Origin of the sequence: Roseicyclus mahoneyensis, assembly GCF_003148775.1 — a bacterium.
GTDB classification, from domain to species: Bacteria; Pseudomonadota; Alphaproteobacteria; order Rhodobacterales; family Rhodobacteraceae; genus Roseicyclus; species Roseicyclus mahoneyensis.
In genome coordinates this window covers 844142-899474 of the sequence record NZ_QGGW01000001.1, presented here as the reverse complement: position 1 = coordinate 899474, position 55333 = coordinate 844142, and the positions used below count along the sequence as shown (strand labels likewise).

The following is a 55333-nucleotide window of genomic DNA, read 5'->3' as shown; positions in this document are numbered from 1 at the left end:
CGCTTGCGCCCCATCGGCAGCGCATCGGCGGCCTTGCGGAACGCCTTCCCGACGCGGGCGGCAAGCCCCAGAGACACGGGCAGGCGTTCCTCCAGATCCGCCTTGATCGCGCGGGCCAGCACCGGGGCCGCGCCCTCGGTCCCGATGGCGATGGTCACCGGATCGCGGTCGACGATGGCGGGGGTGATGAAGGCGCTGTTCTCCAGATTGTCGACCCAATTGACCAGCGCCCCATCGGCGCGCGCCAGACGGGCCACGCGCGCATCCTCGGCCGGGTCGTCATTGGCGGCGTAAAACAGCGCGGCGCAGAGCGCGTCGCCGGGCCCGAGCGCGCGGGACACCAACGTGATGCGCCGCTCGGCGGCCAACGCGCTCAAGCCGTCCTCGGGGGTCTCGGCAAAGACGGTGATCCGCGCCGTGGTCTTGAGCAGCAGCCGCAGTTTTGCCAGCGCGGTCTCACCCCCGCCCGATACCACGATGCGGCGCCCCTGAACGGCAAGGAAGATCGGGAAATGGTCCATCGGGCGCTGCCATCCTGTGTCCTGCAACCTGCCCTTGAGATAGAACAATTTCCCACGAAATGGCAGATACGCCTTGTCAAAAGGAACATGTGTTTGCATCTTTGCGCCGCGCCAAGCCCGGCGTTCCTCAACGGCAAGGCCCCTGACGATGACCGACCAGATCGATGCGCTAGACCGGAAAATTCTCGCGGCCCTGCAAGACGATGCCTCCCGCTCGCTCGACGAGATCGCCCGCGTCGTGGGCTCATCCAAGACGCCCGTCTGGTCGCGGATTCGCAAGATGAAGGAGGCGGGCATCATAGGGCGGCAGACCGTGCTGCTCGATGCCGAGAAACTGGGGTTCGAGGCCTGTTTCTTCGTGCTCATCCGAACCTCGGAACACGAGGCGGATTGGCAGAAGAAATTCCTCGCCGCCCTCAAGGCCCGCCCCGAGGTGCAGGAGGCGCACAGGCTGGCCGGTGAAATCGACTACATCCTCAAGGTCCGCGTGCCCAATGCGCGCGCCTATGACGCCTTTTACCAGGCGCTGATCTCCGAGGTCAGGATCTACAACGTCACCGCCCTTTTGAGCATGGAGGAGATCAAGGCGTCACCGCTTCTGCCGCTGGGGCCAGTTTCGTGACGATCTCGGCGCTGCTTTCCAGCGTCTTGTGAACCGGGCATTTGTTGGCGATTTCCAGAAGCTTGGCCCGGTCCTCGGGTGACAATGCCCCCTCAAGCCGGATCAGCCGCGTGAAGCGGTCGAGCGTGACCGTCGGCGCGCGCGCGTCCTGCGCATGGACCCTGTCATGGGTCACATCGACCGCGACATGGGACAGTGCCACGCCCTTGCGCCGCGCATACATGCGGATCGTCATCGAGGTGCAGGCGCCAAGGCCCGCCGCGACCAGCTGATAGGGGGTCAGCCCGCGGGCGGTCCCGCCATATCCCACCGGCTCATCGGCGCGGATATGGTGGCGGCCGACCTGCACATCTTGCAAGAATCCGTCGGAGTCGGCCTCGGACACGCGGGTCACGCCCTCGGGCGCACCGGGCGGCGGCGCGGGCGCGCGCAGGTCAAGGTAGCGCGCGGCCCATGCGGCGGCGACGCCGGCGGCATAATCGGCATCCTCCGGCCGGGACAGCAGGTGGTCGGCATCGTCAAGCGTGACAAAGCTTTTGGGATGGCGCGCGGCAGTGAAGATGCGGGTGGCATTGTCGATCCCCACGACATCGTCGCGGGGCGCATGCAAGATCAGCAGCGCCTGTTTCATCTCGGCCAGTGCCGGTTCCAGACGGGCGGCCTTCACGTCCTCAAGGAAAGCGCGACCTATCTTGATCTTTTGCTGGCCCAGCGTAACCTCGGCTACGCCGTTGTAGGCGATGCGACCCAGAGCCCAACCGAAATTCTTGGTGACATGGCCCGGATCGAAGGGCGCGCCGATGGTGACCACGGCCTTGACGCGGTCCATCTGCGGCGCAGCCCGTAGCGCGGCCGCGCCCCCAAGCGAATGACCGATCAAAAGGCCGGGCGGCATGCCGCGGTCGCTCAGCGCCCGGGCGGCGGCCAGCAGATCCTCCACATTCGAGGTGAAGGAGGTGTTGGCAAACTCCCCTTCGGAATGGCCCAATCCGGTGAAATCAAAGCGCAGCACCGCGATGCCCATTCCCGCCAGCCGCGCCGAGATGCGGCGCGCGGCGGCGATATCCTTGCCGCAGGTAAAGCAATGCGCCATCAGCGCGGTCGCCAGATGCGGCCCCTCGGGCAGGTCGAGGCGCGCGGCCAGCGCGTGGCCGTCATGGCCGGGAAAGGTGAAGCGTTCGGTGGGCATTGTCGGGTCATTCCTGTGCGGACCCGTCTAGGATGGGCGCGCCGTCTTGCGACGGCAAGCGGACCCGGAGCTGTCTCACGTCCTCGTGCGGCGCGGTGTCCGCGGCGTGAGCGGCGATCTTGCGCTTGGGGGCGCGATGGGCTTTGGTCGGGCGGTTCCACCCCAAGAAGGCTCCGATGGACCCGATCTGCCAGACCAAGCTGCCCCATCTGCCGTGGATGGACCCGGCCACGGCCCGGTTGCCGGGCGTCCAGCCGCTGGGGCCGGGTGACAGCTGGCTGATGCGCGACGATGCCTTTGCCGCCCAGATGGCGCTGCGCGACCGGCTGGTAGCCGAGCGGCGCGGCGCGGTCATCGCCGCCCTGCCGGGGTCCGAGGCGGCGGTCGAGGCGCTCTATGTCGAGGTGCTCTATCGGCTCGCCGCCGACCCGGGCTACGACTGGGGCGAGGGGGCGGTGAGGCGCCCCGACGGGGTTGTCGTGCCGTTGGACCCTGCCGACAGGCTTGGCACGCTTGCAAGGCTGGTACAGGAGGATCTGTGCCTGCTCGAACCGCGAGACGGGGAACATGTGATGACGGCGGCGATCTTGTGCTTTCCGGCCAGCTGGACGCTGGCTGAAAAGATCGGGCGCCCGCTGACCGGCATCCATAGCCCCGTGGCGCTCTATGATGCGGGCATGGCCGCCCGCGTCCAGCGCCTGTTCGACATGGTCCGCCCCGAGCGTCCGCTTTGGCGGCAAAACGCGCTGGTCTATGCCGATGCCGCCCTTCACCAGCCGCGCCCCGAGGCCGCGCCGCGCCGCGAGGCCGGGGCGGAAGGGCGTTATCTCAGGTCAGAAAAACAATGCCTTGTGCGGCTTCCTTCATGTGATGCTGTGCTGTTTGCGATCCATACCTTCGTGGTTCAGCTCTCGGCCATCCCGCCTGAGGCGCTGCGCCAGATGCCGCATCGGGCGCCCGTGACATGAGCCGCGTCACCGACCAATACGAGGCCTTTCCCTACCCCGAGCGCGACCCGGGCGACGAGGGCAAGCGCCTGATCACCGGCTCGCCCAGTCATCCGCTGGAGATCGACCATTTCCTGTTTGGGGGCAGTCGCGACTGGTCGCAGCCGTTGCGCGCGCTGGTCGCGGGCGGCGGCACGGGCGACGCGCTGATCCAGCTGGCGCAGGTTCTGACCAGCTCGGGCAAGCCCCATGACATCACCTATGTCGACCTCTCCACCGCTGCGCGCAAGATCGCGCAGGCGCGGGCAAAGGCGCGCGGCCTGACCGGTATCCGCTTCGTCACCGGCTCGCTTCTGGACGCACCCGCGATGGGGCCGTTCGACTACATCGACTGCTGCGGCGTGCTGCATCATCTGCCCGATCCGCAAGCCGGCTTTGATGCCTTGGCAGCCGCCCTCGTGCCCGAGGGGGGCATGGGTCTGATGGTCTACGCGCCCTTCGGCCGGTCCGGCGTCTATCCTCTGCAAAAGGCCTTTGGCACCGTGCTGGAGGGAACGCCCCGCGACCGGTTGCGCCGCGCCAAGGCGATCTTTGAGCGCATTCCCGATGGCCACCCGTTCAAGCGCAACGCCCAACTGGGCGACCACAAGGCCAGCGATGCGGGGTTTTACGACCTGCTGTTGCACAGTCAGGACAGGCCGTTCCGCATCGGCGACCTGCTCGACGTGCTGGACCGCGCCGGGCTGGCGATGACCGGAAGCCCGCAGGCGCATCTCTATGATCCGCTGCCCATTCTGGGCGACAAGGGACTGCTGGCGGGGATGGACGCGGCCGCGCGGATGGATCTTGCCGAGGCGTTGCGCGGCACGATCCGCACCCATGTGCTCTATGCCGCGCCCAAGGCCGGGGCCGAGGGGCGTGTCGCCCAACCCGGGCCGCAGGCGGTGCCGCATCTCAAGGGCGTGTCAGGCGGGCCGTTGGCGCAGCATGTGATGAAACATGGGGTGATCCCCGTGACCCATGAGGGCGAACGCTTCGAGATCCCGGTGCCCGCGATGGTCGCCCGCGCGCTGGCGCAGATCGACGGGCGGCGCAATCTGGACGAGATCGCCAAGGGCATGCGCACCGATTGGCTGGCCTTCGCGCCGATCTGGTCGGGCGTGTCGCGGGCCATGACCGGCCACGGGCTGCTTTACTACTCACGGCTGCTGCGCGGGTAACGCCGCCTACGCTTTGAAATGCTTGGACAGTTTCAGGCCCTGGCCCTGATAATTCGACGCGATGCCCGACCCGTAAAGCCGCGCGGGCAGGGCGGCCATGCGTTCATAGACCAGCCGCCCCACGACCTGCCCGTGTTCCAGCACAAAGGGCGCCTCGTGGCAGCGCACCTCCAGCACGCCGCGCGCAGGCGTGCCATGGCCAAAGCCGGGGTCGAAAAACCCCGCGTAATGCACGCGAAACTCGCCGACCATCGCCAGATACGGCGACATCTCGGCGGCGCAATCGGGGGGGATCGTCACCGCCTCGCGGCTGACGAGGATGTAGAAGGCGCCGGGGTCAAGGATGATGCGCCCCTCTTCGCTGCGGACCTCTTCCCAGAAATCTGGGATGGCGTGGGCCGCGATCTTCGTCAGGTCTATGACGCCGGTATGCGGCTTGGCGCGGTAGCCGACGATGCCAGCGGCGGTCGGCGTCAGATCGACGGAAAAGCCCAAGCCTTCGTCGATCACCGGCAGCCCGTCGACCAGCGGGCTGTCGGCATGGCGGGCGGCAAGCTCCGCGTCGCTCAGCACGGCTTGGCCGCGGCGGAACCGGATCTGGTTCAGCCGCAAGCCGGGTGCCACCTTGACCGAGAAGGACCGCGGGCAGATCTCGGCATAGAGCGGTCCAATGTAGCCTGCCGGGATCCGGTCGAATTCCGTGCCGCCATCGGCGATCACCCGGGTCAGGCAATCGACGCGGCCCGTCGAGCTTTTGGCGTTGCACACGGCGGTGACGTCTGCGGGCAGCGCCAGCCCCTCGCGCAGCGGCACGACATAGACGCAGCCCTTTTCCAGCACCGCGCCGCCGGTCAGATCCATCCGGTGCATCTCGAATTCCGCGATCCGGTCGGCCACGCGGCGGCCATGGCCGGCAAGAAAGGACGCGCGCACGCGGTAGGCCACATTGCCCAGCCGCAAATCGAGGCTGGCGGGCTGCACCTGATCGGCATCGGGGCTGTCGCAGGTGATCTGACGGCCTGCGATCATCGCCTCGAGGGCGTGATCGGGCAGCACACCTTGGCTTGCATTGCTCATCCGGGCATCCCCCCTGTTTTGCCCAAGAAAAAACCGCCCGCGCCGGGGGCGCAAGGCGGTTTTCGCGGGGTTCCGCGCACTGCGGAAAGATTTGGTCGGGCTAGCAGGACTTGAACCTGCGACCTTCCGTCCCCCAGACGGACGCGCTACCAAGCTGCGCTATAGCCCGACGTGTCGCCCTTCTACCCATTTTGCCGGGGGGCGCAAGGGGCAGGGTGCACGCTCAGGCGGTCGGGCCCGGCGGGTCGCGGCGCATCCGGTCGCGCAGGGCCACAAGCGCGGGGCGCAGAGCGCCGATGCGGCCATCGCGCAGGGTGGCAGCGGCTGCCACGAGTCCTGCAAGACGGTCGATCGGGCTGATCGGATCGCGGGCTTCAGTCTCTCTGACGATGTCCGACGCAGCGGCGGGTGCGAGGTCCGGTTCGGGCGCTGCGGCCTCGAGCGGTGCCTTAACCTCAGGCGCCAACGCTGGCTCGGCTTCAGGTAGGTCTACCGTCTCCGTCTCCGTCTCTGCGTCCGGCGGGTCGGGCCGCGGCTCGGGATCGTCGAAGTCGAGGCTTGCTTGCAGCGCGCCGTAGCTCGAAGGCTCGGGCGCAGTGCCTGCCTCGGCCTGATCGGCCAACGCATCCTCGGCCCAGGCCTCGACGTCCTCTCCGACATAAGCGTCGATCACCGGCTCTTCGGGCAGGTCGACAGGGGGCGACAGGGCGGCGACCGCGGCCACACCCTCTTCGCGGATCATTTTCTGGACGCCCCGGATGGTCAGCCCCCGGTCATGCAGCAAGACCTTAATGCCGCCGACAAGTTCCATATCGGCGGGGCGGTAATAGCGTCGACCGCCCGCCCGCTTGACCGGTTTGATCTGTGGAAATTTCGATTCCCAAAAGCGCAAGACATGGGCGGCAACGTCGAGCCAATCCGCGACTTCGCGGATGGTGCGAAAGGCTTGCGACGATTTCGACATGGCCGGTTTGCCCGCCTCTGCTCTAGCCTGCTGTCGTATGGTGCCGCGCCCGTGTCTGTCAGCCGCACGGCCCGTCAGTCGCGGTTGCCCGCCGCGACCCTGTCTTTCATCAGGTGCGAGGGCCGGAATGTCAGCACGCGGCGCGGGCTGATCGGCACCTCTTCCCCGGTCTTCGGGTTGCGCCCCACCCGGGCGGTCTTGGACCGCACCGAAAAGGTCCCGAAGGACGAAATCTTGACCTGTTCGCCTGCGACTAGCGCATCGGACATCAATTCAAGCACCCGTTCCACGAGCTGCGCGCTTTCGTTGCGCGACAGGCCTACTTCGCGAAACACCGCTTCGGATAGGTCCATCCGTGTCAGCGTCTTGCCAGCCATCTGTTCTGTCCCCCAAATGTTGCGCCAAGATGCGTGAAGCGATTTCTCAAGTCAATCGAGAGACTTGGGAGCCGGCGTTTATCTGCCGCCCGCCCCCTACCACCGGATCACCACCGCGCCCCAGGCAAGGCCGCCCCCGATCGCCTCGCAGACCAGCAGATCGCCGCGCTTGATCTGGCCCCGCGCCACCCCTACCGACAGCGCCAGCGGGATCGAGGCGGCCGAGGTATTGCCATGGTCTTGCACCGTCACCACGACGCGGTCCATGCCAACGCCCATCTTCTGGGCGGTGCGGGTGATGATGCGCAAATTGGCCTGATGGGGCACGATCCAGTCGATCTGTTCGGGTTGAACACCGGCCTTGGCCAGTGCCGCCTCTGCGGTTTGTGCAAGTTTTTCAACGGCATGGCGGAACACCTCGCGGCCTTCCATGCGCAAGACGCCGGTGGTCTGCGACGACGACACACCGCCGTCAACGTAGAGTAGGTCGCGGTAGCGCCCGTCGGAATTGAGGTCAGTCGCCAGCACCCCGCGATCGGCGGCCGTCCCGGCGCCCGTCTGCGCCTCGAGGATCAGCGCGCCCGCCCCATCGCCGAAGAGCACACAGGTGCCGCGGTCGGTCCAGTCCATGATCCGGCTGAAGGTCTCGGCCCCGATCACCAGCGCGCGCTTGGCCTGACCCGAAGCGATCAGCGCATCGGCATTGGCCAACGCAAAGACGAATCCCGCGCAGACGGCCTGCACATCGAAGGCGAATCCCCTGGTCATGCCCAAGCCTGCCTGCACCATCGTGGCGCAGGACGGAAAGGTCAGGTCGGGCGTCGAGGTTGCCACGATCACCGCATCGATGTCATCGGGCGCAAGTCCCGCCATGTCGAGCGCCTTGCGCGCCGCGGCCACGGCCATCTGGCTGGTGGTCTCGCCGTCGGCCGCAAAATGGCGCCGCTCGATTCCCGAGCGCGACCGGATCCAGTCGTCGCTGGTGTCCAGCGTCGCCTCGAATTCCGCGTTCTCGACAATACGGGCGGGAAGGTAATGGCCGATCCCCACCGAAACGGCGCGCAGTTTCGTCATGCCTGTCCGGCCTCCGATTGAATGGCCGCGGCGGCAGCCTGTTCGGCCGCAGCAAGCCGCGCCGCGAGCCGTTCGTTGAACCCCGACGCTGCCAGCCGCGCGGCCAGCTTGATTGCAGCGGAAACGCCGGTTGCATCCGCGGAGCCGTGCGATTTCACCACCGTGCCGTTCAGGCCCAGAAACACGCCGCCGTTCACCCGGCGGGGGTCGATCCGTTTCGACAATCGACGCAAAGAGGTGTAGGCCAGCATCGCCGCGATGCGTGACAGGGGGGAATAACGGAACGCCTCCCCCATCAGTTCGCGGATCAGCCGCGCCGTGCCCTCGCCGGTCTTCAGCGCGACATTGCCGGTGAAGCCGTCGGTTACGATCACATCCACCTTGTCCGAAGGCAGGTCACCCCCTTCGACGAAGCCGACGAAATCGAAATCGGCCGCATGGCTGACGCGCTCGATCAGGTCGGAGGCGAGTTTCAGCTCGGCGCGCCCCTTGTGGTCCTCGGTCCCGACATTGAGCAGGCCGACGCGCGGGCGCTGCAACTCCAGACCGTTGCGGGCGTAGCTCGCCCCCATCAGCGCGTATTGCAAAAGATCCTCGGCATCAGCGCGGATATCGGCGCCGACGTCGAGCATCACGTTGAACCCGCTTGGATTGCGCGAAGGCCAGAGGCAAGCGATGGCGGGGCGGTTCACGCCTTCGATCTTGCGCAGACGGATCATGCTCAGCGCCATCAGCGCGCCGGTGTTGCCGCAGCTGACCGCCGCCCCGGCCTCGCCGTTGCGCACCGCCTCGATGCAAGACCACATTGACGTGTTCTTGCCATGGCGCAGCACATGCGAGGGTTTGTCACCCATCGTCACCACGCCATCCGCGTGGCGGATTTCGCAGCGATCAGAGAGGTCGCGCCGACGGTCTATCAGGCGCTCGATCTCGGGACGGTCACCGTGCACGATAAAGCGCAGGTTCGGGTTCTTTGCCGCGGACCCGGCAATGCCCGCCACGATTGCGGCGGGCCCCAGATCACTGCCCATCGCATCTATGGACAGGACGGTGCCGGGGATCGTGCGGGCCGTGAGCGCCGTGCCTTGCGTCATTCCCCGGGTCGCCTCGCCGCCTCGGGCTGATGTCGTATCAGGCCGCGTCTTCGTCGAGGTCGATCTCGTCGGCCTTCGCGATCACTTCGCGGTCATTGTAGTTGCCGCAAGACGGGCAAACATGGTGCGGGCGCTTGAGTTCGCCGCAGGAGGGGCATTCGTTCGGATTGCCGCCCTCGAGAAAATCATGGGAACGGCGCATGCCGCGCCGCGAGCGCGTCACTCGGTTCTGGGGGACAGCCATGTCACAACCTCGGTATTTCGGGGGCGATCCCGGTGTGGCCGCCCGATCCAGTCAAAAACGTCTCGTCTCGTACGTCGCCGACCGCATAGCGCGAAGCGGCCTGTCTGACCAGCGCGGAAATGCTACGGCGGGCAGTCGGACCGCCCAGCGGGGCGGGCGCGAATGAGGCCGGGAACATACTCTGATTCCCTGCCCATGCAACCCCTAAACCGCCCCGGAACAGGCGCCGGTTTTCAACCCTCTTCGCTGTCGTTTTCACCTTGTGAAAGGCGGTCGCGGAGCGCCGCCAGACCGGCCAGCGGACGGGCGTCCTCATCGGTCAGCGGCGCCACGCCCGGCGCGGTGAACACGGTCTGGGCCAGCGCCGCATCTGCTGCGCGCGGGTAAAGTGGCAGCGCCAGCGCCAGCGCCTCGGCCATCACTTCGGACAGGTCGAGGACATCGGGCAGGGGTTCTGCGCTGTCATCCTCGGGCATTTCGACCTCGTCGCCCTCGGATTCGGGCATCTGAGCGAGGTAGCGGCGTGTCACAGGCTCGTCGATGCGGGTGGTCACGGGCTCGGCCGTGACGACGCAGGGCTGCACCACGGTCGCGCCCAGCTTTGCCTCCAGCCGCCAGTCGCGCGCGCCATCGGGCAGCAATTCCCCGGAAAACCGCAGTTTCCGCAGCGCGAGCAGTCCCATCTCGCCAGACAAGGCCGCCCGCGCCGATGCATCGGGCACGATCTCGAAACTGCGCGTGCTGGCGCGCGGCAGGCGAGCGAGGGGCAGGCGGGGGGCGTCATCGGTCATGTTCGGTTTCCTCCTCGGGGATGCGGCCGGCTTGCGTCGCAAACTTGCCCTGTGGGCCGGGGTGAGTTAAGCGGATAGAAAGCTTCGGACAGCTGCGCAAGCCAATGGCGGGGCATCCGGCAACAGAACGGGGCAAGAGGGCGAACATGCACAAGTCCAAACGCGGCTTCCGGACGGGTCTCATGGGCCTTTTTCTGGTGCTCGGGCTTGCCGCCTGTTCCGAGACCTTCATCAACCACGGTTTTGTCCCTCCGCCCGAGGATCTGGCCGCGGTCAGCATCGGCGACAGCCGTGAGACGGTGGCAGCGGCCATCGGCACCCCTGGTGCCGCGGGCGTGATGCGCGACGAGGCGTGGTTCTACGCCGCCTACCGGGTGCGCAACTTTGCCTACCGTGCCCCCGAGGTGATCGAGCGTCAGATCCTCGCGGTGTCCTTCGACGGCGGTGGCCGCGTCACCAACATCGAAGAGTTCGGCCTTGAGGATGGGCAAATCGTGCAATTGTCGCGCCGTGTCACCACCAGTTCGGTGCGCGAGATTTCCTTCCTGCAGCAGATCCTGAGCAATTTCGGCCGCATCAACGTAGGCGATGCGCTCGGCGGCAACTGATCGGCGCGCTCTTGTCGCAAGACTGTGAGGGGCGCATCCTATACCTTGTGTCGCCGCAGCAGGGGCGGCAAGGCAGGAGCGGACCCCCATGTTGAATCTGTCCAAGGGACGGTATCGCGCGCGCATAGCCGCGACAGAGGCGGATCTGGAGGCGGCACGACGGCTGAGGACACTGGCCTTTAGGGGGCCCGCTGCCACCGATCTGGACCGTGACGATTTCGATGTCGCCTGCACGCATGTGATGGTCGAGGATACGCGCGACGGCGATCTGGTCTGCTGTTTCCGCCTGATGCATCTGGGATCGGGGGCCGAGATCGGCCGCAGCTATTCGGCACAATTCTACGAATTGTCGGCTCTGGCCGATTTCGACGGCCCCATGGTCGAGATGGGGCGGTTCTGCATCCACCCCGACCGGCGCGACCCCGACATCCTGCGCGTCGCCTGGGGCGCGATGACCGCCTATGTGGACCGCGAAGGGGTCGAGATGCTGTTTGGCTGTTCCTCCTTTCACGGCACCGAGGCGCGCGATTACGCCGATGCTTTCGCGCTCTTGCGTGATCGCCACATCGCGCCCAAGCGTTGGCTGCCGCGCGTCAAGGCACCCGCCGTCTTCCGCTTTGCCAGCCGTCTGCGGCGCAAGCCCGACCTCAAGCGCGCGCAGGCCAAGATGCCGCCCTTGTTGCGCACCTATCTGCTGATGGGCGGCTGGGTCAGCGACCATGCGGTGATCGACCGCGATCTGGGCACGCTGCACGTGTTCACCGGGTTGGAAATCCGCGCCGTGCCGCCCGCCCGCGCGCGGCTGTTGCGGGCCGTTGCGGGGTAAGGAAACCGCGCCTTGAGCGGCCTTGGAACGGGCCGCAATCTGGCGCCCACGATCGCCCATGATCTTGTGCCGGAGGCCCGTTTCCATGACACGCTCTTTAAATTTCCTGTCGTGCCTCGTCCTTGCCGCCTGCGTCGGTTCCGACTTGCCGCCCGAGGTGCGCCGCGACGTGCCCGGTTTCCTCTTTTGCACACCCGAAGGCGTCAGCCCGCTGGCCGCAACGCTGGTCGGCCGCCCGACAGCGGAGGCACGGCCCTATATCGAGGCCGCAGCGGCGGCAGGCGTGTTGTTTGATATCCCCATCGTCACGCCTGATGGATCGACCGCCGCGCTCGCGATTGAAACACCTGATATCATTCGCGCGAACCGGCAGGGCGATCTGATCACCAGCATCGGCTGCATTCCCCGCGATGTCTGCACGGGGGTGCAGCGGGACTGGTCCGGCCTGTGCGTCGGGCAGCGTCGCTGAGTCACCGCACCGTGCGGAGCCCGACATGAAGCGGTGTCAGCGCGCCCACCTCCACCCATGTGCCGCCAAGCCTGCGGGCCCGCGACCCGCTGCCCAGTTTGAAGCGCGCAAGGCCGGGGGCGCTTTGTGCATCGCAGGACCCGAGGTCGATCACCTGCACCCCGATTGCGCGCAGCTGGTCCATGGCGGTCCAAAAAAGCAGGTTGTGGGCCGAGGTCGCGCGCCCTGCTGCGTCGGACCAGCCGATCAGATAGCTCGCCGAGGACCCATGCCGCGCAAAGAGCATCGCGGCGATGCTCCGACCCTCGGCTCGGGCGGTGAACAGCGTCAGCGCGCCAGGCTCAGCCGCCGCCATGGCTGCGATGAGGGCTGGCGGCAGGTTGCGGTAGCCGCGCGCCGCCTGCTGCGCCGCCTCGCGGTGAAACAGCCAGTGGTTGCGGTCGGGTGGGAGTGGGGCAGCGCGTAGCTCCAGCCCCTGCCGCTGGGCGTGGCGCAGGCGGTTGCGCCATTTGCCGTCCATCCGCGCCAGCCAATTCTCGGGCGTGCCAGCCAGCGACAGCTCCGCCACCTCTCGCCCGGTTGCGAGCCGCACGAACCCCGCTCGCGCCAGCGCCGCGCCCTGCGCCTGCGTTTCGGCGTTCACGATCAGCGCCCCCACCCCGAGCGCGCGCCGCAGGGTCTGCGGCAGTGCAGGCCCGGGCCGGGAGATCAGCGCGATGCGGCCAAGCACCGGCACCGTGCGCGTCACCGCCAGCACCGGACCGCCGGGCAGGGCGTACCAAAGGGGGCTTGCCGCCATCCGCGCGAGGGCAGCCGCGAAAAGCGGGGATTGCTGGAGCGGGCAGGGCGCGGTTTCAGGCATGGCCGGGACAATGCCCCGCCCATGCCTAAGGCTTGGTTAACCCTGCAAGACCACCAGCGCGTGGCGTTTCTTGCCCGCCGAAAGCTTGATCGGCTGAGCCAGATCGCCCGCCGTCACCATCAGGCCGGCATCCGTCAGCGCCGCATCGTTCATCCGCGCGCCGCCTTCGGCGATGAGGCGCTTGGCCTCCTTGCCCGAGGCCGCCAGCCCCGAACGGGTGATAAGCTGCGCGACCGAGATGCCTTCGGCGAGTTCGGCGGTCGTCAGCGTCAGGGTGGGCAGGTCCTCGCCCATGCCGCCCTTTTCGAACACGTCGCGCGCCGTCGCCTCGGCCGCCTGCGCCGCCTCGGCCCCGTGCAAAAGCGCAGTGACCGCATTGGCGAGGATGATCTTGCCCTCGTTGATCTCGGCGCCTTGCAGCGCCCCCAGGCGGTCGCACTCCTCCACCGGCAGTTCGGTGTAGAGCTTCAGGAAGCGGCCCACGTCGGCGTCGGTCGTGTTGCGCCAGAACTGCCAGAATTCGTATGGCGACAGCATGTCCCCATCGAGCCAGATTGCCCCGCCCTGCGATTTGCCCATCTTGCGCCCGTCGGACGTGGTCAGAAGCGGCGTGGTCAGGCCATAGATCTCCGCATCCAGCACCCGCCGCGTCAGGTCGATTCCGTTGATGATGTTGCCCCATTGATCCGAACCGCCCATCTGCAACACGCAGGCCTCGCGGCGGTACAGCTCCAGAAAATCATAGGCTTGCAAGATCATGTAGTTGAATTCGAGGAAGCTGAGCGATTGTTCGCGGTCGAGCCGGGACTTGACGGATTCGAACGACAGCATCCGGTTGACCGAGAAATGCCGCCCGATATCTCGCAGGAAGTCGAGGTAGTTGAGGCCATCGAGCCATTCGGCATTGTTGAGCATAAGCGCGCGCGTATCTTGCCCTATCGCTTCGCTGCTTGAGGGCAGGGTCGAACCCGCGCCATAGCCAAGGTAGCGGTCGAATACCCGCTGCATGCCCGCTATATTGGCGTCGATTTGATCGGGCGTCAGCAGGGGGCGCTCATCGGCGCGGAAACTCGGATCGCCCACCTTGGTTGTGCCGCCGCCCATCAGGGTGATGGGTCGGTTCCCGATCTTTTGCCACCAGCGCAGCAGCATGATGTTGAGCAGATGGCCCACATGCAGCGATTTCGCCGTCGCGTCATAGCCGATATAGCAGGTCACGGGCCCCTTCAGCAGCGTCTCGTCAAGGCCCTGCAGGTCGGTGCAGTCGGCCAGGAACCCGCGCGCCATGATGGTGCGCAAGAACTCCGATTTGGGCTGGTAGGTCATGGGGGTCCGGTCCATGTTCGAGGGATGTGGCAAGGGCTATAGCGGGCGGGCGCGTGAAGGGAAAGAGCGACAGGGAAGCGTTCCGGGCGGGACCCGTCTGGGTCGCGGGCGCGATGTCGGGCACGTCGATGGATGGTGTCGATCTGGGCTTGATCGAGACCGATGGCGTCAGCGTCACGGCCTTTGGGGAAACCCGCTACCGGTCCTATTCCGATAGCGAGCGTGACACGATCCGCGCAGCGCTTGGCCGTTGGCCTGGCGATCCCGGCGTGGCCGAGGCCGCCCGAATGGTGGAAGATGCGCATCTGGAGGTTCTGGCGGGTCTTGAGGGCGCGCGTGCTTTCGGGTTTCACGGCCAGACGCTGGCCCATGACCCCGAGGGTGGGCGCACCCATCAGGCGGGGGATGGCGCGCGCCTAGCCGCCGCCTGCGGCCTGACGACGGTCTGGGATTTCCGCTCGAACGACATGCAGCTGGGCGGGCAGGGCGCGCCGCTGGCCCCCTTCTATCACTGGGCGCTGGCGCGCCACATCGGGGCTGCGCGACCCTTGGCATTCCTGAACCTCGGCGGCGTGGGCAACATCACGCTGGTCGATCCGCGCGTCGAGCGGCCAGAATTGCCGGGCGCCTGTCTTGCTTTCGACACCGGGCCTGCCAATGCGCCGATCGATGATCTGATGCGCGCAAGGCGGGGGATGGATTTCGACCGGGACGGGGCGCTGACCCGCGCCGGCAGGGTCGATGCGGAAACCGTCGCGGTCTTTCTCGATGACATCTATTTCCGCAAGATACCGCCCAAGTCGCTCGATCGGGATGCCTTTCCTGCGCTGGCCGGTTGGGTCGCGGGCATGTCGGACGCCGACGCCGTGGCGACGTTGGCGGCCTGCGCAGCGGGCGCCGTGGCGCAGGCGATGGAACATCTGCCGGTCCGGCCCGAGCGGGTGCTGGTGACGGGCGGCGGTCGGCGCAATCCCGGCCTGATGGAGATGCTGGCGGTGGCCTTGGGTCGCCCGGTCGATCCCGTCGAGGCGGTGGGGCTCGACGGCGATTTCCTCGAGGCGCAGGCCTTTGCCTATCTGGCGATGCGGGTGCTTCTCGGTCTGCCGACCTCGGCGCCGGGGACCACCGGGGTGGCGGCCGCAGTGGGCGGCGGTCGGGTGAGCCGGGTGTGAGGCTGCACGATTGGGGGCTCTGCCCCCATGCCCCCGGCATATTTTTGGAAAGATGAAGGGATCAGGCGCGCGTGGCGCGGGCGGTGCGGATCATCGAGCCGGTGTAGAGGATCAGCGCCGCCCAGATCAGCGGGAAGGCTATCGCGCGGGCCGGGCCGAAGGGTTCGGCGAAGACGAAGACTGCGATCAGGAAGATCATCGTCGGGGCGATGTATTGCAAGACGCCGATGGTCGAGAGGCGCAGCCCCTTGGCCCCGTTGGCGTAAAGCATGAGCGGGATGGCCGTGACCGCGCCCGTGCCGAGCAAGAACGCCGTGTCGGCCCAAGTGGTGCCGGTGAAATGGCCCGAGGGGCCGAGCCACAGCAGATAGGCCAGCGCGGGTGGGCACAGCAGCAACACCTCGAGCAAGAAGCCCTGGTTGGGCCCGATCGGCAGGGTTTTGCGCAAGAAGCCATAGAGGCCGAAGGTTGTCATCAGCACCAACGCCACCCAAGGCAGGACGCCTGCCGAAACTGTCAGGATGGTGACGGCGACGGCGGCAAGCCCCACTGCCACCCATTGCGCGGCGGCAAGGCGTTCGCGCAATACGATGGCGCCAAGGGCCACCGAGAAGAGCGGATTGATATAATAGCCCAGCGCCGCGTCGAGCGCGCGATCATTGGCAATGGCCCAGACATAGACGCCCCAGTTGACCGATATGAGCGTGGCGGTGACCGCCGCCATGCCGACCATGCGCGGGGTCTTGAGCGCGCGCACCAGATCGCCGGTGCGCCCGAGCACGATCAGGACCAGACCCGCGACGGGCACGGACCACAAGATGCGGTGGGCGATGATCTCTGCCGGGGGGATGTGGTCGATGGCCTTCATGTAGAGCGGCAAGAAACCCCAGAGCAGGTAGGCCGTGGTAGCATAGGCAAAGCCCGCGGGGCTGTCGCCGGTCTGTGGGGTGGGGCTGCTCATGGCGCTGGCCTAACGCAAGCTGTAAAGGGGGGCGAGCGCGAAATCGCGATCCGCGGCATCACGGATGGTGATGGATCAGCCGCGCGGGATGTCGAAACCTGTTGGTGCCAGTGTGAAGCCCTCGAACCGGAAGCCGGGCGAGACGGTGCAGGAGACCAGCGTGTAAGTGCCCGTCGTGCGCGCCGCCTGCCAGTGGTTCTCGGGCACGATGATCTGAGGCGCACCATGGCTCAGGTCCGGCGTCAGCAGGTGATCGGTGGCGGGGCCCTCGTCGGTGTCCGACAGCGACAAGATCAGCGGCGCGCCGGCGTGCCACAGCCAGATCTCGGTCGCGTCGACCTTGTGCCAGTGGCTCGCCTCGCCCGCCTTGAGCAGGAAATAGATGCAGGTGCCTGTGGGTCGGCCTGCGTTGGTGGCCATCCAGGTCTGGCGGTAGTGGCCGCCCTCGGGATGGGGTTCGAGGCCGAGGTGGGCGATGATCTGATCGGCTGTCATGGGGTCAACTGCGTCGCCAGGTCGTGGAAATCGCTGGCGATGACGTCCCAGTCCGATTCGGGGCCGAGGTCGGTGGTCTGGTGCGGCCCGTGCTCGGTCGGGCGCGCGACGAAGGCGGTCTTCAGCCCCGCGTAGCGGGCGGCGAAAAGGTCGTCGTTATGGGCCGCGACCATCATCACCTGATCGGTGGCGAGGCGCAGGGCCGCGCAGGATGCGAGATAGACCTGCGGCTTGGGCTTGTAATCTTGCGCGATCTCGGCGCCGAGGATGCAATCCCAGGGCAGGGCGGCATGCTTGGCCAGCCGCGTCATCAGCGCGATGGAGCCATTGGAACAAGGCGCGATCACGTGGCGGGCCTTCAACGCGGTCAGCCCCGCGACCACATCGGGCCAGGGGTCGAGCCGCTCCCAGGCATGGGCGAGACGTTCAGGGGCGCTGACAGAGAATTCGGCCGCCACCCTTTGCAGGTTCTCCCGGTGCAGATCGTCAAGCGCCACATATCCCCGTTCACCCCCGCGGATGCGGGCCATGGCGGGGTCGTATTCAGCCCGCCATGCGGTCGCGAAGGCCAAGGCGTCGACCTGCGGCAGCACCTTGGCGACCTCTCGTGCGACGGACCTGCGCCAGTCGACGCAGGTGCCGAAGACGTCGAAGATGAGGGCTTGAACCCTCATGCCCGCAGAACGCTCCGCCCGGCGTAAACCGCCGTTTCGCCCAAGCCTTCCTCGATCCGGATCAACTGGTTGTACTTCGCCAGCCTGTCCGACCGCGCAAGGCTGCCGGTCTTGATCTGGCCGCAGTTGGTGGCGACCGCCAGATCGGCGATGGTCGCATCCTCGGTCTCGCCCGAGCGGTGGCTCATCACGCAGGTCATGCGGTTGCGGTGAGCGAGCGAGACGGCCGCCAGTGTTTCGGACAGGGTGCCGATCTGGTTCACCTTGACCAGCAGCGAATTGGCGCAGCCCTTGGCGATGCCCTCGGCCAGACGCTCGGGGTTGGTTACGAACAGATCGTCGCCCACCAGTTGTACCCGGTGCCCCAACGCCTCGGTCAGGGCGCGCCAGCCGTCCCAGTCATCCTCGGAACAGCCATCCTCGATCGACAGGATCGGGTAATCGTCGACGAGCGCAGCCAGATAGGCGACATTCTCGTCCGGGGTGAGCGATTTTCCTTCACCGGCAAGGACATAGCGCCCATCTTTGAAGTATTCCGTGGCTGCGCAATCGAGCGCCAGCATGATGTCGTCGCCAGGCCTATAGCCTGCCTTTTCAATGGATTTAAGAATGAAATCAAGCGCGTCTCGGGTGGAGCTGAGGTTGGGGGCAAATCCGCCCTCGTCGCCGATGCCGGTCGACAGACCCGCGGCCGAAAGCTCTTTCTTCAGGGTATGGAACACCTCCGCGCCCATCCGCACCGCATCCGCGATGCTTTCGGCTGCGACCGGCATGATCATGAATTCCTGAATGTCGATCGGGTTGTCGGCATGTTCGCCGCCGTTGATGATGTTCATCATCGGCACCGGCAAGACCCGGGCCGAGGTGCCGCCGACATAGCGGTAGAGCGGCTGCGCGCTGAAATCCGCCGCGGCCTTGGCCACTGCCAGCGAGACGCCAAGGATCGCATTCGCCCCCAGCCGCGACTTGTTGTCGGTGCCGTCGATCTCGCACATGGCGGCGTCGATGGCTTCTTGCTCGGTGGCGTCAAAGCCCACCAGCGCCTCGGCGATCTCGCCGTTGACGCCCGCCACGGCCTTGAGAACGCCCTTGCCCATGTAGCGGCCCTTGTCGCCGTCGCGCATCTCCACGGCCTCAAAGGCCCCGGTCGAGGCGCCCGACGGCACGGCTGCGCGGCCCGTGGTGCCATCCTCCAGCGTCACGTCGACCTCGACGGTGGGGTTGCCGCGACTGTCGAGGATCTCGCGCGCGTGAATGTCGATGATGGTGCTCATGGGGGTCCCCCTTGGTATGCGTTGGGCGCTCTATAGCAAGGGCGCACGCCCAAGCGAAGGGTCAAGGCGCGGTGAGGATGCGCCGCGCCTGCCGCTCGCGCCACAGGCTGTAGAGCCCGGTCGCCACCACGATGGCCACTCCAACCAGTGTCAGCGGATCGAGCCTTTCGTCGAAGACCACCAGCGCGATGGCAAAGGCGAAGACCAGCCGCGTGTAGCGCATCGGCGTGACCACCGATATCTCGCCCACCCGCATCGCCGCAGTGATCGAGAAATAGGCGACCATGCCCATAAGAACGCCCGCAAGGACCAAAAACGCCATACCGGGCGTGGGGGTGATCCAGCCAGCGCCAAAGGGCAGCATGGCAAGCCCCGCAATTGCGACGGCGCCGAAACTGTAGCTGGCCAGAAGGGTTGTGGGCACGCTGCGTGGCACCGGCCTTGTCGCCAGATCGCGCAACGACAGCCCGATGGCCGCGGCGACCGCGATCCAGATGTTGGGGTCGAACCCCTCAGCACCGGGCTGCACGATCAGCAAGACGCCGAACAGCCCCACCCCGATGGCCAGCCAGCGCCGCCAGCCGACCTTTTCGCCCAGAAACAGCGCCGCGCCCAGTGTGACCAGCAGCGGATTGGCCTGGATCACGGCCGACAATGTCGAGAGCGGGATCAACGACAGCGCGAAGACGAAGCTGACGGTCGCCAGCACCTCGGCCACGTTGCGCAGCATCACCGGGCGCATCAGCAAGACCGGGCTCACCCAGTGGTGGCCCTGCACCCGGGCCCAGATCCCGAACAGCACCGCGCCGCCGATCCCGAACAGCACGAGCACCTGCGCCACCGGAAGGGCGCGGGTGGCAAAGACCAGCACCATGTCGGTCAGCGCAAAGGACAGCATGGCCAGAACCATCCACGCCATGCCCTTGAGGTTGTCCATGCGCTCGTGCCCCGACCCGACCCTTGCCAAGGCCATAGCCTGCCGTCCCGCTCGGGGAAAGCGCCAAGGCCCACCGTTTCATCTTTCCCCAAATATGCCGGCCGATGCCCGGCAACCGGCGCGCGGCCTCAGGATTTGCGGATCGGCACTCCGTAAAGCTCCAGCCGGTGGCCCTTGAGCCGGTAGCCCAGTTTCTCGGCGATGCGGTCTTGCAGCGCCTCGATCTCGGGATCGACGAATTCGATCACCTCGCCGGTCGTCATGTCGATCAGGTGGTCGTGGTGGTCGCGCTCGGCATCCTCGTAGCGCGCGCGCCCGTCGCCGAATTCGAGCCGGTCAAGGATGCCCGCCTCTTCGAACAGCTTGACCGTGCGGTAGACCGTGGCGATGGAAATGCGCGGGTCCCGCGCGCTGGCGCGGGCGTAAAGCTCCTCGACATCGGGATGGTCCACGGCCTCTTCCAGCACCTGAGCGATCACCCGGCGTTGGTCGGTCATGCGAAGGCCCTTGGCCTCGCAACGCCCCTCGATCGTGTCGGTCATGGCCGCGCGCCCTTGCAGTGTCATCGTGGGCGGCAGGTTTAGGCGATTTGGCGGCGCACGAAAAGACGCCTTGGGCAGGCAGCTTGACAGCGGCGGCGCGGGCGGCGACAGCGGCGGGGCAGCGGCCGGGGGCAGAAGATGGCGCAAAAAGACCGGATCGACGCCTTCGGCGCCACGGCCCTTACGGGGTTCGCCGCCCTTCTGGCATTCAATCAGGTCGTCATCGCGGTGGTCAACGACGGGCTTCAGCCGGTGTTCTTTGCCGCGCTGCGGTCGATGGGCGGCGCGTTGTGCATCTGGCTGTGGATGATCGCGCGCGGGCTGCCGGTGCGGGTGGCACCCGGCACGCTGCCTGCGGGCCTGTTGATCGGCACGCTATTCGCGGTGGAGTTCATCTGCCTGTTCGTGGCACTGGACCTGACCACGGTCACGCGCACCTCGGTCATCTTCTACACCATGCCGGTCTGGCTGGCGCTGATGGCGCATGTGTCGATCCCGGGCGAAGGGATCACCGGGCGCAAGGGGGCGGGGCTGGCGCTGGCTTTTGCGGGCGTCGTGGTGGCCATCACCTTGCGCGGCGGCGAGGCGGGCAGGGCGTCGCTGTTGGGCGATCTGTGCGCGCTGGGGGCGGCGCTGGCTTGGGCGGGCATCGCGCTGGTGGCCAAGGCCTCGCCGCTCAGGACGGTTCGGCCCGAAACGCAGCTTTTGTGGCAACTGGCGATCTCGGCCCCGATCCTGATGCTGGCTGCAATAGCCTTCGGCCCTTTCCTGCGCGATCCGGATTGGGTGCATTGGGCGGGTCTGGGGTTTCAGATCGTGGTCATTGTCTCGGCTGGGTTTCTGGGTTGGCTGTGGCTCTTGTCGATCTACCCCGCCAGCTCGGTCGCGGCCTTCAGCTTCTTGTCGCCGGTTTTTGGCGTGGGCTTGGGCTGGCTGCTTCTGGACGAGCGCGTCGGTTGGGATGTCGCGCTGGCGCTGGCGCTGGTGGTTACGGGCCTGATCCTTGTGAACCGGCCCGAGCGCGCCTGACGGATTGGCGCTGTCAGGTGCCGCAGAAGGTGCGGGTCACATGTTCGCCATCGGCGGGGGCTTGTTCGTAGGCGGCAAGGCGCGCGTCTTCGGCAAATGGATCTGCCAGCGCCTCCATCAGTCCCTCGAAGGGCGCGAAATCGCCCTCCACCGCCGTGGCGATGATCTGTTCGATCCGGTGGTTGCGCGGGATGCGGGCGGGGTTGGTTGCCTGCATCCGGGCGATCCGGTCGGCGCCGGTGACATCCTCTTGCGCTACGCGCGCCCTCCAGCGCACCAGCCACGGGTCCAGCGCCGTGGGGTCGATGAATTCATCGCGCGCGCGCGTCGGATCGGCGCTAGAGAGCGCGCGGAAGGTGCGGGTGAAATCGGCACTGTTCTCGGCCATCGCATCGAGCAGGTCTAGCGCCAGCGATACATCGCCATCCTGCGTTTCGGTCAGCCCCAGCTTGGCCGTCAATACTTTGTGCCACGCGGCATCGAACCGGTCCGAGAAGCCGTTGACGGCAGCGGTAAAGACCTCGATCCCTTCCTCGCGGTCGGGGATCAGCGGCAGAAGGGCTGTCGCCAGTTGCGCGAGGTTCCAGACCGCGATCTGCGGCTGGTTGGCATAGGCGTAGCGCCCGAACTGGTCGATCGAGGAAAACACCGTGTCGGGATGGTAGGCATCCATGAAGGCGCAAGGTCCATAGTCGATGGTCTCGCCGGAAATCGCCATGTTGTCGGTGTTCATCACACCATGGATGAAGCCCACCCCCATCCATTGCGCGATCAGCCGCGCCTGCGCGCCGATCACGGCGTCAAGCAGACCGGCGGGGCCCTTTGCCTCGGGGTAATGCCGCGCGATGGCGTGACCTGTCAGCGCCTGCAGCGCCTCGATATCCTTGCGGGCGGCGAAATACTGGAAGGTGCCGACCCGGATATGGGAGGCCGCGACGCGAGTGAAGACAGCACCCGGCAGGAAGCCGTCGCGCTGCACGATCTCGCCCGTGGTGACGGCGGCGAGCGCGCGGGTGGTGGGGATGCCCATCGCGGCCATGGCTTCGGACACGATATATTCGCGCAAGACTGGGCCAAGCCAGGCGCGCCCGTCGCCCATGCGGGAATAGGGCGTCTGGCCCGCACCCTTGAGCTGGATGTCGAAGCGCGCGCCATCGGGTGACACCACCTCGCCCAACAGGACGGCGCGCCCGTCGCCCAACTGCGGCGACCAGCCGCCGAACTGGTGCCCGGCATAGACCTGCGCCAAGGGCTCCGCCCCTTCGGGAAGGGCGTTTCCGGCGAAGATACGGGCGATCTCGGCGGCATCCTCGGGCAAGGTGATGCCCAGCCGCGCGGCGAGCGGACGGTTCACGGCGACAAGCCGCGGGGCGGTCACGCGCGCCGGAGATTGGCGGGTGAAGAACCGTTCGGGCAGGCGCGCATAGCTGTTGTCGAAAGGAAAGCTGGGGGTCATCGGACCTCCTTTCCCAATACAGCTAATGTGCAAACCGCCCGGTGGAAAGGGTTACAGGCGCGCAAGCCGCGCGGTGAGCAGGGTATAAAAGCCCTCGGCGTCCACATCGCCCATGAATTGGGCGTTCTTGGGCCGCTGGGTGACGCCCCACCAATCGGCCACCGTCATGCCGCGTGTCAGCGGTGATCCGGTCTCGATCTCGACATTGACGTGACGCCCGGTGAACAGGTCCGGCGCGAGCAGATGGGCGATGACGCACGGGTCATGCAACGGCGCGCCGTCATGGCCGTATTTCGCCATGTCGAAGCGTTCGAAGAAATCAGTCCATTGCGCCACCGCATGGGCGACGGGTGTCCCGATGGCGCGGATCGCCTCGATCCTTGGCCGCGTGGTCAGGACCTTGTGGGTCACGTCGAGCGGCATCACGGTGATGGGAGCGCCCGATCTGAACACGATCTCAGCGGCTTCCGGATCGACATAGATGTTGAATTCGGCAGCGGGGGTGATGTTGCCCACCTCGAAATAGGCGCCGCCCATCAAGACGATTTCGGCCACGCGAGGTGCGATGTCGGGGGCGGTGGTGAAGGCCGTGGCGATATTGGTCAGCGGCCCCAGCGGGCAAAGCGTGACGCTGCCCGAAGGTTCCCGGCGCAGCGTCTCGATGATGAAATCGACGGCATGGCTGTCTTGCAGGGCCATGGTCGGCTCGGGCAGGGCGATCCCGTCAAGGCCGGTCTTGCCATGCACATGTTCGGCGGTGACAAGCGCATGGGCGAGCGGCTTTTCGCAGCCCGCGAAGACGCGGATATCGGGGCGCCCGGCCAGTTCGCAGACAATGCGCGCGTTTCTCTGGGTCAAGGCCAGCGGCACATTGCCCGCGACAGCGGTGATGCCCAGAACCTCGATCTCGTCGGGGGAGGCCAGCGCGAGCAGGATGGCCACGGCGTCATCTTGCCCCGGGTCGGTGTCGATGATGATCTTGCGGGTCATGGGCGCGCTCCGGTCGGTGTTGCCGCAGGGTTCACCGTCGCGAGGCGGACTTCAATGCCTCCGGCGGGCATATTTGGGGAAAGATGAAGGGGGGAAATGCCAAAGGCCGCCCGGTCGGGGGCGGCCTTTGATGTCGGGTGTGGTCGGGGATCAGCGATTCTCGATCTCGACGTAATCGCGCAGCGTCTCGCCCATATAGAGCTGGCGCGGGCGGCCGATCTTCATCGCGGGATCAGCAAGCTGTTCTTTCCACTGGGAGATCCAGCCCACGGTGCGCGACACGGCAAAGATCGGCGTGAACATCGCGGTGGGGAAGCCCATCGCCTCGAGAATGATGCCCGAGTAGAAATCGACGTTCGGGAAGAGCTTTTTCTCGATGAAATAGTCGTCATTCACCGCGATGTGCTCGAGTTCCTTGGCAATCCGCAGGAGCGGGTTGTTGTCGATGCCGAGCAGATCGAGCACCTCGTCGGCGGATTCCTTCATCACCGTCGCGCGCGGATCGAAGTTCTTGTAGACCCGGTGGCCAAAGCCCATCAGGCGGAACGGGTCGTTCTTGTCCTTGGCGCGTTCGATGAATTCGGGGATGCGGTTGGGGCTGCCGATTTCCTTGAGCATCTCGAGGCAGGCTTGGTTTGCGCCACCATGCGCGGGGCCCCAGAGGCAGGCGATGCCCGCCGCGATACAGGCGAAGGGATTGGCGCCCGAGGACGAGGCCAGACGCACTGTCGAGGTGGAGGCGTTTTGCTCGTGATCGGCGTGCAGCGTGAAGATCCGGTCCATCGCGCGGCTGAGGATCGGGTCGACGACATATTCCTGCGCGGGCACGGCAAAGCACATGCGCAGGAAGTTCGAGGCATAATCCAGATCGTTGCGCGGATAGACGAAGGGCTGGCCGATCGAATATTTGTAGGCCATGGCCGCGATGGTCGGCATCTTGGCGATCAGGCGGTGGCTGGCGATCTCGCGCTGGCGTTCGTCATTGATGTCGGTGCTGTCGTGATAGAAGGCGGACATTGCGCCGACCACGCCCACCATCGTCGCCATCGGATGCGCATCCCGCCGGAAACCCCGGAAGAAGTTGTGCATCTGCTCGTGGATCATCGTGTGATGGGTGATCGTATGCTCGAAGGTTTCCAGCTCGGTCGCCGTCGGCAGGCTGCCATAAAGCAGCAGGTAGCAGACCTCGAGGTAATGCGATTTCTCGGCCAATTGGTCGATCGGATAGCCGCGGTGCATCAGCTCGCCCTTGTCACCGTCGATGAAGGTGATGGCACTCTCGCAGGCGGAGGTGGAGGTGAAGCCGGGGTCGTGGGTGAACACACCCGCACGCGCATAAAGCTTGGTGATGTCGATGACATCTGGGCCGGCCGTCGGCGAATGGATCGGCAGCTCATAGCTTGTGCCGTCAATCGTCAAGGTTGCCGTTCTGGTCGTGTCTGCCATGGTCGTCCCTTCTTCGTCGTGGCCTCTCGCGGCGCCGGGGTGGCGCTGCGCGCGGTAGCTGCTTGGGGTGCGCACGGTCCCGTTTCGCGCCGGGGCCCCCCTTGGTCTTGGGCGGTCCCCGCGGTCATCAGCCGTCGCGGGACGCCGCCTCTGCCAATCGGGCGAGCGTTTCCTCGCGGCCGATGACAAGCATCATGTCGAAGACGCTGGGGGTGACGCTGCGCCCGGCAAGGGCCGCCCGAAGCGGGCCGGCGAGCTTGCCGAATTTCAACCCATGGGCCTCGGCGGCCAGGGTCAGCGTCGCCTCAAGCGTGTCTTTGCTCCAGCTAACATTCTGCAACTGCGCAGTCAATTCATGCAGTATACCACGGGATACCGGGTCCAGTGCGGCGCGCGCCTTCTCGTCGGGCTGCAAGGGTCGGCAGGCCAAGGCAAACTGGCCTTTTTCCAGCAGATCGGGCAGCGATTTTGCGCGATCCTTGAGGCAATACATCGCAGCCACCATCAGATCATGCTGCGCTCGCGAAAGCGGCGCTTGTCCGGTGAAGGCGAGATATCTTTCGATCTCTGCCATCAGTTCCGCATCCTCCATCCGGGCGATATGCCAGCCCGAGACGCTTTCGAGCTTCTTCATGTCGAGCCGGGCGGGCGCACGCCCGATTCCGGACAGATCGAACCATGCGATAGCCTGTTCATCGATGAACAGTTCGTCGTCGCCATGGGACCACCCCAGGCGCGCCAGATAGTTGCGCATGGCCGCCGCAGGGATGCCCATCCGGGCATAGTCCATCACGCCGGTGGCGCCGTTGCGCTTGGAGAGTTTCTTGCCGTCCTCGCCGTGGATCAGCGGGATATGCGCCCAGACCGGCTCAAGCCAGTCCATCGCGCGGTAGATCTGAGCTTGCCGGGCAGCATTGTTGAGGTGGTCGTCGCCCCGGATCGCATGGGTCACGCCCATGTCGTGATCGTCCACCACCACGGCCAGCATGTAGGTCGGCGTGCCGTCCGAACGCAGCATGACCATGTCGTCGAGTTGGTCGTTGCGGAAGGTGACGCTGCCCTGCACCGCATCCTGGATCACGGTCGCGCCGTCGCGGGGCGCGCGCAGGCGGATGACATAGGGCGCGTCGGGATGGGTGGCCGGGTCCGCGTCGCGCCACGGGCTGAGGTAGAGGGTGGAGCGGTTCGCGGTGCGCGCGGCCTCGCGGTAGGCCTCGATCTCGTCTTGGGTGGCGAAGCATTTGTAGGCATGGCCGCGGGCCAGCATCTCGCGGGCGACCTCGGCATGGCGCGGCGCGCGTTCGAACTGGCTGACCGCCTCCCCGTCCCAGTCGAGGCCGAGCCAGCGCATGCCGTCGAGGATGGCTTCTGTCGCCTCGGGCGTCGAGCGCGCGCGGTCGGTATCCTCGATCCTGAGCAGGAATTTCCCGCCGCGCCCGCGCGCAAAAAGCCAGTTGAACAGCGCCGTGCGCGCCGTGCCGATGTGCATGATGCCGGTGGGCGAGGGGGCGATACGGGTGACGATCTGCGAGCTGTCGGCCATTTGATCCCTTTCGCACGCCGCCACACGGCCGCGCGTTAACCAGTTGGAAACCATGTCTGGGCAAGACTTGGGGCTCGATACCCCATCACGAAGGGCGCTGACAAGCAGGTGGCCTACCCGACCGATCCCATGGACTTGCCGCTGCCGCCGCGGCGCCTGGCCGGCCTTGCCTTGCTTGATGCCGTCCAGCAAAGCCAGCGCGGGGCGCTGATGCCATGGTCGGCGGTTATGCTGGGGCTGGGTGTGGCGCTGTATTTCGCGCGGCCCGCCGAACCTCAGGCTTTTGCCTATGCCCTCTGCGGCGGCGTCCTTTGCATCGGAATCGCTTTGGCGCTCTGGCGGCGCGAGGTGCTGGGGCCCCTCGGCGCGGCGCTGGCCCTTGTGGCGCTGGGCTTTGTGGGGGCGGGCGCGCGCAGCCATCAGGTCGCCGGGCCGGTCCTCGAGTTTCGCTACTACGGCCCGATCGAGGGGCGGGTGGTGGGCGTCGACCGTTCCGCGTCGGACGCGTTGCGCCTGACGCTCGATCAAGTGCGGCTCGATGACCTGAACCCCGCCCGCACGCCGCTGCGCGTGCGGGTGTCTTTGCATGGTGAGGGGCGCGGCCCGCCGCCCGCGCCCGGCATGATCGTGATGATGACGGGCCATCTGGCAGCACCCGCCGGGCCTGCCGAACCTGGCGGCTTCGATTTCCAGCATCACGCGCATTTCCTGTCGCTGGGCGGCGTGGGCTACACGCGCACGCCCCTTGTGCTGCTGGAGGATCGCGCGCCGGGGGCCGCGCGCCTGTTCCACCTGCGTCTGCGGATGTCGGCCGCGATCCAGGACCGGATCGCGGGGCAACCGGGCGCATTCGCCGCCGCCGTGCTGACCGGTGACCGATCCGGCCTTGATGCCACCTCGCTCGAGGCGATGCGGGTTTCCAACATCGCGCATCTGCTGGCGATCTCGGGCCTGCACATGGGGCTTCTGACCGGTTTCGTCTATGCCGCTCTGCGCCAGATCCTTGCACTGATCCCGGCTCTGGCGCTGCGCTACCCGATCCGCAAATGGGCGGCCGTGGTGGCGCTGGCGGCAGGGGCCTTCTACCTCGCGCTGTCGGGGGGCAACGTGGCGACCGAACGCGCCTTCATACAGGTCGCGGTGATGTTCACCGCCGTGCTTCTCGACCGGCGCGCGATCACGCTGCGCTCGGTGGCCATCGCGGGGATCATCGTGCTGCTGCACCGGCCCGAGACGTTGCTTTCGCCCGGGTTCCAGATGTCCTTTGCCGCAACCGCGGCGCTGGTCGGTGTCTTCGGGGCCTTGCGCGGCGCGGTCTGGGTGCAGGGCTGGCCGAAATGGGCCAAGGGGCTGTTCGCGCTGCTGGTCTCCTCGGCCGTCGCGGGGGCGGCCACCGCGCCCTATAGCGCGGTCCATTTCAACCAGGTCTCGATCTACGGGCTGATCGCCAACCTGCTGACCGTTCCCGTGATGGGCAGCGTCATCATCCCCGGCGCGGTTCTGGCGGCGCTGTTATGGCCGCTGGGCCTGTCTGGGCCTGTCTGGCGGGTGATGGACTGGGGGCTCTCTTGGATTCTCGGCGTGGCCGAACGTGTCGCGGCCCTGCCCGGCGCGGTGGAGGCGGTGCCGACGCCCGCCAACTGGACGCTGGGGGTGGTCACAATGGGCGCGCTGTTCGTGCTGCTGTGGCAAGGACGGGCGCGCTGGTTGGGGGCGGTGCCGGTCGGCGTGGCACTTCTGATGTGGTCGGGCGACGGGCGGCCCGACGTCCTGATCTCGGACAGCGGGCGGCTGGTGGGGGTGATGCACGACGGCCTGCGCGGCCTCAGCCGGGCGCGCGGAGATGGCTTTGTCGCCGGTATCTGGCTGGAAAACGATGGCGACCGGGCCACACAGGAAGGTGCCGCCGCGCGCCCTGTCTGGCAGGCAGCGGGGCAGGGCGCACAGGCCGCGATCGCGGATTGGACCATCTGGCATGGCGCGGGTCGGAGCGCGCTGCCCGAGGCCGAGGCCGCCTGCGCCACCCATGATATCGTGATCCTGTCCGAACCGGCACCCGAGGGCGCGATGGCGCGCGCCGCCGCGGATCTGCGCGCGCGGCTTTCGGCGGCGCATCCCGTCGCACTTCCACCCGCCGCGCCCTGCCATGTCATCGACGGGCCGCTTCTGGCGCAAACCGGCGCGATGGCGCTGGACCCGGGGGAGGGGGGGCTGACGATCACCACCGCGCGGATGGAGCAGGGCGACAGGGTGTGGTCTCCCGCCATCCGCTGACCAGCCATCAGCCTCAATAGGTGCGGATCAACCCCACCAGCTTGCCTTGCACATTGACCTGATCGTCGCGGAACACGCGCGTCTCATAGGCCGGGTTCGCCGCCTCCAACGCGATCATGCCGCTCTTGCGGCGCAGGCGTTTCAATGTCGCCTCCTGCCCCTCGACAAGGGCCACGACGATATCCCCGTTCTCGGCGGTCGATCCTTCCTCGATCACCACGATGTCGCCATCGTTGATCCCGGCCTCGATCATCGAATCGCCCCGCACCTCAAGCGCGTAATGGCTGCGCCCGGCCCGCATCATCTGCTGCGGCACGGCAACATGGCTCTCGACCTGCGAGATCGCTTCGATCGGCGTGCCGGCCGCGATCCGGCCCATTACCGGCACCTCGGTCGCCGCCGCCTCGACCGGGATCGCGCCCCGCGGCGGGTCCGTCCGGTCGCCCGCGATCACGCGGGGCTCGAAGGTGGGCCGCTCCATCGCGTCGGGCATCTTCACGATCTCGATGGCGCGCGCGCGATGGGCCAGACGGCGGATGAACCCACGCTCCTCCAGCGCCGTGATCAGCCGATGGATGCCCGATTTCGACCGCAGATCCAGCGCCTCCTTCATTTCGTCGAAGGAGGGCGGAACCCCGTCGCGCTGGACGCGGCCATGGATGAATTCCAACAGGTCGCGCTGTTTGCGGGTCAACATCGGCTCACACTCCTCAAATCGGCGCCGCTGCGGACGCGTTCGGGTAATGTTCTACCCCTGTTCCCCGTCCGTGTCAACGAATCACGACGGAAAGGGCACCATGGGCAGATAGTCCACCAGATCGCCCCTGCGCAGTGCCCCGTCATGCGGCGCGCGCACCAACAGCGCATTTGCCTGCGCCAGCACGGTCAGAAGCGAACTGTCCTGACTGTCATAAGGCGTGATCTCGGGAAAATCCGGGCCCGGCACAAGCTCGGCGCGCATGTAATGCGCCCGCGGCCCGTTTTCGGGCAGATGGCAGCCCAGCCGCGCCCGCATCCGCCGCCGCGCGCCCGTGGGCAGGGCCATCATCGCGCGCAGCATGGGGACAAGGAACAGCTCGCCACAGACCATGGACGAGACCGGATTGCCCGGAAGGCCGAGCAACACAGCCTGCCCAAGCCGGCCTGCCATCAGCGGTTTACCCGGCCGCATCGCCACCTTGTAGAAGGCGCGTTCCAGACCCATGCCAGCCGCGACGCTGCCGACCAGATCGTGATCGCCCACCGAGGCGCCGCCGATCGTCACCACCAGATCGGCATCCGCCGCCAGCCGCAGAACCTGTTCCAGACTTTCACGGGTGTCGCGGGCAATCGGCAAAAGCCGTGCGCGCGCGCCTTCGGCCTCGACCATCGCCTTCAACCCGTAGCTGTTGGAGGCGACGATCTGGTCGGGGCGCGGATGCTCGCCGGGGCTCACCAGTTCGTCACCGGTGGCGATCAGCGCCACCTCGGGGCGGCGCGAGACCTCCAGCAGGGGCACATTCATGGATGCTGCCAGCGCCACATCCGCGGGCGAAAGGCGCCTTGGCGCCTCGATCCGCGCGCCGATGCGGAAATCGGCCCCCGCGGGGCGGATGTTGTCACCCTGCTCAAGCCGATCGCCAAGCGTAATCCGGTCGCCCGCCCGCGTCACATCTTCCTGGATCACGACGCAATCGGCCCCTTCCGGCACAGGCGCGCCGGTGAAGATGCGCAACGCCTCGCCCGGCCCGATCCCCCCCGCCCAGGCCCGCCCCGCCGGCGCCTCTCCCACCACTTGCAGAACCGCGCCCGACACCCTGTCGTCCAGGCGCAGCGCATAGCCATCCATCGCCGAGGCTGCAAAGGGTGGCTGGTCGCGGCGCGCGATCACCGAGCTGGACAGCACCCTTCCCCCCGCATCGGCCAGCGGCACGGTCTCGGTGCCCACGGGGCGGACCAGCGCCAGACAGGTCGCCAGAGCCTCCTCCACCGAGATCATGTTCGCGCCCCGCTCATCGTTTCATCTTTCTTCAAATATGCCTGCGTGACGCCCGCAAGCCCGCGACACCCTCAGGCAGGGGCCATCGCGCATGGTGCGGCCCTCACGCCCCGACCTCGTAGCGCCCGGATTTTCCGCCGTCCTTCAGCACAACCCGGATGCCGCCGATCTCGATCGACTTTTCCACCGCCTTCAGCATGTCATGCACCGTCAGCGCCGCGACCGACACGGCCGTCAGCGCCTCCATCTCCACCCCGGTCTGGCCTGTCGTCTTGACCGTCGCGGTGATCCGAACCCCGGGCAGGTCGGCGTCGGGCACCAGATCGAGGGTCACCTTGGTGATCGGCAGCGGGTGACACAGCGGGATCAGATCGGCGGTCCGCTTGGCCCCCATGATCCCCGCCAGCCGCGCGATGCCCAGAACATCGCCCTTTTTCGCCGTGCCTGCCGTCACATGCGCCAGCGTCTCGGGGCGCATCTTGACCCAGCCTGTCGCCACCGCGATCCGGTCGGTCACGGGCTTGTCTGAGACATCGACCATATGGGCCTGCCCCGCGCCGTCGAAATGGGTCAGTTCCGCCATCGCCTCACCCCGCCGCCATCGCGCCCGACAGAATTGCGCGGGTTGCCGTTGTCACGTCGTCTTGCCGCATCAGGCTTTCGCCTATCAGGAAGGACCGCGCGCCCGCCTCCGCCATCCGGGCAAGGTCGTCGGGCGTGAAAAGGCCCGATTCCGAGATCACCATCCGGTCGTCCGGCACGCGCGCGGCAAGCCGCTCGGTTGTGGCAAGGTCGGTCACGAAGGTGTTGAGATCGCGGTTGTTTATGCCAATCAGCGGGCTTGTCAGCCGCAGCGCGCGGTCCAGCTCATGCCCGTCATGCACCTCGATCAGCGCATCCATCCCCCAATGCCGCGCGGCGTCTTCCAGTTCCGCCGCCAGCCCGTCCTCGACCGAGGCCATGATGATCAAGATGCAATCCGCCCCCCAGGCCCGCGCTTCGGCCACCTGGTAGGTGTCATAGAGGAAATCCTTGCGCAGGCAGGGCAGGGATGAGGCCGCGCGCGCCCGGCTCAGATACTCGGGTTTGCCCTGGAAACTCGGGGTGTCGGTCAAGACGGACAGGCAGGTCGCGCCGCCCGCCTCATAGGCTTTCGCCAACACGGGCGGGTCGAAATCGGCGCGGATCAGACCTTTGGAGGGGCTGGCCTTCTTGATCTCGGCGATCAGGCCATAGCCGGTGTCCTCGGCCGCCCGCAGCGCGGCACCAAAGGGGCGGATGCGGGGCGCGGCGCGCGCGGCCTCCTCCACCTGCGCCAGCGGGCGCGCGGCCTTGGCGGCGGCGATTTCCTCCAGCTTGTAGGCCTTGATCTTGTCCAGAATGGTTGCCATCGCCCCGCTCATGCCCCCTTGGCCGCTTGCGTGACGGCGGCCAGCCGCTCCACCGCCCGCTTGGCCGCCCCGCTGTCGATGCTCTCGGCGGCGATCTCCACGCCGCCTTTCAAGTCGGTTGCCTTTTCCGCGACGACAAGGGCGGCAGCGGCATTCAAAAGCACCGCATCGCGGTAAGCGCCCTTTGCCCCCTCCAGCAGCGCCCGCAGCGCCGCAGCATTTTCTGCCGGCGTGCCGCCGAGGATATCGCGGAACGGGTGGACCCGAAGGCCCGCCTCCTCGGGATGCACCTCGCGGCTCCGGATCTTGCCGTCCTTCAGCACCGCGACGGAGGTCGTGCCCGAGATGGAGATCTCGTCGGTGCCATCCGCGCCATGCACCAGCCATGCCGCCTCCGACCCCAGCGCCTGCAGGGTTTCGGCCATCGGAAAGATCAGGTCGATGGCAAAGGCGCCCGTCAATTGCCGCTTGACGCCTGCGGGGTTGGTCAGGGGGCCCAGAATGTTGAAGATCGTCTTGCAGCCCAGCTCCGTGCGCACCGGCATCACCTGTTTCATCGCCGGGTGATGCATGGGGGCCATCATGAAGCCGATGCCCGCTTCGGCAATGGCGCGTTCCACCACCTCGGGCCCGACCATCACGTCGATCCCCAGTTCCGACAGCGCATCGGCCGCGCCTGATTTCGAGCTGAGGTTGCGGTTGCCATGCTTGGCCACCGGCACGCCCGCACCCGCCACGACAAAGGCCGCCGCGGTCGAGATGTTGAGCGTGCCCATCCCGTCGCCACCCGTACCCACGATATCCATCGCGCCTTCGGGCGCGCTCACCTTGACGCAGCGATCGCGCATCACCTGTGCTGCGGCGGCATATTCGGCGACGGATTCGCCGCGTGCCCGCATCGCCATCAACAGCCCTGCGATCTGCGCGGGCGTAGCCGTGCCTTCGAACAATTCCTCAAAGGCCGCCTCGGCCTGCGCACGGCTCAGCGGCCCTTCGGAGGCGGCGTAGATCAGCGGTTTCATCGCGTCGGTCATGCGGGCACAGCTCCCTTGGCGGTGGCCGCCATGTCGAGGAAGTTCTTCAGCATCGCGTGCCCATGCTCGGACCGGATGCTTTCGGGGTGGAATTGCACGCCTTCGATGGGCAGCGTCCGGTGCCGCAGTCCCATGATCGTGCCGTCGGGCAGCTCTGCCGTCACCTCCAGCACATCGGGCAGGCTGGGGCGATCCACGACCAAGGAATGATAGCGCGTGGCCTTGAGCGGCGAGGGCAGGCCCCGGAACATGCCAAGGCCCTTGTGCTGGATCTCGCCCATCTTGCCATGCACGATTTCGGAATGGCGCTGGACCTTGCCACCGAAGGCCTCGCCGATGGTCTGATGCCCAAGGCACACCCCCAGGAGCGGCACGCCCGCGCCCGCCGCCGCCCGCGTCAGCGCAAGGCAGATGCCCGCCTGCGCCGGATCACAGGGGCCGGGCGACAGCACGATGGCGGATGGTTGCAGCGCCAGCGCGTCCTGCACCGTGATCTGGTCGTTGCGCACCACCTGCGCCTCGGCGCCCAACTCGCCCAGATAATGGACAAGGTTCCAGGTAAAGCTGTCGTAATTGTCGATGAGCAGCAGCATGGGGGCGGGTCCGGCTCAAAAGGTTAAAAGGGGGTGAAGGCGGCGCACACCCGGGGTATACATGTTTCAAAGCCGCGGCGGGTGGTCAAGCGCCAGCGGCCAGAGCGGCAGGTCAAAGCGACAGGGACCTGTGGCGGGGTAAGTGGCATGCGAGTGAGGGCAGGGATGGGTGGCGGAATACTGAGCGGAATGGTCCTCGGGGCCGTGGTCAGCGTGGTGGTGCTTGCGGCGGTGTCGCTGAGCACGCCTTTGCCGGACCGCTTGGGACCACCTCACGTGGTCAGCCCTTCGGCGCAGACGGGCGCGCAAGCCGGCACAGCCGTTCCAGCCGAGGACCCGGTGTCGACCCAAATCTTGCAACCCGAGCTCCCGGCGCCGGCCCCGGTCGATGCGCGCCCCGACGCCGAGGCTCCGACCCTTGAAGCACCTCCGTCCGAGGTCACGCCCGAGCCCGAGGCAGCCGCACCTCTGCCCGATCCCCAACCCGCGCCCGAAGCTCCCGAGGATGTGGCCAGCATCCCGCCTGTCGCGCCCGAACAGCCCGCAGCCGCCGACATCGCCGCCAGCCTGCCGCGTATCGACATTGCCCCGCCGCCCGTGCCGCTGGTGCCGCAATCCCAAGCCCCGTCGCAAGACAGCATGCCCGAAGGTGACGGCGTGACAGGTGCGCCCGCGCCTGCTCCCTCGATCGCCATAGCGCCGGATACTCCGTCGCCCGACGTCATCGCGCAGGCCCCAAGCCCGGTCTTTTCCACCACGGCCGACGGCAGCGCGGGGGGGGCCGCGCCGCGCCGCCTTGTCGTGCCGCAGGTTCAGGCCGCGCCTGCCGCGACCGACACCGCCCCGGCCCCCGCGCCTCAGCCCGCTGCCTTGGCGACAGATTTGCCCCCCGCCGTCTTGGACGCAGATTTTCCCGAAGTCCCGCCCGGAACGGACATCGGCCTGCCCGCCCCGTCCGAAGCCCCCGCTGCGTTTCCGCCCCAGACGCCCGCGCCGCCGCGCCTGCCGCAGGTGGCAGCACCCCTTGAGACAACCTTGTCCCCCGGACGCCTGCCGCAAGCGGGCCTGCCGGCCCAGCCCGAGCCGCCCCCTGCACCCGAGACGCTGGAAACCGTCGAGCCCGAGCCCGGCCCGCCCAATGCGCTGCGCGACAATGCCGAGACCTTCGAGGCCGAGGCGGGCGCGCCCCTGATGGCCGTTGTCCTGATCGACGAGGCCGACAGCGGCTTTGATCCGACGGCGCTGGGCGGGCTTGGCTTTCCGGTCAGCTTTGCCATCGACCCGATGCGCCCGGATGCCGCGGCGCGCGCTGCCCAATTGCGCGATGCGGGCTTCGAGGTGGTGATCCTCGGGGCGAGCGCGCTGCCCGCGGGCGCCGCTCCCTCCGATGTCGAGGTGGCGCTTGGGGTCGCCCGCGAAACCCTGCCGCAGGCGGTTGCCCTGATGGATGACCCCGCCAGCCGCATCCAGTCCGACCGCCCGGTCCTTGACGCCACTGTCGGTGCGCTGGCGGCAACAGGCCACGGGTTGATCGCCTTTCCCCGGGGGCTGAACGCCGCCGAGGAAACCGCGCGCCGCGCAAATGTGCCAGCGGCGACCGTCTTCCGCCTGCTCGACGACGAAGACCAGAGCGCGCCGGTCATCACCCGTTTCCTTGGTCGCGCCGCCTTTGCCGCCGTGCAGGAAGGGGCGGTGGTGGTCGTCGGGCGCACCCGGCCCGACACGGTCACGGCGCTGGTCTCATGGGCGCTCGGCAGCCGAACCGAGGGCGTGGCGCTGGCGCCGGTGTCGGTGGTGTTGGGGCGGTTGAGCGAGTAGGCGCGTTCTCCCGTCGGAAAACGTGTTGGAAAACTGCGGATGCGCCTTGCGAAAAACTGCAGGTCTTCGGCTTTTCAGCGGTTGCCGCGCCCCGAGAACAGGCCCGCATCCTCGGCCGCGCGGCGGATCGCGCGCGACTTGTTCACGGTTTCCTCGAACTCCGCCTCCGGGTCGCTGTCATAGACCACGCCGCCGCCCGCCTGAATGTAGAGTTTGCCGTCCTTGACCACGGCTGTCCTCAGCGCGATGCACATGTCCATGTCGCCGCCCGCGCTGAAATAGCCCACGCCGCCGCCATAGACGCCGCGTTTCTCGGGCTCCAGCTCGTCGATGATCTCCATCGCGCGCACTTTGGGCGCGCCCGAGACCGTGCCCGCAGGCAGGCCCGCCAGCAGGGCCGACAGCGCATCTTGATCCTCACGCAACTCACCCACCACGTTCGAGACGATATGCATGACGTGGGAATAGCGCTCGACAATGAATTCCTCGGTGGGTTTCACGGTGCCGATCTTGGCCACCCGGCCCACATCGTTGCGCCCGAGGTCCAGCAGCATCAGATGTTCGGCCAGTTCCTTTGGGTCCGACAGCAGATCGGCTTCGAGCGAACGATCCTCTTCGACGGTTGCGCCGCGCTTGCGGGTGCCTGCGATGGGGCGGATCGTGACCTGACCCTTGAACACCCGCACGAGGATTTCGGGACTTGCGCCCACGATCTGGAACGGCCCGAAGTTGAAGAAGAACATGAAGGGCGAGGGATTGGTGCGGCGCAGCGCGCGGTAAAGCGCAAAGGGCGGTTCGGGGAAATCCTGCGTCCAGCGCTGCGAGGGTACGACCTGAAAGATGTCGCCCGCGCGGATGTAATCCTTGGCCTTTTCCACCGCTGCCAGATAATCGGCGCGGGCGAAATTCGACACCGGCTCGGCCACGGCGCGCGCCTCGCCCATCTCGCGGGAGGCCATCGTGGGCGCACGTTCCAGATCGCGCAAGGCGTCGCTGACCCGCTCGGCCGCCTGTGCATAGGCCGCACGCGCCGTGAGGCCCGATGACACCCATGCAGGTGCCACCACCGTCACCTCGCCTTTCACCCCGTCCAGCACCGCGATGATCGAGGGGCGCATCAAGACCGCATCGGGCAGGCCCAGAGGGTCGGGGTTCACGTCGGGCAGATGTTCGACCAGCCGGATCATGTCATAGCCCAAATACCCGAACAGGCCCGCAGCTGCCGCCGGCAGATGCTCGGGCATGTCGATGGCGGTCTCAAGCAGCAGCGCGCGCAGGGCCTGCAGCGGCGGCTCGGGGCAAGGGGTGAAGCTCTCGCGGTCATAGCGCGCGGCCCGGTTCAGGCGGCTGGCCGCCCCGTGGCATTCCCAGATCAGGTCAGGCTTGCAGCCAATGATGGAATAGCGGCCGCGAACCTCGCCGCCGGTCACGGATTCGAGGATGAAACTATCCCGCCCCGCATCCGTCAGCTTCATCATCACGGAGACGGCGGTATCCAGATCGGCGGCCAGCCTTGCATAGACAAGCTGGTTCTTGCCCGCTGCCCAGCCCGCCTCGAAAGGGGCGAAATCGGAGACCTGCGCCATCAGGGGAACTGGGTGTGGACGGCGTTGATCATCGACTGGTCCAGCCGGATGCCGACATCGGCCTGCATTGCCTGACCGTAAGCCTCGAAGATGTCCATCGCCATGGATTGCGCCACCGACTGGCTGATGATCTGGGTCAGGATCTGCACCGTGGGATCGTCGCGCGCGGGCGGATTGATCGCGTCAAGCCGCGCGATCAGCGCCTGCTCGGCGCCCGGCACCAACACCACGTCGCCGATTGCCTCCAGCCGGAACACCTGCGCCACCAGCGTCGGCGGGGCGTCGGGGATGAAATCCTGCCGTCGGATCTGCTCTTCGGTCATAGTCGCGCCAAGCTCCTCCAGCGATGCGCCCGTGGCAAGCTCGGCCACCAGCGTCTGGCCGAAACCGGCCAGTGCCTCGCGCAGCGCCGTGGCGCGCCAGGCTTGCGCGACCTCGTCGGTGATCTCGTCCAGAGGCGGCAGCGCAGGCGGCACCACCTCGTCAAGACGCAGCGCGAAGAGGCCGCCATCGCTCAGCGCCAGCAGCTCGGGGAAATCCCCCTCGCGCGCCGCCGTGACCGCCTCGCGGAAGGCGTCATAGGCGGCGATGCCGTCTTCCGAGATGGGGGTGTAATCCATTGCCCCAAGCCGCATCTCGGTTTCCGCTGCGATCTCTTCCAGCGTCGCCCCCCCGGCCAGCAGATCGTCGATTGGATCGCGCAGGTCGTCGATGGCGCGTCGCGCTGCCTCGGCGGCCAGCTCGGCGCGCAACTCCTCCTGCGCTTCCTCGAAGCTGATCTCGGAGGCGTCGAGCACCGCGTTGACCCGGAACAGCGCCGGCCCCAGATCGGAGGGGAGGGGCCCGATGATCTCGGACTCAGTGTCGGAAAAGATCGCCTCGGCGGCCTCGGGCATCAGATTGCCGCGCGCGACCTCGCCCAGATCCACGTCCTCAAGCGTCAGGCCCCGATCCGCCACCAGCGTGTCGAAATCCGTCTCGCCCGCCGCGATGGCGTCAAAGGCCGCCTGCGCCATATCGGTGTCGATGAACACCAGCCGCTCCAGCAAGCGCCGTTCGGGCTGCCGGTAGAGGCTCGCGCGCTGCTCGTAAAGGGCGCGCAACGCCTCTTCGTCGATGGTCAGGTCATCCATCAGCATCGTGGGCGTGACCCAGGCATAGGTCACGCGCCGCGCCTCGGACCGTGTGAAGCGCTGCGGGTTCTCGCTATAATAGCTCTCGAGATCGGCCTCGCTCGGGGCGGCAAGGCCCTCGGGCGCCAGATCGGCCTCGGTCACGGTCAGGATGGTGAAATCGCGCGTCTCGCCCTGAAAGGCGACAAGCGTCTCGGCGATGGTCGGATCGGCCTGCAATCCGCCCAGCACCGCGACCTGCAGCAAGCTGTTGGCGGTGCGCCGCCGAATGTCTTGCTCGTATTGCGCGGGTGTCAGGCCGTTCTGGCGCAAGGTGAATTCATAGGCCTCACGGTCGAAGGATCCGTCGAGCCCCTGAAACGCCTCGATGCGCGTGATCTGCCGGGCGACCTCGGCATCGCCGACCGACAGGCCGATGGTCTGTGCTTCATTCGTCAAGGCAGCGCGCGCGACCAGCGCCTGCAAGACCGCCTGGTCGATTCCTTGGGCCTGCAGCTCGGCAAAGCTCACCGGCGCGCGCCGTTCGGCGATCTGGGCGCGCAACTCTTCGTCGAGGGCGCGCTGGTAGTCGCTGACGGTGATCTCGATCTCACCGACGCTGCCGATCCGGCTGGCGCCGCCGGTAAAGGAGCCGATGCCGAAGCCTGCCAGCGCCACGAACAAGAGGCCGAGGATGATCCAGACGAAAAGGTTCGAGGCCTTCTTCGCAACCGATGTCGCCATGTCGCGGGGATCCTTCCTGTTTTGGTACCTTGCGCGGGCATGCCCACCGCGTGTCTGCGGGGTTGATTACGCGCAAGCGCCGCGCGCGGCAAGGGCCGCGGCCCCGGGGACCGCCGTCTTACAGATCGAGCGTCGCCAGCCTGCCCACCACTTCGGCCAGCCCGTCGCGGTCGGCGTTGGCAAAGGCAATCCTCAGCGTCGCCTCGGCCTGTCCGGTGCCGCCTTCGGTCTGCCGCGGGCCGAACATCGTGCCCGGCAGCACCAGCATGGCGCAAGCCTCCACCATCTCGCGCGCGACGATGTCGGAGGGCTTGGCAAAGGGATGGCGCACATAGGCGAAATAGGCCCCGCAACCCAGCAGATCCCAGCCCTCCAGCCCGCCGAACCCCGCCACCAGAGCGTCGCGCCGCGACAAGATCTCGGCCCGCTCGCCCGCCAGCCACTGGCCAAGGTGGCGCATCCCCCACAGCGCCCCGATCTGGCCCACCTGCGGCGGGCAGATCGCCACCGTATCGAGGAATTTCTCGACCTCGGCCAGTCGCGCCTCGGACGCCATGATTGCGCCGACCCGGTGGCCGGTCAGGCGGTAGGCCTTGGAGAAGGAATAGAGGTGGATCAACGTGTCGTCCCAGTCGGGATCCTTGAACAGGTCATGCGGCGCGCCGGGCTGCGAATGGAAATCGCGGTAGGTCTCATCGAGGATCAGCGCGATGCCATGGGTCCGCGCCAGATCGAAAAAGGCGCCGAGCAGCGCGGGCGGGTATTCGACGCCCGTCGGATTGTTGGGGCTGATCAGCACGATGGCGCGCGTGCGCGGGGTGATCAGCGCCGCCGCGCGCTCGGGATCGGGCAGCAGATCGTCGCCGGTGGGCAGGGCGAGTGTCTCAACCCCTTCCATGTCGAGCCACATCTTGTGGTTGAAATAATAGGGCAGGGGCAAGATCACCGCATCGCCCGCGCCTGCCAGCGTCGACATCACGGCGGTAAAGGCCTGGTTGCACCCGGCCGTGACAGCCACCTGCGCGGGACGGACCATGCCGCCATAGCCGTCCGACCATTGCGCCGCCAGTTCGGCGCGCAACTCGGGCAGGCCCAGCACCGGTCCATAGAGATGCGAGGCCGGGTTCTCGATCAGCGCATCTGCCATGGCGCGCGCCAGCGCCGCGGGCGGCGGGTCCACCGGGGCGGCCTGGCTCAGCATGATCAGGGGTTTTTCGGGGGCAAAGACCTTGCCCTCGATCCAGCGCCGGGCCTCCATCACCGGGGGCGGAAAGGTACGCCTGTAGGTCGGATTGATCGGCTGCATGCGCGCTGCCCCTGTCATCACGAGCGCACCGCGCCTCGCTTCTCTGTTTTGAAAATATCCCCGCCGGAGGCTCCCTCAGCCAGCCGCGGGCGCGGCCGCTCTCATGTGCGCCCGGTCGGTATCAAAACGGAATCTCGTCGTCGACATCCCCGCCGCCACCGCCACCGTAGCCACCCCCGCCGCCCGGCCCGCCACGATCGTCGGGATAGCCGCCGCCACGGTCATCGCCGTAGCCGCCGCCGGACGCGGCACCGCCCCCATAGCCGCCGCCACCGCCGCCACTGCCACCGCCGCCGTCACGCCCGTCGAGCAGGGTCAATTCACCCCGGTAGGGGCGCAGCACCACCTCGGTCGAATAGCGGTCCTGCCCGGACTGGTCTTGCCATTTGCGGGTTTCCAACTGGCCCTCGATATAGACCTTGGACCCCTTGCGCAGGTACTGCTCGGCGATCTTTGCCAGCGGTTCGGAAAAGATCGCCACCGAATGCCATTCTGTCCGCTCCTTGCGCTCGCCCGTGGCGCGGTCCTTCCAGGTCTCCGACGTGGCGATGCGCAGGTTGCAGACCTTGCCGCCGTTTTGAAAGCTGCGCACCTCGGGATCGCGGCCCAGATTGCCGACCAGAATTACCTTGTTGACCGATCCGGCCATGTCGCTGTCTCCCCCGTTTCGGCGTTTAGCCCATGTCTGGCCCGCCGAGTCATCGCCGCGCCGCGTGGCGGTTAGATCATCCCAGCATGGTCAAGAAAAGGTTAATCGCAGCACCGGGCGCAAGGGGGCAGGGTGCGAAACTCTGGAATTCCCGCCCGAAATCGCGTATCGGACGCCGGAGGTTGTTTGAAAGTCCTTGTCCGATGGCCCTTGTCCCGCGTTCTTTCCTTGCCTTGGCCGTTACCGCCTGTCTGGCGCTTCCCGCCCTGGCCGACCCGATGGAGCGGATCAACCGGGCGCTGGGCGTGCTCGACAGCCGGGCCGCGACGCAATACGCGGCCTCCGTGCGGCTCCGCCCCGATTTCGACCCCGAGACGGGCAGCGTGGCGATCCCCCGTTTCGAGGGCCGCTATGAGGGTCCCTGGCTCGAGGTCGCGCGCGCCGCCGCGCGCCGCCATGGCATCCCCGAGGATCTGTTCCTGCGCCTCGTGCAGCAGGAATCGGGCTGGAATCCGCAAGCCGTCAGCCATGCAGGCGCCATCGGTCTGGCGCAGCTGATGCCTGGCACGGCCGCGTTGCTGGGCGTCGATCCGCATGATCCGACCGCCAATCTCGAAGGGGGCGCGCGCTATCTTGCCATGCAATACCGCAGCTTTCGCCGCTGGGATCATGCGCTGGCCGCCTATAACGCGGGACCCGAGGCAGTGCGTCAGCACGATGGCGTCCCGCCCTATGCGGAAACCCGCGACTATGTGCGCATCATCCTTGGCTCAGGCTGAGATCTAGCCGCCGCCCGCCCCCAAAATCTCCGCGACACCCGCATCCGACGGCAGGCCCAGCGACCGGCGCAGTGCGCGCCGCCCCCGCGACAGGCGCGAGGTGACCGTGCCCATCGGCAGGCCTGTTGCTGTAGCGATCTCGGCATAGCTGAGACCGTCCAGAACCCGCAGCCGCAAAAGCGCGCGCTGATCCTCGGGCAGGGCGTCGAGCGCCGCCATCGCCTCGGTCGCGGCCAGCTGCCCCTCGGGGTTGGCACGGTCGTCGGGCAGCGCCTCGGCCGCCTCATGCGCATCGTGCGTGTCTGCGGGGGCGGACAGAGGGCCGGCGCCTCGCGTCCGGGCGCAGTTGCGCAAGGTGGCGAAGGCATAGGCCCGCAGGTCGGTGACGGGGGCCTGATCCGTCGCACCGGCCCGCGCCATCGCCAGCCGCGCCCAGACCCTCAGCAAAGTGTCCTGCACCAGATCGTCGGCATCCTCGACCGACCGGCTGAGCCGTCGCGCGCTGCGCCGGAGGTCCGGCAAAAGGGCGAGGAAGGCGCGCGCCGATGTGTGTTGAAGCGGGCCGGTGTGGGGGTCGGACATCGGGCCGGACCTCGTGCGCGGTTGCATGATGTCCCTACCACCACCCATTGCGCAGCCCGCCGCAAGCGTCGTGACGGATGCGGTCAGACGCTGCGCCACGGTTTGCCGGTGTGCGGCGGCAATCCGCGCGCGGGTGGGTCGGGGCGCCGCCATAGGCGGGACGTCGCCCGCGCGCTGGGCGCAATCCGGCAAGCCGTCGCCGGAGACGCCGGATGTCGGGCGCGACTGGGGAAGAAACCCGCCCCCCGCAAGTCTTCCCTGTGGAGGGCGGATGATCCGCCTTCGACCCGAAACCAACTCAGGGAGACCCTGACCATGCTGATTCGCTTCCCCAACCGCCCCACACGCTCCGGTCGCACAACGGCGCTTGCCGCCTTGATCCTCGGGCTGGTCGGCACAGGTCATGCCATGGGGCAGGCCGAGGCGCTCGATACCGACGGCGACGGCTTCGTCAGCTATACCGAAGCGCTGGTGGCGATGCCCGAGATGACGGAGGCGGAGTTTCTGGCGCTCGATACCAATGGCGACGGGGTGCTTGACGCCGATGAGATCGCCGCTGCGCAAGACGCTGGCCTGATCCCGGCCGACTGATCCCGGCTTAGCTGGCAAGGGGGGCGCAGGGCAGTGCAACCGCCCTGCGTCCCCAATGCGCGGCACGATCCTTTCAAGAAGGATAGTCCACCGCGAAAATTCGTACGAATTTTCGGCTCAGACGCCGCGCGCGATGGCCGCAACGCCGGTGCGCGCCAGCCGCACCTCGCCCAAGGGGCGCATCAACTCGCAAAAGGCATCGACCTTTTCGGGCGTGCCGGTGATCTCGAAGACAAAGCTCTGCAAGGTCGAATCGACCACATTGGCGCGGAAGATCTCGGCGATGCGCAGCGCCTCCACCCGATGTTCGCCCTTGGCGATGACCTTGATCAGCGCCAGTTCGCGGCTGACGAAGGCACCTTCGACGGTGAGGTCATGGACCTCATGCACGGGCACCATCCGCTCCAACTGCATCTTGATCTGGTTGATCACCTGCGGCGTTCCACTGGTGACGATGGTGATGCGCGAGCGGTGGCCCGCGCGGTCGACCTCGGCCACGGTCAGGCTTTCGATGTTGTAGCCCCGCCCCGAGAACAGCCCGATGACCCGCGCCAGAACGCCTGCTTCGTTTTGCACCAGCACGGCCAGCGTGTGGGTTTCCACCACGTCGGACATGTGGCTGCGGAGGTCATAGGCGGAATGGCTCGACGAGCCTTTCTCGATGTTGAGCGGTGACATGGGCGGCCCCTGGCATGAAAACGGCCCGCCCGGTGTAGCCGGGCGGGCCGCGATGCGAAAGGGCCGAAATGGGCTTATCCGGCGGGGGGCGCGGCCCGGAGCGCGCTGTGTTCGCTGCGCAGTCCAAGGTAGATGCAGACGCACAGCGCCAGCAGGACCAGCGTGAACGGCAACCCGGTCGAGATCACCATCGCCTGCAAGGACGACAGCCCGCCGCCGATCAGGAGCGCGATGGCCACCAGCCCTTCGAAGCTGCACCAGAAGATGCGCTGCGGCACCGGCGCGTCGATCTTGCCGCCCGCCGTGATCGTGTCGATCACGAGGCTGCCACTATCCGATGAGGTGACGAAGAACACGATCACCAGCACGATGGCTAGCGTCGATGTGATGGCCGCAAAGGGCAGGCTTTCAAGCATGGCAAAGAGCGAGAGTTCCGGGCTATAGCTGTCGATCACATTGGCGACCACAGCAGAGGTCTGGGGATTGGCCACCATGTCGGTGATCGCGGCCCCGCCAAAAACCGCCATCCAAAGCACGCAGACAAGCGAGGGTATGATGAGCACGCAGGTCAGGAATTCGCGCACCGTGCGCCCGCGGCTGACGCGCGCGATGAACATGCCCACGAAGGGCGACCAGCTGATCCACCACGCCCAGTAGAAGGCCGTCCAGCCTTCGCGGTAGCCGTCATCGTCGCGGCCGAAGGGGTTGGACAGCGGGATGACCTCCTGCGCATAGGCGACCAGCCCCTTGCCGAATTCCGTCAGGATCGTCGCGGCCCCGGCGGCGACAAGCACGAACAGGAGCAGCAAGACCGCCAGCACCATGTTGATTTCCGACAGCACCTTGACCCCGCCATCGAGGCCCCGCAGCACCGAGATCAGCGCGATGGCGGTGATGCCGATGATCAAGATGACCTGAACCGTCGTGCTGTTGGGGATGCCGTAGACATGTTCCAGCCCGGCATTCGCCTGCTGCGCGCCCAGCCCGAGCGAGGTCGCGAGACCAAAGAGCGTGGCAAAGACGGCCAGAATGTCGATGAGATGCCCCCACCAGCCCCAGACCCGTTCGCCCAGGATCGGATAAAAGGCCGAGCGGATCGAAAGCGGCAGGCCCTTGTTGTAAGTAAACAGCGCCAGCGCCAGCGCGACAACCGCATAGATCGCCCATGGATGCAGGGCCCAGTGGTAGGATGTGGCGGCCAGCGCCATACGCCGCGCCGCGTCGACATTGCCTGCGATCAGGGCCCCGTTTTCGTCAAAGGGCCGCACAGCGCCCAAAGGCGCATCGCCCCACGGCGTGCCGAAGTAATAGGCCGGTTCCAGCACGCCAAAGAACATCAGCCCGATGCCCATTCCAGCGGCAAACAGCATCGCGAACCAGCCGGGATAGGAATAGTCGGGCACGGCATCCGCGCCGCCAAGCCGGACGCGGCCCACCGGAAGCACGATCAGAGCCAGACAGAACAGTACGAAGACATTGGCCGAGAGCATGAAGAACCAGTCGAAGCTCGACGTCAGCGCAGGACGGAGCCAGCCGAAGAAATCGGCCGCCTGGTCGGGGGCGAGCAGCGCATAGACCACAAAGGCCACCACCGACAGGCCCGAAATCGCAAAGACCGGGTTGTGGATGTCGAAACCGAAGGGGCCCAGATTGCCCTCTATATTGTCTTGTCCGATGTCGTATTCGGTGTCGATCAGCTCCACCTCGCCCTCTGGCGCGGGGATGCCCTGATCCATCGTTGTATCCGTCATGCTGTCCCTTTCCCTGAAGAAACGGCCAGGCCCGGCGCCGCCCGATGCGGAGCAGACCGACCGGGGAATGGTCGTTCGCGACATGTTTATTGACGCAAACAGACTATCACAGCGACACCTGGCCGCAACCCCAAGGGGGCGGACATGAAAACGGGCCCGCAATGGGGCCCGTTTGCGTCGTGACGAAAGGGGGAAAGACCGCGCCTAGACCAGCACTCCACCGCCCGCGCCGATCACGTCCCGCGTGTCGACCTCGCCCATGATCATCTCGTTATGCGCCTTGCCCGACGGGATCATCGGGAAGCAGTTCTCGTGCTTTTCCACCAGACAGTCGAAGATCACCGGCCCGTTGTAGTTGAGCATCTCCATGATCGCGTCATCCAGATCGGCCGGGTCCTTGCACAAGATGCCCTTGGCGCCAAAAGCCTCGGCCAGCTTGACGAAATCGGGCAGGGCCTCGGACCAGCTGTGGGAATAGCGCTCGCCGTGCAGCAGTTCTTGCCACTGGCGGACCATGCCCAGACGCTCGTTGTTGAGGATGAACTGCTTGACCGGCAGGCGATACTGGATCGCGGTGCCCATCTCTTGCATGTTCATCAGCCACGACGCCTCACCGGCCACGTTGATGACCAGCGCATCGGGATGGGCGACCTGCACCCCGATGGAGGCCGGCGTGCCGTAGCCCATGGTGCCGAGGCCCCCGGAGGTCATCCAGCGGTTGGGGTCCTCGAAGCCGAGGTATTGCGCCGCCCACATCTGGTGCTGGCCCACTTCGGTGCAGATGTAGCGGTCGTATTTCTTGGTCAACGCCTCGAGCCGCTGCAGCGCGTATTGCGGTTTGATCGTCGTCTCGGAGCCCTTGTATTTCAGGCAATCGACCGCGCGCCATTCGGTGATCTGCCCCCACCACCGCTTGAGCGCCGCGCTGTTGGTTTTCGATCCGCGCGCCTTCCAGATGCGCAGCATCTCCTCCAGCACCAGCGTCACGTCGCCGATGACCGGGAAATCGGCATGGATGACCTTGTTGATCGAGGAGGGGTCGATATCGACATGGCCCTTGAGGCTGTTCGGGCTGAAATCGGCGATGCGCCCCGTAATCCGGTCATCAAAGCGCGCGCCGATGTTGATCATCAAGTCGCAGCCATGCATTGCCAGATTGGCCTCGTACAGCCCGTGCATCCCCAGCATTCCCAGCCAGTTCTTGCCCGAGGCAGGGTAGCTGCCCAGCCCCATCAGGGTCGAGGTGATCGGGAAATCGGTGGCCGCCACAAGCTCGCGCAGCAGCTTTGACGCGCGCGGGCCCGAGTTGATGACGCCGCCGCCGGTGTAGAACACCGGGCGTTCGGCCTGTTCCATCGCCTCGACCATCGCCTCGATCATGGCGGGGTCGCCGACCGTCTTGGGCTGGTAATGGCTGACGCGTGCCTGCGGCTTTTCCACATAGGTGCCGGTGGCGAATTGCACGTCCTTGGGAATGTCGACCAGAACCGGGCCGGGGCGGCCCTTGGTGGCGATGTGAAACGCTTGATGGATCGTGTCCGACAGATGTTCGGTATCCTTCACCAGCCAGTTCATCTTGGTGCAAGGCCGGGTGATGCCGACGGTGTCGGCCTCCTGGAAGGCGTCCGAGCCGATCATGAAGGTCGGCACCTGCCCGGTCAGGACAACGATCGGGATAGAATCCATTAGGGCATCGACCAGTCCGGTAACAGCATTGGTGGCACCCGGCCCTGAAGTGACCAGAACAACGCCCGGCTTGCCTGTGGACCGCGCATAGCCCTCGGCGGCATGGACCGCGCCCTGTTCGTGGCGGACAAGGATGTGGCGGATCGCGTTTTGCTGGAAAATCTCGTCATAGATCGGAAGCACGGCCCCGCCCGGATAGCCGAATACGACCTCGACACCCTGATCCTTCAGCGCCTCGACCACCATCTTCGCGCCGGTCATCTGCCGTGTCATCGCGTCTTTCCCTTTCGTAATCGACATCATCGTCATCCTCGGCGCTGCTTGAAGTGTGGCGCAACGCAGGGGCCACTGGCATAAAAAAACCCTCGGTGGTGATCCGAGGGCGCATGGTGGAACGGTATGGCTGCCGTCATCGACCCATGCGCTGCATCCCTACAAGTACGATAATACCGATCATGGACCCGGGTCCCTTTGCCAAAGTGAGCGGAGATTAAGCAGGGGGGCGGCGGGCGTCAACCGCGAAAACCGTCGATCCTGTCGCAGACGGGAGGGTTCGCGCAACGACCGGAAATCTTTTGGCCTGTATCAACAAGAATCGTGCGGCGCGAATTTCCGTGCCCCGACGTTCCTGCAGTGCAGCGAGAGCCGCACGTTTGGATACAGTTAGCGCTGACGTCGCTCAACCAGAGCGGGAATTTTGCTCTGAAAGGCGCATTTTGGTAAGATGATTTTACAAAAATCATGCCTTCACACGCTGAAATCTGTTTTCGCATGGGTTTTGCTCGGCTAACGTGCGCGAACTCAGTGGGGCAAACCCACATCCGCGACCCGAGGGGGGGCGCGGGAAATCCATCATCCGGGGAGGATACCATATGGATCGTCGTTCGTTCCTCAGAACGTCCGCACTTGGCGGCGCTGCCGCCGCCACGACCACTCTGGCCGCACCTGTCTACGCGCAGGGCAACCGCCAGCTGACGCTCGTCACCTCCGTGCCCGACGGCTTCGCGGTCTTCGATGACGCGGTGCAACTGGCCATCACCTACATCGCCGACATGACCGACGGTCAGCTGACGTTCCAGAAGAACGCGGCCGGCACGCTTGTGGGCGCGTTCGAAGTCTTCGACGCCGTGTCCGCAGGACAGGCCGATGTCTATCACTCGGCGGAATACTACTTCCTCAACCAGCACCCCGCCTTCGCCTTCATGACCTCCGTGCCGTTTGGCATGACGAGCCAGGAAATGGCGAACTGGTATTACCGTCGCGGCGGTCAGGAACTGCACGACAACCTGTCGTCGCTGTTCAACCTCAAGCCGTTGATGTGCGGCATGACCGCGATGCAGCCCGGTGGCTGGTTCAACATCGAGATCAACTCGGCCGAAGACCTGCAGGGCCTGCGCTTCCGCATGCCCGGCCAGGGCGGTCAGGTGCTGGGCCGTCTGGGCGCATCCGTCCAGAACATTCCCGGCGGCGAGATCTATCAGGCGCTGTCGTCGCGGCAGATCGACGGTGCGGAATGGATCGGCCCCTATGCCGACGAGCGCATGGGCTTCCAGGAAGTCACCACCAACTACTACACCGCCGGTTTCCACGAGCCGGGCTCGGCGCTGCACATGTCCTTCAACCTCGATATCTGGGAATCGCTGACGCCCCAGCAGCAGAAGATCTGTCAGGTCGCCTGCGAGGCGGCCCATGCGCAGAACACCGCGCTGTCGCTGGCCGAAAACGGCGCGGCGCTGGCCCGTCTGCAGGCCGCAGGCGTTCAGGTCCGCGAATTCCCCGATGACGTTTGGGATGCTTTCGGCCGCGCCTCGGCCGAGGTCAGCGCAGAGGGCATGAGCGATCCGATCTACGCCGAGATCGCCAACAGCTACTTTGCCTCTATGGCGGAGTCGGCTGCATGGTTCGAAATCGGCGATGGCGAGTATATTCGCCAGCGCAACCGCGTGAACGCAGGCTGATCCAGTCCGGATCTGGTCTCGCCCGGCCCCAATCGGGGGCCGGGCGAGGCTGTTTTCGCTTCGATTTCCGAAAATTCGACGCGTCCTGGCCTTAGGCTGCGCGCAGGGGGGGACCACCGCATGATCGACTTCATCTTGTGGGTGCTGCAGAACATCGTGTTCGCACCGTATTACCTGTTCGTCGCCGTGACCAACCCGGGCGCCTGGCTAGACTGGGCCAATCCCGAAGCGGTGATGCGCTTCATCTATTACGGCGCATCGGTCGAGCTGTTCTTCGTCGTCTTCACCACCTTCCTCATCATCACCGCGCTGGGCATGGCCTGGAACCGCGAGATCTTGTGGTGGGGTGTGCGCATTCTCGAAAGTTTCGCCAATGTGGTCGGCCGCACGGCCGCTTGGGCGGGGCTGATCATGGTGCTCGTGCAGGTCATGATCGTATTCCTTCAGCGCATTTTCCGCGTGGCAGAGATCCAGCTTGGCCCGCTTGGCACCGCCTTTGCGCAAGACCTGAGCTGGTGGTCCGAGGGGCTGAAGTTCCACAATGCGCTCGTGGTCTGCCTATGCGTTTCCTACACCTTCGTGCAGGGCGGGCATGTGCGGGTCGACCTCGTCTATTCGGCGGTCAAGTTCCGCACGAAAAAGGTGATCGACATGGTCGGCTGCCTGATCTTCATGATGCCTGCCATCGTGTTGACCTACCTCTATTCGTGGTTCTTCATGTGGCGGCACCTGATGACGCCCTCGGTTACGTCCACCTCCGATCTCGACCGCATGATCGCGCAGGCCCGCATCTTCCGCTGGAATGTCGAGACCATCGGCTTCAGCCCCAACGGCTTCAACGCCTATTTCCTGTTCAAGATCCTGATCGTGCTCTTCTGCGTGATGGTGTTCTTGCAGGCCGTTTCCTTCTTCTGGCGGTCCTATCTTGAATGGGTCGAGGGCGAGGCCAGTGCCGACAAATACCTCGACCGCGACAAGACCGGTGACGAGTCCGAAGACCTCGAACATGCCATCCACTCCGGGTCGGTCTGACCCTGACGACACGCCGCCACGACCACACGCGCCAGAGCTAAGGGGATAAAAGCCATGCCTTTCGGATTGGATGGAGTCGAGGTCGGCCTGATCATCGTCTTCCTGACGCTCTTTGCCGGGATCTTGACAGGCTTTCCGGTGGCCTTCGCCATTGCCGGTGCCGGCGTCATCTCGTTTGCCATCATCGCCGCGCTCGACAGTGCGGGGCTGCTGATCCATCAGGCGATCGACACGAATTCGGCGGACTACCGAGCGCTTGTGGCCGATGGCGTGGTCCGAAATGCCATATCGGTCTTCCGATACCCCGAACTGCCGCGGATCGAGGAAGCGGTGTTCCCCGGCGGCTGGGAACAGGCGCTTGAGCGCAACATCTCCTTCATCGTCAACCGCATGAACGAGCGCGTGATTGCCGGCCAATCGATCGAGACCCTGCTGGCCGTTCTGATGTTCGTGATGATGGGCATCGTGCTGGAGCGCTCCAAGATCGCCGAGGATCTTCTGACCACCATGGCGCGCGTCTTTGGCCCGCTGCCCGGCGGTCTCGCCGTGTCCATCGTGATCGTGGGCGCCTTCCTCGCGGCATCGACGGGTATCGTGGGCGCTACCGTGGTGACGATGGGTCTGCTGGCCCTGCCCACCATGCTGCGCAACAACTATTCGCCGGAACTGGCGACTGGTGTCATCGCGGCCTCGGGCACGCTGGGCCAGATCATCCCGCCCTCCATCGTGATCGTCCTTCTGGGCACGCTGGTCGGTGATCTTTATGCCACCGGTCAGGAAACCCGCGCCGTTCTGGCGGGCTGCACCGACGCGCTGACCTTTCTGGGCCAGCCTGCGGTGCTTTCCGTGGGTACCTTGTTCCAGGCAGCCCTTCTGCCCGGTCTGTTTCTTGCTTTCCTCTATGGTGCCTATGCCTTCATCTTCGCCATGATCCGTCCGGCCAGCGCGCCACCCGTGCAGGTCGCCGCCGGTAGCGGAAGCGAGCCGATCACCCGCAACGAGGCGTTGACCTGGTATCTGGCGGCCCCCGTCGGCCTGATTGTCGCGGTTGTGATCGCGGCCAGCAGCGGCGTGATCGGCAGTCAGACCATCAGGGTCTCGGATTACGCCGAACGGCAGGGCGGCAACCTGCTGCGCACCAACGTGTCCGAGCAGTGCCAAGCCTCGATGATCAATCTGCACGGGCAGGAGGCGTGGGATTTCTCGGTGTCGCAGCGGGCCAGCATGGCCGCCGCCGGCGTCAGCGGCGAGGCCGTCTTGCTGACCGGCGAGGAACGGCTTGCCGCCGCCGATGCCGCCTTTGCCAATGCGCCCCCGATCGGGTCTGGCGTGGCGACGATCTTCACCTTGTTGGCGCTTGTGCTGATCCTTGCCCGCGGTGTGTCGCCCTCGGCCAACATGGTCCCGCTGATCGTGGGCGGCATGGGCGTGGTTCTGGCGTTCATCCTCGACATCACGCTCGTCAAGCCCAACACCAGCAACGGGGCCACGTTCCTGATCATGACCATCCCGATGCTGATGACGCTTTACGGCGTTCGGGTCGCAATGGGGCGGCTGTCGAAAAACGAACTGTTGCGCGTGGTCTTTCCGCCGCTGGTGCTGATCGTCGCCGTGCTTGGCTCCATCCTTGGCGGCATCACCAACCCAACGCCCGCTGCGGCGCTGGGGGCTGCGGGTGCCATAATGCTGGCTGCCTACCGCAAGCTGAAAGACGAGAACGGCAAATCCAAGATCGTGATCTGGTCGTCCTTTGCGCTGGTCGTCATGATCTTGTTTGGCGTGAATTTCGACCTGCGGATGACCCGCAGCGTGATCCCGCTGCAAGACTGGGTCGCCTTCGTGATTGCGCAGATCGCCTATCACTTCGCCTTCTTCGGGCTGCTGTTCAGCTGCTGGGTCCTGTTCCGGTCCAACATCCTGTCCCCCGTGGTGCGCGAGACGGCCAAGGTCACCTCGATGGTCTTCACCATCTTGATCGGCTCGCAGCTGCTGAACCTCGTGCTCATCTCCTTCGGGGGCGAACACTACATCCAGCAGTATCTGCGCAGCTTCGACAACGAGATGGTGGTGTTCCTTGTCGTGATGCTGATCTTGTTCATCCTTGGCTTCGTGCTCGACTTCCTCGAGATCATCTACATCGTGATCCCGATCGTCGGTCCGGTGATCTACGGCGGCACGCTCGACCCGGCCTGGGTTACGATCATGATCGCGGTGAACCTGCAGACGTCCTTCCTGACGCCGCCGTTTGGCTTCGCGCTGTTCTATCTACGCGGGGTTGCGCCAAAAAGCGTGACGACCGGGCATATCTACCGCGGGGTCATCCCCTTCGTCGGCATCCAGGTTCTCGGTCTGGGCCTGCTGTGGCTGTTCCCGGCCATCGTGACCATCTTGCCGAACCTGCTGCGCTAGTAGACGTGCCACCTTCGCTTTGACACGACAGGGGGGCGTCGGGCCCCCCTGATGCATTCTTGGGGCTGGTGATCAGGGCAGGGGCGGTGCCAGAAGATCCCACAGGTTGCCCCAAGGGTCGCGCCACTGGGCGACACGGCCATAGGGTTCATGTCTGGGTGTCTCGAGGAACCTGCCGCCTGCCGCCGTGATGCGTCCCACCATGGCGTCGAACTCATCGGTCTCCAGAAACAAGGCCACGCGGTCGCCTGCCTGCGCCCCGAGGGCCGCGCGCTGTGCCGCGCTGGTCGCCTCTGCCAGCACCAGCGACACACCGCCCGAGGGGGGCACTACCGTCACCCAACGCTTGCGCCCCTGATCGATATTCTCGAGACAGCGCCAGCCCAGCCCGTCGACAAAGAAGGCGAGGCCAGCGGCGTAGTCAGGCACCAGAAAGGTCACATGGCGCAGCGTCACTCCTCGGCGCGCAGGTCGGGCAAGGTGATCTGCGCCACCTGTTGCGCGATGGGATCGACCGAGAGGGGGTGGGTCTGGTTGGAATAGGCAGTCGGGTCGCGCATGCGCTGCCACGCGCCGCCGACATAGACCTCCAGCGCCGGAAAGCGCGCCTTGTAGCCCATCTTGGACGAGCCGGGCACCCAGTAGCCGAGATAGACATAGGGCAGCCCTGCCTCGCGTGCGAGATCGACATGGTCGAGGATGACATGGGTTCCAAGACTATCGCCCATGCGATCGGGGTCGAAGAAGGAATAGACCAGGCTCAGCCCGTCATCGAGGATGTCGGTCAGGCACACGGCCACTAGCGGTGCCTCGCCGCCCGCATGGGGCGCGTCTTCGTCGCGGTATTCGATGACCCGCGTGCGCACCGGCGTCTCCTCGATCATCGCGGCGAATTCGAACACATCCATGTCGGCCATCCCGCCATCGGCATGGCGCGCATCGAGGTAGCGCCGGAAGAGCGCATATTGCGCCTCCGTGGCCCAGGCCGACCGGGCCAGCCGGCGCAACCCTTGGTTGCGCTTTAGGATGCGGCGGTGCACCTTCTTGGGCGCGAAATCCGCCACCCGGATGCGCGCCGACAGGCAGGCTGCACAATCGGTGCACGACGGGCGGTAGAGCACGTTTTGCGACCGGCGAAAGCCCTGTTTGCTCAGCGCGTTGTTCAGCCGTTCGGCCTGCTCGCCCTGCAGCGCGGTGAACAGCTTTCGCTCGCGCCGCCCATCCAGATAAGGGCAGGTCTGCGGGGCCGTCACATAGAACTGCGGGGCAATGGGAAGGGTGTGGCGCATGGTTTCGTTCCGGCCGTGGCCGATCTCTGGGGGTTGGCCAGAGCCTGCACCACGCCCGAGGGGGGCCGCAACTGGTTTTTTCGTCAGGCCCTGCCCGCGCCGGGTCAGCGATGCGCCCGGTTGATCGCGACAGATCCGATCAGCAGGTCATGCAACCCCTGGTGGCGCGCGCCAAAGCCCATCATCGCGATGGAGATGACCTGCAAGATGACGAAAGCGGTCGCCACCATATAGGCTAGGGTATGAAGCGCCGCCTCGCCGCCCGACAGGCGCGCGCCGGTGGCGCCACGCAGCTCTAGGTTCATCAGCCGCATGCCCAGCGTCGCCGATCCCGCCGCGATGGTGCCCGCCCGATAGAGAAAATTGACCGCGATGAAGGTCAGCGGCCAGATCCACCACAGGACCGACAGCGTCAACAAGCCCAGCACGAAAGTGATGAGGGTCACGATCACCACATCCAGCATCCATGCGAACAGGCGCTTGGCGGGAACTCCGTCATAAAAGGCGTGATCGTAATCGGGGTCGGGCAGGGCAGAGCGCATGGTCATGGACATGGTGTTGATCCGCGGATTCGAAAAGGGGGAACGTCGGTGAAAATCGCCCCGCCGCGGTCGCGACGGGGCAGGGGCCTTTGGTCAGGCCTCGGAGCTTTCGGCAGCGGGGCGCGTCGTCCGGGCGCGGTCATCCATGAACTGGTCGAACTCGGCCTTGTCCTTGGCGTCGCGCAGGCGCTGCAAGAAGGCTTCGAAGGCGTCTTGCTCCCGCTCGAGCCGGTTCAAGGTGTCGGCCTTGTAGGCATCGAAGGCCGCGTTGCCGGAGGACCGGGAGGTGGACTGGCCGAGGCCATGCGCCTTGCGGCGCTGCGAACAGGAAGAATTGAACATGCGCTTGCTCCAGATCATGTAGGCAAGGAGGGCGAGGCCGATGGGCCAGAAAAGGATGAAGCCCAGCACCATGGCGGCGATCCATGCGCCCTTGCCACGGTCGTCAAGCCAAGCTTCCGCCTTTGAAAACCAGCCTCGCGCTTCGTGAACCGGGCCGGTGGCGGTCAATGTGTCTGTCATCGGGAACTCCTTGTCTGGGTCTTGATGTTAATGTTAATCACATTTACGGATATGGGAGGTTCCCTGCGCCCATCAAGAGGGTGTCGGGAAAAAGTTTATTCGATTCACATTGCGCCGCAAGCCACGCTTTGTCCTTGCGCATCTGCAAGCGTCTGCGCTATCCCGCCGCGCACGGACAGTTGGCCGAGTGGTCGAAGGCGCACGCCTGGAAAGTGTGTAGGCGGGGAACCGTCTCGAGGGTTCGAATCCCTCACTGTCCGCCATTTCCCTCGCGAAAGCGATCTCCCGATCCGGCTGCG

Annotated in this window: 54 protein-coding genes and 2 tRNA genes (1 of these 56 only partly in view); 16 read left to right on the top strand and 40 right to left on the bottom strand. The window is 66.3% G+C overall.

What is annotated here, in order from left to right:
* On the bottom strand, positions 1-521 hold the beginning of the coding sequence (gene cysG, locus C7455_RS04400) for a siroheme synthase CysG (RefSeq protein ID WP_109666179.1). It extends 886 nt beyond the left edge of the window; 521 of the gene's 1407 nt are visible here — the first part of the coding sequence; the start codon lies at positions 519-521; its stop codon lies beyond the left edge, outside the window.
* Positions 522-669: 148 nt separating this feature from the next.
* On the opposite strand from cysG, the gene C7455_RS04395 reads away from it, so the two are divergent.
* Positions 670-1143, top strand: a complete 474-nt coding sequence (locus C7455_RS04395; protein WP_109665836.1) for an Lrp/AsnC family transcriptional regulator — start codon at positions 670-672, stop codon at positions 1141-1143.
* Here C7455_RS04395 and C7455_RS04390 read toward each other — a convergent pair.
* On the bottom strand, positions 1103-2332 hold the full coding sequence (locus C7455_RS04390) for a bifunctional alpha/beta hydrolase/OsmC family protein (RefSeq protein WP_109665834.1): 1230 nt from the start codon (positions 2330-2332) through the stop codon (positions 1103-1105). The genes C7455_RS04395 and C7455_RS04390 overlap by 41 nt on opposite strands.
* Positions 2333-2508: 176 nt before the next feature.
* On the opposite strand from C7455_RS04390, the gene C7455_RS04385 reads away from it, so the two are divergent.
* Together C7455_RS04385 and C7455_RS04380 are read left to right on the top strand one after the other, a co-directional pair.
* On the top strand, positions 2509-3300 hold the full coding sequence (locus C7455_RS04385) for a heme-dependent oxidative N-demethylase family protein (protein WP_109665833.1): 792 nt from the start codon (positions 2509-2511) through the stop codon (positions 3298-3300).
* Complete coding sequence (locus C7455_RS04380) at positions 3297-4499, top strand: class I SAM-dependent methyltransferase (protein ID WP_109665831.1); 1203 nt, start codon at positions 3297-3299, stop codon at positions 4497-4499. Before C7455_RS04385 ends, C7455_RS04380 begins: the two co-directional genes overlap by 4 nt.
* A gap of 6 nt (positions 4500-4505) precedes the next feature.
* Here C7455_RS04380 and C7455_RS04375 read toward each other — a convergent pair whose 3' ends face one another.
* The 8 genes from C7455_RS04375 to C7455_RS04340 form a co-directional block, all read right to left on the bottom strand.
* Entirely contained in the window at positions 4506-5576 is a 1071-nt protein-coding gene (locus C7455_RS04375) for a 2'-deoxycytidine 5'-triphosphate deaminase (RefSeq protein WP_109665830.1), read from the bottom strand.
* Positions 5577-5668: 92 nt separating this feature from the next.
* Positions 5669-5745 (bottom strand) — tRNA-Pro (locus tag C7455_RS04370).
* Between the two features lie 54 nt (positions 5746-5799).
* Positions 5800-6540 (bottom strand): MerR family transcriptional regulator, encoded by a 741-nt coding sequence (locus tag C7455_RS04365; RefSeq protein WP_109665828.1) that lies wholly within the window; start codon positions 6538-6540, stop codon positions 5800-5802.
* 74 nt (positions 6541-6614) lie between these two features.
* On the bottom strand, positions 6615-6917 hold the full coding sequence (ihfA, locus tag C7455_RS04360) for an integration host factor subunit alpha (protein WP_109665826.1): 303 nt from the start codon (positions 6915-6917) through the stop codon (positions 6615-6617).
* A gap of 96 nt (positions 6918-7013) precedes the next feature.
* Entirely contained in the window at positions 7014-7991 is a 978-nt protein-coding gene (locus tag C7455_RS04355; protein ID WP_109665825.1) for a beta-ketoacyl-ACP synthase III, read from the bottom strand.
* A complete protein-coding gene (gene plsX, locus C7455_RS04350; protein ID WP_109665823.1) occupies positions 7988-9085 on the bottom strand; it encodes a phosphate acyltransferase PlsX in 1098 nt (365 codons plus the stop codon). Before plsX ends, C7455_RS04355 begins: the two co-directional genes overlap by 4 nt.
* Before the next feature lie 37 nt (positions 9086-9122).
* Positions 9123-9329 (bottom strand): 50S ribosomal protein L32, encoded by a 207-nt coding sequence (rpmF, locus tag C7455_RS04345; RefSeq protein WP_109665822.1) that lies wholly within the window; start codon positions 9327-9329, stop codon positions 9123-9125.
* 233 nt (positions 9330-9562) lie between these two features.
* Positions 9563-10120, bottom strand: a complete 558-nt coding sequence (locus C7455_RS04340; RefSeq protein WP_109665820.1) for a YceD family protein — start codon at positions 10118-10120, stop codon at positions 9563-9565.
* A 182-nt stretch (positions 10121-10302) separates the two neighbouring features.
* Here C7455_RS04340 and C7455_RS04335 point away from each other — a divergent pair, with 182 nt between their 5' ends.
* The 3 genes from C7455_RS04335 to C7455_RS04325 all read left to right on the top strand — a co-directional run bounded on the left by C7455_RS04335 (position 10303) and on the right by C7455_RS04325 (position 12023).
* The gene (locus tag C7455_RS04335) at positions 10303-10728 is read left to right on the top strand and encodes an outer membrane protein assembly factor BamE (protein ID WP_245904208.1); all 426 of its coding nucleotides are present in this window, start codon (positions 10303-10305) and stop codon (positions 10726-10728) included.
* An 88-nt stretch (positions 10729-10816) separates the two neighbouring features.
* Positions 10817-11554, top strand: coding sequence for a GNAT family N-acetyltransferase (locus C7455_RS04330; protein ID WP_109665817.1), 738 nt, complete (start codon positions 10817-10819; stop codon positions 11552-11554).
* A gap of 85 nt (positions 11555-11639) precedes the next feature.
* On the top strand, positions 11640-12023 hold the full coding sequence (locus C7455_RS04325; protein ID WP_146199919.1) for a hypothetical protein: 384 nt from the start codon (positions 11640-11642) through the stop codon (positions 12021-12023).
* Between the two features lies 1 nt (position 12024).
* Here C7455_RS04325 and C7455_RS04320 read toward each other — a convergent pair whose 3' ends face one another.
* The gene (locus C7455_RS04320; protein WP_109665814.1) at positions 12025-12885 is read right to left on the bottom strand and encodes a GNAT family N-acetyltransferase; all 861 of its coding nucleotides are present in this window, start codon (positions 12883-12885) and stop codon (positions 12025-12027) included.
* 36 nt (positions 12886-12921) lie between these two features.
* On the bottom strand, positions 12922-14211 hold the full coding sequence (tyrS, locus tag C7455_RS04315) for a tyrosine--tRNA ligase (RefSeq protein ID WP_109666177.1): 1290 nt from the start codon (positions 14209-14211) through the stop codon (positions 12922-12924).
* Between the two features lie 113 nt (positions 14212-14324).
* On the opposite strand from tyrS, the gene C7455_RS04310 reads away from it, so the two are divergent.
* Positions 14325-15383 carry an anhydro-N-acetylmuramic acid kinase gene (locus tag C7455_RS04310; protein WP_109665813.1) on the top strand — a complete coding sequence of 353 codons (1059 nt, stop codon included), beginning with the start codon at positions 14325-14327 and terminating at the stop codon, positions 15381-15383.
* A 61-nt stretch (positions 15384-15444) separates the two neighbouring features.
* Here C7455_RS04310 and rarD read toward each other — a convergent pair whose 3' ends face one another.
* From rarD to C7455_RS04280, 6 genes are all read right to left on the bottom strand, one after another.
* Positions 15445-16344, bottom strand: coding sequence for an EamA family transporter RarD (gene rarD, locus C7455_RS04305; RefSeq protein WP_109665810.1), 900 nt, complete (start codon positions 16342-16344; stop codon positions 15445-15447).
* Positions 16345-16419: 75 nt separating this feature from the next.
* Positions 16420-16839 carry a cupin domain-containing protein gene (locus C7455_RS04300; protein ID WP_109665807.1) on the bottom strand — a complete coding sequence of 140 codons (420 nt, stop codon included), beginning with the start codon at positions 16837-16839 and terminating at the stop codon, positions 16420-16422.
* On the bottom strand, positions 16836-17513 hold the full coding sequence (locus C7455_RS04295) for a haloacid dehalogenase type II (RefSeq protein ID WP_109665805.1): 678 nt from the start codon (positions 17511-17513) through the stop codon (positions 16836-16838). Before C7455_RS04295 ends, C7455_RS04300 begins: the two co-directional genes overlap by 4 nt.
* Positions 17510-18787, bottom strand: a complete 1278-nt coding sequence (gene eno / locus C7455_RS04290; protein ID WP_109665802.1) for a phosphopyruvate hydratase — start codon at positions 18785-18787, stop codon at positions 17510-17512. The genes C7455_RS04295 and eno overlap by 4 nt, the downstream gene beginning before the upstream one ends.
* Positions 18788-18848: 61 nt before the next feature.
* The gene (locus C7455_RS04285; protein WP_109666175.1) at positions 18849-19724 is read right to left on the bottom strand and encodes a DMT family transporter; all 876 of its coding nucleotides are present in this window, start codon (positions 19722-19724) and stop codon (positions 18849-18851) included.
* 128 nt (positions 19725-19852) lie between these two features.
* On the bottom strand, positions 19853-20266 hold the full coding sequence (locus C7455_RS04280) for a Fur family transcriptional regulator (RefSeq protein ID WP_109665799.1): 414 nt from the start codon (positions 20264-20266) through the stop codon (positions 19853-19855).
* A 138-nt stretch (positions 20267-20404) separates the two neighbouring features.
* Between C7455_RS04280 and C7455_RS04275 the strand changes: the two genes are divergently transcribed.
* On the top strand, positions 20405-21295 hold the full coding sequence (locus C7455_RS04275; protein WP_109665796.1) for a DMT family transporter: 891 nt from the start codon (positions 20405-20407) through the stop codon (positions 21293-21295).
* Between the two features lie 13 nt (positions 21296-21308).
* On the opposite strand, the gene C7455_RS04270 is transcribed toward C7455_RS04275, so the two are convergent.
* The 4 genes from C7455_RS04270 to gltX all read right to left on the bottom strand — a co-directional run bounded on the left by C7455_RS04270 (position 21309) and on the right by gltX (position 26730).
* A complete protein-coding gene (locus C7455_RS04270; RefSeq protein WP_109665795.1) occupies positions 21309-22751 on the bottom strand; it encodes a protein adenylyltransferase SelO in 1443 nt (480 codons plus the stop codon).
* 51 nt (positions 22752-22802) lie between these two features.
* The gene (locus C7455_RS04265; RefSeq protein ID WP_109665792.1) at positions 22803-23741 is read right to left on the bottom strand and encodes a nucleoside hydrolase; all 939 of its coding nucleotides are present in this window, start codon (positions 23739-23741) and stop codon (positions 22803-22805) included.
* Positions 23742-23891: 150 nt separating this feature from the next.
* A complete protein-coding gene (locus C7455_RS04260; RefSeq protein WP_109665790.1) occupies positions 23892-25187 on the bottom strand; it encodes a citrate synthase in 1296 nt (431 codons plus the stop codon).
* A gap of 127 nt (positions 25188-25314) precedes the next feature.
* Positions 25315-26730, bottom strand: a complete 1416-nt coding sequence (gene gltX, locus C7455_RS04255) for a glutamate--tRNA ligase (RefSeq protein WP_109665787.1) — start codon at positions 26728-26730, stop codon at positions 25315-25317.
* A 171-nt stretch (positions 26731-26901) separates the two neighbouring features.
* Between gltX and C7455_RS04250 the strand changes: the two genes are divergently transcribed.
* Positions 26902-29004, top strand: coding sequence for a ComEC/Rec2 family competence protein (locus C7455_RS04250; RefSeq protein ID WP_245904207.1), 2103 nt, complete (start codon positions 26902-26904; stop codon positions 29002-29004).
* Positions 29005-29017: 13 nt separating this feature from the next.
* Here the strand turns inward: C7455_RS04250 and lexA are convergent, their stop codons facing one another.
* The 6 genes from lexA to C7455_RS04220 all read right to left on the bottom strand — a co-directional run bounded on the left by lexA (position 29018) and on the right by C7455_RS04220 (position 34000).
* Positions 29018-29701: a transcriptional repressor LexA gene (gene lexA, locus C7455_RS04245; RefSeq protein ID WP_109665785.1), complete on the bottom strand. Its 684-nt coding sequence runs from the start codon at positions 29699-29701 to the stop codon at positions 29018-29020.
* Between the two features lie 81 nt (positions 29702-29782).
* Positions 29783-30982: a molybdopterin molybdotransferase MoeA gene (locus C7455_RS04240; RefSeq protein WP_109665782.1), complete on the bottom strand. Its 1200-nt coding sequence runs from the start codon at positions 30980-30982 to the stop codon at positions 29783-29785.
* 103 nt (positions 30983-31085) lie between these two features.
* Positions 31086-31565, bottom strand: a complete 480-nt coding sequence (gene moaC / locus C7455_RS04235; protein WP_109665780.1) for a cyclic pyranopterin monophosphate synthase MoaC — start codon at positions 31563-31565, stop codon at positions 31086-31088.
* Positions 31566-31569: 4 nt separating this feature from the next.
* Entirely contained in the window at positions 31570-32373 is an 804-nt protein-coding gene (gene trpC / locus C7455_RS04230; RefSeq protein WP_109665777.1) for an indole-3-glycerol phosphate synthase TrpC, read from the bottom strand.
* 8 nt (positions 32374-32381) lie between these two features.
* Positions 32382-33407, bottom strand: coding sequence for an anthranilate phosphoribosyltransferase (gene trpD / locus C7455_RS04225; protein ID WP_109665775.1), 1026 nt, complete (start codon positions 33405-33407; stop codon positions 32382-32384).
* Positions 33404-34000, bottom strand: coding sequence for an anthranilate synthase component II (locus C7455_RS04220; RefSeq protein WP_109665772.1), 597 nt, complete (start codon positions 33998-34000; stop codon positions 33404-33406). Before C7455_RS04220 ends, trpD begins: the two co-directional genes overlap by 4 nt.
* Positions 34001-34165: 165 nt before the next feature.
* Between C7455_RS04220 and C7455_RS04215 the strand changes: the two genes are divergently transcribed.
* Positions 34166-35818, top strand: a complete 1653-nt coding sequence (locus tag C7455_RS04215) for a divergent polysaccharide deacetylase family protein (protein ID WP_170118988.1) — start codon at positions 34166-34168, stop codon at positions 35816-35818.
* A 74-nt stretch (positions 35819-35892) separates the two neighbouring features.
* Here the strand turns inward: C7455_RS04215 and trpE are convergent, their stop codons facing one another.
* The 4 genes from trpE to ssb all read right to left on the bottom strand — a co-directional run bounded on the left by trpE (position 35893) and on the right by ssb (position 41215).
* A complete protein-coding gene (trpE, locus tag C7455_RS04210; RefSeq protein ID WP_109665765.1) occupies positions 35893-37404 on the bottom strand; it encodes an anthranilate synthase component I in 1512 nt (503 codons plus the stop codon).
* A complete protein-coding gene (locus tag C7455_RS04205) occupies positions 37404-39260 on the bottom strand; it encodes a peptidylprolyl isomerase (RefSeq protein WP_109665762.1) in 1857 nt (618 codons plus the stop codon). The genes trpE and C7455_RS04205 overlap by 1 nt, the downstream gene beginning before the upstream one ends.
* A 118-nt stretch (positions 39261-39378) precedes the next feature.
* Positions 39379-40584 (bottom strand): aminotransferase, encoded by a 1206-nt coding sequence (locus C7455_RS04200; protein ID WP_245904206.1) that lies wholly within the window; start codon positions 40582-40584, stop codon positions 39379-39381.
* Between the two features lie 103 nt (positions 40585-40687).
* Positions 40688-41215, bottom strand: a complete 528-nt coding sequence (gene ssb, locus C7455_RS04195; RefSeq protein WP_109665757.1) for a single-stranded DNA-binding protein — start codon at positions 41213-41215, stop codon at positions 40688-40690.
* A 203-nt stretch (positions 41216-41418) separates the two neighbouring features.
* Between ssb and C7455_RS04190 the strand changes: the two genes are divergently transcribed.
* A complete protein-coding gene (locus tag C7455_RS04190) occupies positions 41419-41994 on the top strand; it encodes a lytic transglycosylase domain-containing protein (RefSeq protein WP_109665754.1) in 576 nt (191 codons plus the stop codon).
* A gap of 3 nt (positions 41995-41997) precedes the next feature.
* Here C7455_RS04190 and C7455_RS20055 read toward each other — a convergent pair whose 3' ends face one another.
* Positions 41998-42576, bottom strand: a complete 579-nt coding sequence (locus tag C7455_RS20055) for a sigma-70 family RNA polymerase sigma factor (protein WP_170118987.1) — start codon at positions 42574-42576, stop codon at positions 41998-42000.
* A 315-nt stretch (positions 42577-42891) separates the two neighbouring features.
* On the opposite strand from C7455_RS20055, the gene C7455_RS04180 reads away from it, so the two are divergent.
* Positions 42892-43167, top strand: a complete 276-nt coding sequence (locus C7455_RS04180; protein ID WP_245904205.1) for an EF-hand domain-containing protein — start codon at positions 42892-42894, stop codon at positions 43165-43167.
* Between the two features lie 117 nt (positions 43168-43284).
* On the opposite strand, the gene ilvN is transcribed toward C7455_RS04180, so the two are convergent.
* The 3 genes from ilvN to C7455_RS04165 form a co-directional block, all read right to left on the bottom strand.
* Entirely contained in the window at positions 43285-43845 is a 561-nt protein-coding gene (gene ilvN, locus C7455_RS04175) for an acetolactate synthase small subunit (RefSeq protein ID WP_109665747.1), read from the bottom strand.
* 74 nt (positions 43846-43919) lie between these two features.
* A complete protein-coding gene (locus C7455_RS04170; protein ID WP_109665744.1) occupies positions 43920-45596 on the bottom strand; it encodes a BCCT family transporter in 1677 nt (558 codons plus the stop codon).
* A gap of 204 nt (positions 45597-45800) precedes the next feature.
* Positions 45801-47555: an acetolactate synthase 3 large subunit gene (locus C7455_RS04165; RefSeq protein WP_109665742.1), complete on the bottom strand. Its 1755-nt coding sequence runs from the start codon at positions 47553-47555 to the stop codon at positions 45801-45803.
* 599 nt (positions 47556-48154) lie between these two features.
* On the opposite strand from C7455_RS04165, the gene C7455_RS04160 reads away from it, so the two are divergent.
* The 3 genes from C7455_RS04160 to C7455_RS04150 all read left to right on the top strand — a co-directional run bounded on the left by C7455_RS04160 (position 48155) and on the right by C7455_RS04150 (position 52681).
* The gene (locus C7455_RS04160) at positions 48155-49240 is read left to right on the top strand and encodes a TRAP transporter substrate-binding protein (protein WP_109665739.1); all 1086 of its coding nucleotides are present in this window, start codon (positions 48155-48157) and stop codon (positions 49238-49240) included.
* Positions 49241-49360: 120 nt separating this feature from the next.
* Positions 49361-50272 carry a TRAP transporter small permease subunit gene (locus C7455_RS04155; RefSeq protein WP_109665736.1) on the top strand — a complete coding sequence of 304 codons (912 nt, stop codon included), beginning with the start codon at positions 49361-49363 and terminating at the stop codon, positions 50270-50272.
* Positions 50273-50326: 54 nt separating this feature from the next.
* A complete protein-coding gene (locus C7455_RS04150) occupies positions 50327-52681 on the top strand; it encodes a TRAP transporter large permease (protein WP_109665734.1) in 2355 nt (784 codons plus the stop codon).
* A gap of 72 nt (positions 52682-52753) precedes the next feature.
* Here the strand turns inward: C7455_RS04150 and C7455_RS04145 are convergent, their stop codons facing one another.
* From C7455_RS04145 to C7455_RS04130, 4 genes are all read right to left on the bottom strand, one after another.
* Complete coding sequence (locus C7455_RS04145) at positions 52754-53137, bottom strand: VOC family protein (protein ID WP_109665731.1); 384 nt, start codon at positions 53135-53137, stop codon at positions 52754-52756.
* Positions 53134-53970, bottom strand: coding sequence for an arginyltransferase (locus tag C7455_RS04140; RefSeq protein ID WP_109665729.1), 837 nt, complete (start codon positions 53968-53970; stop codon positions 53134-53136). Before C7455_RS04140 ends, C7455_RS04145 begins: the two co-directional genes overlap by 4 nt.
* 104 nt (positions 53971-54074) lie before the next feature.
* Positions 54075-54524 carry an RDD family protein gene (locus C7455_RS04135; RefSeq protein ID WP_245904204.1) on the bottom strand — a complete coding sequence of 150 codons (450 nt, stop codon included), beginning with the start codon at positions 54522-54524 and terminating at the stop codon, positions 54075-54077.
* 81 nt (positions 54525-54605) lie between these two features.
* Entirely contained in the window at positions 54606-55034 is a 429-nt protein-coding gene (locus tag C7455_RS04130; protein ID WP_109665726.1) for a DUF2852 domain-containing protein, read from the bottom strand.
* A gap of 173 nt (positions 55035-55207) precedes the next feature.
* On the opposite strand from C7455_RS04130, the gene C7455_RS04125 reads away from it, so the two are divergent.
* Positions 55208-55297 (top strand) — tRNA-Ser (locus C7455_RS04125).
* The last annotated feature ends 36 nt before the right edge of the window (positions 55298-55333 follow it).

Bases quoted from the DNA above. Each gene is read 5' to 3' on its own strand.
- C7455_RS04280 (WP_109665799.1), bottom strand. From the start codon at position 20,266: ATGACCGACACGATCGAGGGGCGTTGCGAGGCCAAGGGCCTTCGCATG.
- trpE (WP_109665765.1), bottom strand. From the start codon at position 37,404: ATGGCGCAGGTCTCCGATTTCGCCCCTTTCGAGGCGGGCTGGGCAGCG.
- gltX (WP_109665787.1), bottom strand. From the start codon at position 26,730: ATGGCCGACAGCTCGCAGATCGTCACCCGTATCGCCCCCTCGCCCACC.
- C7455_RS04200 (WP_245904206.1), bottom strand. From the start codon at position 40,584: ATGACAGGGGCAGCGCGCATGCAGCCGATCAATCCGACCTACAGGCGT.
- C7455_RS04180 (WP_245904205.1), top strand. From the start codon at position 42,892: ATGCTGATTCGCTTCCCCAACCGCCCCACACGCTCCGGTCGCACAACG.
- eno (WP_109665802.1), bottom strand. From the start codon at position 18,787: ATGAGCACCATCATCGACATTCACGCGCGCGAGATCCTCGACAGTCGC.
- C7455_RS04395 (WP_109665836.1), top strand. From the start codon at position 670: ATGACCGACCAGATCGATGCGCTAGACCGGAAAATTCTCGCGGCCCTG.
- C7455_RS04265 (WP_109665792.1), bottom strand. From the start codon at position 23,741: ATGACCCGCAAGATCATCATCGACACCGACCCGGGGCAAGATGACGCC.
- lexA (WP_109665785.1), bottom strand. From the start codon at position 29,701: ATGTTGACCCGCAAACAGCGCGACCTGTTGGAATTCATCCATGGCCGC.
- C7455_RS04375 (WP_109665830.1), bottom strand. From the start codon at position 5,576: ATGAGCAATGCAAGCCAAGGTGTGCTGCCCGATCACGCCCTCGAGGCG.
- C7455_RS04285 (WP_109666175.1), bottom strand. From the start codon at position 19,724: ATGGACAACCTCAAGGGCATGGCGTGGATGGTTCTGGCCATGCTGTCC.
- C7455_RS04220 (WP_109665772.1), bottom strand. From the start codon at position 34,000: ATGCTGCTGCTCATCGACAATTACGACAGCTTTACCTGGAACCTTGTC.
- C7455_RS04205 (WP_109665762.1), bottom strand. From the start codon at position 39,260: ATGGCGACATCGGTTGCGAAGAAGGCCTCGAACCTTTTCGTCTGGATC.
- C7455_RS04385 (WP_109665833.1), top strand. From the start codon at position 2,509: ATGGACCCGATCTGCCAGACCAAGCTGCCCCATCTGCCGTGGATGGAC.
- rarD (WP_109665810.1), bottom strand. From the start codon at position 16,344: ATGAGCAGCCCCACCCCACAGACCGGCGACAGCCCCGCGGGCTTTGCC.
- C7455_RS04390 (WP_109665834.1), bottom strand. From the start codon at position 2,332: ATGCCCACCGAACGCTTCACCTTTCCCGGCCATGACGGCCACGCGCTG.
- tyrS (WP_109666177.1), bottom strand. From the start codon at position 14,211: ATGACCTACCAGCCCAAATCGGAGTTCTTGCGCACCATCATGGCGCGC.
- ssb (WP_109665757.1), bottom strand. From the start codon at position 41,215: ATGGCCGGATCGGTCAACAAGGTAATTCTGGTCGGCAATCTGGGCCGC.
- C7455_RS04215 (WP_170118988.1), top strand. From the start codon at position 34,166: ATGGGTGGCGGAATACTGAGCGGAATGGTCCTCGGGGCCGTGGTCAGC.
- C7455_RS04355 (WP_109665825.1), bottom strand. From the start codon at position 7,991: ATGACGAAACTGCGCGCCGTTTCGGTGGGGATCGGCCATTACCTTCCC.
- C7455_RS04155 (WP_109665736.1), top strand. From the start codon at position 49,361: ATGATCGACTTCATCTTGTGGGTGCTGCAGAACATCGTGTTCGCACCG.
- C7455_RS04260 (WP_109665790.1), bottom strand. From the start codon at position 25,187: ATGGCAGACACGACCAGAACGGCAACCTTGACGATTGACGGCACAAGC.
- C7455_RS20055 (WP_170118987.1), bottom strand. From the start codon at position 42,576: ATGTCCGACCCCCACACCGGCCCGCTTCAACACACATCGGCGCGCGCC.
- C7455_RS04275 (WP_109665796.1), top strand. From the start codon at position 20,405: ATGGCGCAAAAAGACCGGATCGACGCCTTCGGCGCCACGGCCCTTACG.
- C7455_RS04270 (WP_109665795.1), bottom strand. From the start codon at position 22,751: ATGACCCCCAGCTTTCCTTTCGACAACAGCTATGCGCGCCTGCCCGAA.
- C7455_RS04320 (WP_109665814.1), bottom strand. From the start codon at position 12,885: ATGCCTGAAACCGCGCCCTGCCCGCTCCAGCAATCCCCGCTTTTCGCG.
- C7455_RS04380 (WP_109665831.1), top strand. From the start codon at position 3,297: ATGAGCCGCGTCACCGACCAATACGAGGCCTTTCCCTACCCCGAGCGC.
- C7455_RS04335 (WP_245904208.1), top strand. From the start codon at position 10,303: ATGGGCCTTTTTCTGGTGCTCGGGCTTGCCGCCTGTTCCGAGACCTTC.
- C7455_RS04150 (WP_109665734.1), top strand. From the start codon at position 50,327: ATGCCTTTCGGATTGGATGGAGTCGAGGTCGGCCTGATCATCGTCTTC.
- C7455_RS04365 (WP_109665828.1), bottom strand. From the start codon at position 6,540: ATGTCGAAATCGTCGCAAGCCTTTCGCACCATCCGCGAAGTCGCGGAT.
- ihfA (WP_109665826.1), bottom strand. From the start codon at position 6,917: ATGGCTGGCAAGACGCTGACACGGATGGACCTATCCGAAGCGGTGTTT.
- rpmF (WP_109665822.1), bottom strand. From the start codon at position 9,329: ATGGCTGTCCCCCAGAACCGAGTGACGCGCTCGCGGCGCGGCATGCGC.
- C7455_RS04170 (WP_109665744.1), bottom strand. From the start codon at position 45,596: ATGACGGATACAACGATGGATCAGGGCATCCCCGCGCCAGAGGGCGAG.
- C7455_RS04165 (WP_109665742.1), bottom strand. From the start codon at position 47,555: ATGACACGGCAGATGACCGGCGCGAAGATGGTGGTCGAGGCGCTGAAG.
- C7455_RS04300 (WP_109665807.1), bottom strand. From the start codon at position 16,839: ATGACAGCCGATCAGATCATCGCCCACCTCGGCCTCGAACCCCATCCC.
- C7455_RS04295 (WP_109665805.1), bottom strand. From the start codon at position 17,513: ATGAGGGTTCAAGCCCTCATCTTCGACGTCTTCGGCACCTGCGTCGAC.
- moaC (WP_109665780.1), bottom strand. From the start codon at position 31,565: ATGGCGGAACTGACCCATTTCGACGGCGCGGGGCAGGCCCATATGGTC.
- trpC (WP_109665777.1), bottom strand. From the start codon at position 32,373: ATGGCAACCATTCTGGACAAGATCAAGGCCTACAAGCTGGAGGAAATC.
- C7455_RS04130 (WP_109665726.1), bottom strand. From the start codon at position 55,034: ATGACAGACACATTGACCGCCACCGGCCCGGTTCACGAAGCGCGAGGC.
- C7455_RS04310 (WP_109665813.1), top strand. From the start codon at position 14,325: ATGTCGGGCACGTCGATGGATGGTGTCGATCTGGGCTTGATCGAGACC.
- ilvN (WP_109665747.1), bottom strand. From the start codon at position 43,845: ATGTCACCGCTCAACATCGAGAAAGGCTCGTCGAGCCATTCCGCCTAT.
- C7455_RS04330 (WP_109665817.1), top strand. From the start codon at position 10,817: ATGTTGAATCTGTCCAAGGGACGGTATCGCGCGCGCATAGCCGCGACA.
- plsX (WP_109665823.1), bottom strand. From the start codon at position 9,085: ATGACGCAAGGCACGGCGCTCACGGCCCGCACGATCCCCGGCACCGTC.
- trpD (WP_109665775.1), bottom strand. From the start codon at position 33,407: ATGACCGACGCGATGAAACCGCTGATCTACGCCGCCTCCGAAGGGCCG.
- C7455_RS04340 (WP_109665820.1), bottom strand. From the start codon at position 10,120: ATGACCGATGACGCCCCCCGCCTGCCCCTCGCTCGCCTGCCGCGCGCC.
- C7455_RS04190 (WP_109665754.1), top strand. From the start codon at position 41,419: ATGGCCCTTGTCCCGCGTTCTTTCCTTGCCTTGGCCGTTACCGCCTGT.
- C7455_RS04140 (WP_109665729.1), bottom strand. From the start codon at position 53,970: ATGCGCCACACCCTTCCCATTGCCCCGCAGTTCTATGTGACGGCCCCG.
- C7455_RS04160 (WP_109665739.1), top strand. From the start codon at position 48,155: ATGGATCGTCGTTCGTTCCTCAGAACGTCCGCACTTGGCGGCGCTGCC.
- C7455_RS04135 (WP_245904204.1), bottom strand. From the start codon at position 54,524: ATGTCCATGACCATGCGCTCTGCCCTGCCCGACCCCGATTACGATCAC.
- C7455_RS04325 (WP_146199919.1), top strand. From the start codon at position 11,640: ATGACACGCTCTTTAAATTTCCTGTCGTGCCTCGTCCTTGCCGCCTGC.
- C7455_RS04240 (WP_109665782.1), bottom strand. From the start codon at position 30,982: ATGATCTCGGTGGAGGAGGCTCTGGCGACCTGTCTGGCGCTGGTCCGC.